The organism is Photobacterium rosenbergii, assembly GCF_003026455.1.
Lineage (GTDB): Bacteria > Pseudomonadota > Gammaproteobacteria > Enterobacterales > Vibrionaceae > Photobacterium > Photobacterium rosenbergii.
In genome coordinates this window covers 57,672-115,342 of sequence record NZ_PYMB01000013.1, presented here as the reverse complement: position 1 = coordinate 115,342, position 57,671 = coordinate 57,672, and the positions used below count along the sequence as shown (strand labels likewise).

Here is a 57,671-nt window from a genome sequence, read left to right as displayed (position 1 = left end):
CGAAATGGTCGATGCCATAGGTAAAGCGGTGTTTGTCGAGCACCAGACACAGTAACCGGGTCTGGGCACTGTCCTCGAGGAATGCGATTTCTGGCAGTTCGAAGATCAGTTGTTGGCTAATGACTGGGTGCTCTGCAAGGAAGATGTCCAGCCATTGGATAAAGCCGGTGTCGGTAATTGACGTCGGCGCAATGTTAATTGCTAGAAAAGTTTGGTGCAGCGACAGGTAATGGGCAGCTTTACGGATGATATAGCGATCCAGTATTGCTGTTTGTGTTAGGGCTGTGAGTGCAGGGATGAACAAATGGGCGCAATAGCAGTGTTCGTGATGCTTGAGCACCGCAAACACCTCCTGATGCAGCGGGTGATGTTCGCTGTCCCTGGCCGTTTGAAAAGATAGGGTGATGTTGTCGTTGTCAATGGCACTCTTGCACAATTCAAACCATTGCTGTTTACCCCAAAGCAAATGTTCGGGTTGGTGCATTTCTTGGCTCGGGCTAAATTGGGTGCCGTTTTGATGGTGGACGACAGCCAGTCGCTGCGGGCTATGCAGGGCCTTGGACAAGACATTATCGCACTGGGCCAACAGTTCGGACACAGTCAACGAGCTCTGAGTATGTTTGGTGATAATGCCGCCTACAATGGGCTGGAGGATTTCGGGAGAGCAACTGGCTTGGATATGGCTGAGCTGATCCAGTAGGTTCAGAACCACGTTGCGCTCTTGCTCTTGGTCGTTGGGTGCATCGTGCTCGGGGCGCAGGATGACAAACTCACTGTGGCTGAGTCGGCCAAGTTTATGCTGCTGTAAAATGGAGGCTCTCAGGTGATGCCCGATTTTTTCTGCCAACTTAGCCGCTTGCTTGAAGTGTTTTTGGTTCCTCAAACGGCTGATTGCCTCTAATTTGATTATCACGAGTGTTCCGGCTGCATCCTGCTCCAGCCAATCTTCCATATGCAGCAGCAGTCGCCTGCGGTTGTTGAGTCCCGATTCCGGGTCTTGGTAGGCCCGCTTGCGCAGCAGATCGGCTTCTTGGGCTTGTTGGTTGAAGTACTGTTCGATTTTGGCTGACATTTGGTTGAAGGCATCGGCAAGCGGGATAAACTCTTTGGTCGGTGGTGTCGGCAAAGGGTGGCCAAAGTGTTTGTCAGCAATTGCATGGGCTTTTTGCTGGAATTGGCGCAGTGGTTTCTTAACGAAGTGATCCAGCAGAAGCTTGAGAGCGAATACCCCAATGACAAACCCAAGGATGAAAGTGGTGAGCAACTGCCAACTACTTAGCCACAACTTACTGTAGGCCAGTGTTGGATAGCTAGTTACGGTAATGGTTCCATACTGCAACCAGCCGCTAGTCAGCGTGTTTTGCCGAGTTATTGCCGGAATGGATACCCACTGCTGGAACCAATGAGGGACATCACTGGCTTGTGAGGGGTATGCCCGTTCAATGGCGGAATTATCTTCGAGCAACTTCAAGGTGACCTTTTGGTATAGGCTGCCATCGAACATGGCATTGATCACTGATTCGATAGCAACAGTATCGTTCTCTTCCAGATATGGGGTTATCGCCAGTCCAACAGCATGGATAGCGTTGTTGATTTCGATGGTTTGTTGTTCGACCAAATAACTTCGGGTGGTTGTGAATTGGCTAAAAGCAATGCCTGCCAGCAGCATTAAGAACAATAGGCTCAAGCCCAAAAACAACTGGCGATAGAGTGACATAGCTATTTTGCCTCCTATTCTTTGTCGAGCCAACGGGTGGGTTTGGCAAACTGTTGGTGCAAAACCCGTTGCTGTAGGGATTGCCAGTGCTTGATCCGGCTGGCGTCACCGACAAGCTGGCCTTGCCCCTGCTGTTTCATCAGCCACAGCTTGCTACCGTTGAAGCTATAGATAGGCTGTAAATCAGGGCGCTGGCTGGCCTGCAAAATGTCTGCTGTCAGGTTGTCCAGCAACAACGGGACGGCACTGGGTGTCGGGTAATAGGCCAATACCATATGGAATTGGTTGAGAGTTAGGGCTTTGACATAGATAAGCCGCAGCTTTTTATCATCTACTCCCAGCTCCCTCAGCGAGAGATACTTGGCGATACTGAATTCTTCGCAGTCACCGCCGCCGGCCCCGAGAAATTCCAACGGGGTCGCCCAGTAATCTTCCCGCCCCCAAATCTCGATATCATCAAGAAACTTCAGCTGATTGAAAAAATCATTAACCAGCTTGAGTTGTTCTAGTTCCTCTTGTTGCCTCGATGCCTTGAGCAATTGTCGCCAGGCTGTTACCCGCATAGCAGCTTGCTTGGTATAGGCTTGCTCTATACGACGTACTATTGCTTGCTCCTCGTCGCTGAGTTGTAGTGACGATGCCGATGATAGCTCCGCTTGGGCAATGGCATTGTGTAACCCACTACAGCACAGCAGAGCTGATAACAGTGCAAACCGAACCGCCCACATCATTGGCGCTTAATCGGCACGTAGCGAGAAAATGGTCCACTCTTCCAGTACATTGCCCCTTTCTCCCCGCACTCTGGCTGTGACCCGACGGCTCAATGCATTGGATTGCTCCCTAGTACTTGCCGCAACCGGCTCACTATCGCCAAACCCCAGTGTTTTTATTCGGTTGGGGCTGACCCCGTAATCAATGAGTTGCTGTCGGACGACTTTGGCCCTACGCTGGGAGAGTCCGAGGTTATATTCCGATGCCCCGACAGGACTGGCGTAGCCTTTTAGTTCGATCCTTGCCTCTGGATAACTGGCAAGGAAATCAGCCATTCGCTTTATTTGGGACAAAAAGTTGTCGGGAATGACGGTAGAGTCATTGGCAAACAAGATGTGCAGGTCATTGGACTCGGAACGCTCGACGAACGTCGGGCAGCCATCATTGTCGACAATGGCGGCGTGTGGGGTGCCCGGGCATTTGTCACGGGCGTTGATCACCCCGTCGCCATCGTCATCCATTAGATCCCGTGACTGCTCTGCAATCGGTGGGGCTTCGGCTTCTGTTGAGCAGCCGGTTAAAATACTAGCCGCTCCGAGCCAGACAAGTATGAACCCTAATCGCAGTTTCAACCCCAGTCGTGTCATGGCTCCCCCTAGCGTACTGATTCTGACCATTGATTAGGTACATCAACCCGCATTTCTTCCAGCAATTGCCCGGTCGCGTTCAACACCCGGTACTTGGCAAGGATGCCGGCATAATGGGCGTCAAGGTATGCCTTCCTTGCCTCGAAAAGTTCGTTTTCGGTATTAAGCACATCGAGCAAGGTACGTTTGCCAATTTTGAATTGCTTTTCATAGGCAATAACGGTGCGGGCTGACGCATCAACGTGCTTTTGCAGGTACTGGGTTTGGTTGAGGGCCAGTTCCATTCCGCTCCATGCCAGCCGGGTACTCTCCTCCAGCAAGCGGTGGGCACGGTCTCTGACATCCTTTGACTGGCTGAACTGATAAGCGGCTCGGCGACTTTCGGCGAGATCAGAGCCCCCGTTGTAGAGGTTATATTCCATTTTGAGCATGGCCTTGAATTCGTCGGTATGGCCGGGTGTACCATCCAAGTCCTCGCCCCATTCTTGGCTGGCTTCGATAGAGAATGTTGGGTAGAAATTACCTTTGGCCTGCTTGTACTGGTAATTGGCGGCATCGATATCGTTCTGGGCGACGAACAATACGGGGTTGTTGTCTTTGGCTTTGTTCAGCGCGTTGTCCAGCGAGGTGGGAATGTAGTTCTGGTCGACCTCCGGTTTCTCGAGGTTTACAGGACTGTTGCCGACCTCGCGAAAGAATTCTGTGATTTTATCTTGTAAGTTGTTCTCGGCAGCAATCAGATTGGAGCGAGAGCGAGCAAGCCGTCCTTCAATCTGGGCCAAGTCAGCGGTAGAACCAATGCCGGAGTCAGTACGCTTTTTGATATCGGTAAAAATTCGCTGGTGGACGGAAAAGTTGGTTTGAGACAGCGCCAGTACCTCTTGTGCTTCGAGGGTATCGAGGTAAATTTCAGTGACTCGCAGGGCCTTGTCTTGTGCGTCAGCCAATAACTGGTAGCGTTGGGCTTCGGCTTCAGCCTTGTTGCGCTGGATATCATGGTAGGTGATGGAACCATCCCATATCAGTTGGCGTAGGCTGATAGTGGCATCAAGGGGTTCATAGTCACCGGTGCTGTTGGTGGTATTGTCGTAGTCTTCGTAACCGGCACTGGCCTCGACATCGACCGACGGAAGGTAATCGCCAACCGAGGAGCGGGTCGCTTGGTTACGGCTCATGAATTCATTATAGGCCCGCTTGATCTCGGGGTTGGTTGCAAGGGTTTCGGCGACAGCCTGTTCCAACGATTGACCAATAGCCAAAGGGGTATGGAGCAGGGCAGCGATCAACCCAAGTTGGATGCTGAGCTTCAACGACGCCTGCTTTGTTTGTTTTCGCATCTTTTTCATTGAGAAAGCGCCCATCAGTTATGAATAAATAATCCCAAAGAAATCACTCTCTCAGTGCTGTCTGCTGTGCTTTCAGAACTGGATTGAGTAGGTATTGCAAAACGGTTTTCTCGCCGGTAACGATATCGGCGACAGCGTTCATCCCCGGAATAATAGGCAGTTGTTTACCAGCAGCGTCGGTGATGGCGGTTTTATCTGTCCGGATACGTATTTGGTAATAGCTGTGGCCCTCTTCGTCGAGCAGCGTATCGGCACTGATATGCTCGAGTGTGCCGGTGAGGCCGCCATACTGGGTAAAGTCATAGGCAGTAAATTTAACTACGGCAGTTAGCCCCGGCCTGAGGAAGCCGATATCCTTTGGCGAAATTTGTGCCTCGACGAGTAGGCTGTCTTCGCTGGGCACCACTTCGATAAGATCCATACCGGGCTGGATCACACCGCCAAGGGTGGTGATATGGATTTTTTGCACCGTACCAGTGACGGGGGAAGTGACCAGGGTTCGAACGACTTTATCCTGCAGGCCTAAGTGCGATTGGCTCAAGGCATCGAGTTTGTCTGAGGTCTGGTTAAGCTGCGATTGGATATCCGACCGGAAGTTGAGGGCAACATCGAGCCGTTTAAAAATCGCCTCGTTCAAGCCGGCCTTCATCGCGGGTATCTGGAGTTCGGTGGATGTCATCTCCCTGCGGGTCTCGTTGACCTGACGCTGCAGTTTCAACAACTCGACCTTTGGTACCACCCCCTCATCAGCCAGTGGCTTTGTGATCCGGTATTCTTCACTAGCCAGATAATAGCTCTGCTTCTGGTTTTTCAGTCTGGCCCTTGCTTCTTCTAACTCCCGGCTTTTTTGTTGAATTTGCTGGGCTATCAGGGTGAGTTGGTTGTCCAGACTGGCGAGCTGGTCACGGAATTCGTTCTGCTGCCTTTTTACCAAGGCGGCATTTTGCTGGTGGAAATCCTCGGGGAAAGTCAGCTCGGCAGGGACGATGGTTACCGACTGGCGCCACAGCTTGCTGGGTGATTTGTCCGGTGATGCTGTTTTGATGCTGCCAAGCAGGGCCGTGAGCCGGATACTGTCAGCCTTGATACCAAGTAGATCTTGGTTCTTTTCTTCGAAATCGGCTTTAAAGCGGGTGTCATCAAGTTGGATTAGGGGTTGCCCTGTGCTGACTTGTTCGCCTTCGCGAACCAAAATCGCTTCAATAATCCCACCTTCCAGGTTTTGGATGATTTGCCGCTGTGAGGAAGGGATCACTTTTCCTTCCCCTCGGGTGACTTGCTCGATGGGGGCAAAAGCTGCCCAAATTACAGCGGCGGTAAAAAAGAGCACCACAACCCATAGCAACAGACGCGAGCGACCCGATGCCTCTAGCAACTCGGCATAGTGGCTATCTCTCACGTAATCGAGATGCTGTTGTTTTACCAGCTGTTTCTTACTTGTCATGCCTTCGTACTTAACCTCGTACCGAAAGACACGTTAGCCAACCAAAATCCGTATATTGGTAACGAAAACAATGATTTGCCTGTATTTAATATTATTGGTTATCAACAGGCGCGTAATGGGAAAAGCATAGAGCACAGCTTGCGAGCTTGCCGTTGCGAGTTTGGGAATTCTAAAACCTGAGAACCGTTTAGGGTTTGTGAAAGCTGGCTCGAATCCGAGACTAGACTTGTAGGGAAATCTCCCACCAGTCAAGAGTAGTGTGTATGGCTGAATCATCGTCGACGGGCTCATCTTCAAATCAAGCAGCAACTAGCAGTGGAAATGTCTCACAAGGCCAAGATGCTATTGACGTGACGGTGAATCAGGGGGAGGTGCTGGTCGTCGAACCGGATGGTCGTACCCAGCCGATAGGTGCCTCAGAAAGCGCTCGGCTTGTTTCAGGGCAGATGGTGGTTGCCGATAGTGATGCGCAATATGTGGTCATGCAAAATGGCGAGCCGGTACTGGTTGATTGGCCATGCCCGACCTGCGTGCTGATTGCACCTGCCGGCGGGGCAGACAGTAACTTAGCCATTTTCCCTGCAGGGTTCACTGTGCAGCCATTGGGACAAATCCCAGATCAGGCTTCACTTGCCCAGTTAGGTCTTAGCGAGCAAGAGTTAACAGCAATACAGGAGCAAATCCTTGCGGGTGCTGACCCTACCGATATCCTAGCTCCACCTGCGGCTGGTTCTCCTGCAGGGAGCGGTGGGGCCAGTGATGATTCTGCAAACGGCGGTTTCGTCGTTATTGATTACAATGGTGATTCAACCTTGGCTGAAGCTGGATTTGATACCCGTTTCGAGCGAGGTGAGTCTGATGCTGAGGATGAAACTCCGCCACTTTTTGCCGCATCGGGAGGCGAAACCGGTGAGATGCAGCTGACCGAGGCGGATTTTGCGCCGAATAGCTACCCTTCAGAGTCCTCTACGCAAATCATAGTAAGTGCTGGCTCACTGCCGTTGGACCCAGACTCCTTCACATTTGATCCCAACCAATTGGCACAACTGTTGGCAGAGCTTAATGCCGAAGTCACTTCCAGCGGGCAGCCTGTCGTTTTTAGTTTTGATCCCGCCAGCAACTCCATTGTTGGCGTGAGCAATGGCAATACCGTGGTGACTTTCCAGATTTCTGCTGAAACGGGTGGCCGGGATGTCACTGTAACTGTCACCACCTTGCTCGAACGACCGGTTGACCATATCCCTGATAATGGCAGTGGCGGACTTGTTACCAATGTCGATGATGTCCTTGTGGTCGCTTTGCCAATACAAGGCACCGATTTGGCCGGCAACCCGCTTGATAATCCTTTACTAGTAAACTCTGCCATTGTTGACGGTGAAGACCCGTTGTTTGCTAGCGATAGCGGAACGGTTATCGATGAGGCTGACTCTTTAGGTGTTGATCTTGAGGGCGTGGTTCCTTTGGATGTGGGCAGTGACGAAATTAGCACCCTAGTATTTGATACGCAGCAGCCAGACTTGGAAGGGATAACCAGTAATGGGTTTGAGACGACCGTAACGGTCAACGGCAACCAACTGGAAATGGTAGACAGTCGCGGCGAGATAGTGCTGACAATTTCCATCAATACGGATGGCACCTATGTTGTTAATCAGATGCAGCCATTCGATGAACTCAACAGGGCCGAGTTGGTTTTGCAACTCGCTGTCACGGCGACTGATTTTGATGGCGACAGTACCGATGGCATTGTGGTGCTGATTAGTATTGATGGCAATAGCCCTCCCGGAGGGGAGACGGGAGAGATCACCTTTGTCGAACCCGACTTACAGCCCAATAACTATCCTCAAAGCGGACAAGATACTATTGAGCTCACGCCGGGTGTCGACCGTCTGGACCCAGATACCGTTACTATTGATGAGTTAGTGCTCGCCGATTTTATCAATGAATTAGAACAAGAGTTGAGCTCTGGAGGTGAAGCGCTCAGCTTTAGTTATGATGATGCCACCGATGTCCTGACTGGCGTAAGGCCTGATGGCGAGATCGTTGTTACCTTAACCCTGACTTCAGTACAAAGCCCCGATGGTCTGGGGATCACCATTACCGCCGATTTGATCCAATTGCTACCGCTAGATCACCTTTCTACTGGTAACAGCGAGGGGTTCGTCTCGGTTGATGGTGAGCAGATTGTCGTGACCGTGCCAATCCAGGCCAATGACACTGACGGTGATTTCCTCGATACCCCGGCGACTTTAACCACCACCATAGTTGATGGTGATATTCCTGCTTTTGGTACTGATTCCGGTGCTGCGATTAGTGATCCTGACAATACGCCTGCAGGTCAGGTGAGTATGGCGGTGGGTTCCATTGAACTGGATGTGGGTAGTGATGCGATTGCCAGTATCGTGTTTGTCGATAGTGCCGACTTGGCGGCTTTGATCGCAGGTTTTACTAGCAATGGATCGCCTGTTAGCTACCAGATCACTCAAAACCAGTTGGTGATTAGTAACAGCCAAGATGAAGCGATTTTGACTGTTACCATCGCCGATGATGGGTCTTACAGCCTCGAGCAAAGTGATGCCTTTGATCAACCCATTGATAGCAATCAGCTTGTTCTCACGGTCGATGTAAGGGCAACGGATGACGACGGTGATACTGATGATAGCCAGATTGTCCTTACGCTCAATGATGGCTCCGACCCTGCTGGGGGGGAAGAAGTTGCAGTTGCAATGGTGGAACCTGATCTAGAGCCGAACAACTACCCGCAAAGCATTGAGGCAACATTGAACATTATCGCCGGGGCCGACCGTCTTGATCCCGGTTCGGTATCTCTGGACCCAGACCAGCGCGATGATGTGATTGCTGATTTACAAGCGGTGCTTGCTTCTGCAGGCGAAGCATTGACTGTGACATATGATGAAGATAGCGGGCTGCTCGAGGCCCGCCTGCCGGATGGTAGCTTGGTTCTTACGGTAGCAATCAGCAGTGTACAAGCAGGAAACGGAGACGATCTAGCTGTATCTATAATCACTACCCAGCTTCAACCGCTTGACCACCTAGATAGCACTCTGAACTCTCCCTACATCGCTAGTAGTGGTGAAGAAATCGTGTTGACTCTACCTCTTATGGCGACAGATACCGATGGTGACAATCTTGCTCAGCCTGCTAGTGCTTCAGTAACAATAACGGACGGCGAGTTTCCTGCATTGGATGATGGGGCGGGTGTTAGCCTAGATGAAACAGATGATGCTAATCAATCGGTTAGCGGCACGATAGGCATTGATATTGGTAGTGATGATATTGCCTCTTTGCTCTTTGCCGATACCCAGCCCACGTTAGATTTTACCAGCGATGGTAATCCGGTCAGCTTGGTCGTTGGCGGAACGCCTGCCGGTAGTGAAGTTCGCTTGGAAGACTCGCTGGGCAATACCATTTTGCTGGTGACTATCAATATCAATGGCGAGTTCGAGGCTACGCTTAGCGGCACACTCGATCATACTGGTAGTGATAGTTTGGTGGTGCCACTTGATGTGGTAATAACAGACAACGACGATGATCAGGCCCCGGGCCAAATCGCCATTACTATTACCGATGGTGATAGCCCAGCAGGTGGCGGGACAATTGAAGTAGACTTCATTGAGCCGGATCTCGCTCCACCCAACCAAGCCCCGAGTGAGTATCCGATCACCGAGCAGCAACTGGAAGTGATCAGTGCTGGTTCTGATCGTCTAGTGCCCGAATCGGTCCAGATCGACCCTGATCAACTTGCGGCAATTATCGCAGAGCTTAATAGTGAGCTGACTTCTGGCGGTGGCGAGACACTGACTTTCAGCTACGAAACGGCAACCAATACGTTAACAGGTGTTTTGGATGATGGCACAGCGGTTCTTACCATAGTATTTACCCCTGTACAGTCCACCAATGGCCAAGATGTCGATTTGACCATGACGGTGACTCAGTCGGCGCCGCTGGACCACAATATCAATGGTAATAGCGACGGGTTTGTATCGGTCAGCGGTGAGCTGATAGTGGTAAATCTACCCTTGCAGGCGACGGATGCCGATGGTGACAACCTGACTACTTTGGTAAGTGCCACAGCATCGATAACCGATGGGCCAATACCGGAGCTGGCTGAAGGCAGTAGTATCACGGTCAACGAAACGGCAGATCTTAACGCGCCTACACCGGGGCAAATCGGGGTTGATGTAGGCAGCGATGAAGTGGCATCGATTGACTTCGCTGCTGACCAGCCAGCTTTAGCCAACCTGTTTAGTGATGGCCTCCCGGTACAGTTTGAAGTTGTGGATGGCAACACCCTCAATGCCTTTATCGAGGTCAACGGTACAACGGTCAATGTGTTCACTGTGGTGATTACCCCGGCCGGCGATTATACCCTGACCCTCAACAACAACCTTGATCACCTTGCCGGTGATACAATCTCATTGCCACTCAATGTGCTGGTTACTGATGATGACGTTGATACCAATACCGGAGTGGTCACTCTCAATATCGAGGATGGTAATGCTCCAGCCTTTGGTGATGACTCTGGTTTGGCCCTCAACGAAGGTGAAGATGGCCTGTCGTCGGGCACAGGGAACATTGAGGTCATTCAAGGTAGTGACGATGTTATCTCTGTCCTTTTTTCTACCACACAACCTTCTTTAGATACGCTGACAAGCAATGGATTTGCGCTGACAACAACCGTAGCGGGTAATCAAATTACGCTTGTTAGGGCCGATGATCCGAATATTGTGGTGCTAGAGATATCGATTGATATAAATGGGGGTTACAGTGTCACTCAGTTGCAGCCATTAGACCAAATTGATGATTCAGATCTCGCTACATTGCAATTGGCTGTTGAAGTAACAGACCGAGATAATGATATAGCGCAAGGTTCTATCACGGTGACGATTGAAGACGGCACCGATCCTGCTGGTAGCAACACGGCGCAAATTGCATTTACTGAAGGGGATCTGACTCCGGATCAAGGTGAACAAGGCTATCCGGTATCAGGCGATATAGTGATCACGGTTGCTGCCGGAGTTGATAGGTTGGATCCGGATACTGTTGATATTGATCCTATCCAGTTCGCTACATTATTGGCCGAGTTGGAGACAGACATTACTGCTGGAGGTCTGCCTGTTACAGCGCTATGGGATGCTACAACCGGAACTCTGACATTGACTGCGGGAGGAGAGGCCGTACTGACAGCGGTGATCACAGCAGTACAAAATGCCGATGGTGAACAGGTTGATATCACCACAACTGTAAGCCAACTCAAGCCACTTGATCATAATGGTACAGATAATACCGGCTTGGTACGCCAGCAAGACGATACCATAGCTTTTGACCTACCAATTCAGCTCCAAGATACCGATGGTGACTTCCTTGAGGCCCCTGCACTTATTACCACCACTATAACTGACGGCAACGATCCGGATCTTGAAACCATCGCTTCGGTTACGGTTTTGGAAAGTGATATCGATGAGGGGGGAGATTTTCATCCCGGCTCAACTCCTGATGGAGATGGGCAGGTTGCGACGGGCACTATCACCTTTGATTCAGGCTCGGATGAAATCGTAAATTATGAGGTCGATGTTGAAGGTTTCAATACCGCCAATGCCGGTAGTCTGACCGCAGGTGGGCAGCAGGTTACCTTGGTATTCAACGCCACAAACAATACCTATGAGGGCCAAGTTAACGGTCTGGTGATCTTTATATTGGCGTTTAACGCAACGGGCACGGCAGCTGATGATAACTACACCTTCACCTTGCTAGGTGCACTGGACCACATTCAGCCGGACAATGATACAGAGCTGACGATTGAGTTCTCGGCAACTGCGATCGACCAAGATGGCGATGCGAGCTCTGCCGTAACGTTTGAAGTCACGATTGAAGACGATATTCCGCAGACCCAAGATGCTGCTTTCGGGCCGATTGAGGAAGGGGGGTCAACCGAAACCTTGGATGTACTGACGGTCCCGGAAGAAGGGGCAGATGATGCCGAGGTGACTGCCGTCATTATTGAAGGTGTTCGTCAGGAGTTGACGGGGACGCCGGATGCACAGGGCTTCTTCAGTTTTGATGTTAACCAAGATGGACAACTGCTAGGGCAGTTGCTGATAAGCGCCGAGGGGCAGGTGTTGTTTAACTCCCTGTCTGACCTTGATCACGGCGCCGAGCCAATCGTAGCCAATGTAGACTTCGAAGTGCTCGACGGCGATAACGATCTCAGCCAAAGCACGTTGACGATCACTATTACCGATGAAGAACCTACGTTGGTAGTCCAGCCCTCTGAAGGTGTCGAAGATCAGGGGCGTAACCCAGATGAATCATTGGGTGATCCAACGACGGGGATCCCGATCAATATGTCGATTGATATCGGCGATGCGGATCGCGGGGAGCAGATCGGAGAGGTATTTATTATTCTGCCAGCTGATCCCCACGGCCAGTTTTTCCTGGGTGGTGTTGAAATAGTACCCGCAGGTGGGCAGGTGCTAATAGACTCTGATGCATTTGTCGATCCCGACGGTGATGGGGTGTTTGAGTTGCAGGGTGTGACCTTTGTGCCGGAGCCTGACTATTCGACCTTGTTCGAGCCAAATAACCTGCTGGACTTTACCGTGACCGCCGAGGTCGTGACAAATGATGGGGTAAACCAACCGCTTCAGGACGGCACATTATCTATCAGTGTACTGGGTATTGCAGATGAACCGGCCTTCGCAGATAGCACTGTGTTCTATTATGGCGACGGTGAGGAAGACAGTGACAATATTAGCCTCAGCGAGTCATTCCAGGCGTTGCTGCAAGATACCGATGGCTCAGAAACCCTGACCTATTTCATCACCATCACTGAAGGCGAAGCCCAGATAATCGGGGAGGGGATCACCGAGGTTGAGCCGGGGATATTCGAAGTGCCGGTGACGGCGGCGGATACCGTAGAAATTGACCCTATTGATAACTTCAGCGGTGACATCCGTTTGAACATCACTGCGCAAAGTTCTGAATTAGGCCACTTTGTACCGGGAGCTGAAACCGCGCAAATTACCGAAGAAATCCTGATCAATGTGTTGCCCGTTGCCGATGATGCCCAGTTAAAAGTGAGCAGGGTTGAATCCCTTGAGGATGAGCCCATAGCCTTGGCTCCGCTTATCGAGCTGACCGAGTTGGATGATCTCGATGATGACTTCGGGGTTGAAACTTTGTTTGTGCGAATATCTGAACTGCCTGACGGGGCGCAGCTTTCACAAAATAGCAGCATATTGACGCCCGATGCCGATGGCGTTTATGAAATCCTTTATGAAGAGCTGGATCAGGTTGTGCTGATCCCCGTACCGGAAAGTAATGTCGACTTTCAAATCAAAGTAGAAGGGGTAGTGAAAGATGTCGTCGATATTACCCTTGAAGACGGAACGGTAGAGACTGTCGAGGATGTCTTGGTCACGCCAGAACAGTTCATTGAAGTGGCCCTCACCGGTGTGGTCGATGAACCTGAATTTGAGTTAGGCGGCAGTAACTGGACAGAGATTGTCGGTAGCGAAGTGCCTGGCATTGAAACCACGATTGATGAAGATACTGACGCGGTGCTGGATTTCAGTTTGGTATCGGGGGAAATTGCCAATGCGCCTCTGGATGAATCCGAAACCCTGACCTTTGTGGTATCCAACATTCCTGAGGGTACGCGAATCTTTGATGCCGAAGGTAACGAGCAAACCTTGGTGTTTGTCGGGTTTGATGATGAAGGTCTCCCTCGCTACGAGGTGAAGCTAACGGGCGAAGATATTGGTAATCCTGACCAACCCGTCGCAATCAGTATTCGCCCTCCGGAAAATAGCACAGAAGATATCGTGCTCGATGCCAATATCGTGGTGACTGAAAATGACGGCGACCAGGGTGAGTTTGAATTCCAGTTAGTTATCCATATCGAACCTGTCGTCGATGCCGAGGATTACACTCGCCAGAGCAATGGGCTGGAAGACCAGCCGGTCAATCTTGATTGGCAGCCGGAACTGACCGATAGCAAAGAACAGATAACCGGCTTGGTAGTGAACAATATCCAGCCCGGATACGGTTTGCAAATCAATGACGGCGGTACGATTACCATTCTGACGGTTGATGCAACCGGTTCAGTGACGTTAACAGAGGCACAACTCACCCAACTCCTCAATGGGGCGCAACTGCAACTATTGGCGCCGGAGGATTCAGATTTGAACCTCACGGGTGCGACGGCCATTTCAACCGAGGTGACTGTCACCGAAGTGGATGTCGACTCCCCGGCGACGGATGTCCAAGTAGTCAATGGTACCTTGAACGTCATCATTCAGGCCGTGGTAGAACCGGATGCCGAGATAGGGGTTATCCCGACTGGCACTACAGACTTTGTCGATACAATTGTGTCTATTGACGGTAGCTTGGATCTCGGCGGTGGTGATGGTTCAGATGGTCAGATCGTCTTTGAAGATCTCGATCCCAGCAGTGACGAGATCATCCTGTCTATTGTGATCACTTTTCCTGCTCCCGAAGCTGATTTTGTGGTCATTGGCGGTATAAATAACGGTGATGGTAGTTGGACAGTGCCTCAAGGCAGTCTAGAAGATATCCAGATCCTCGCACCGGCTGATTTTATCGGCACAGTGGATATCGCTATCGCGGCACAGGTCCAGGATCAGAGTGATGATGTAAACCCCAGTGCAATCGAGATTGTCAACAGCACCCTGACGATTGATTTTCAGGGGAATACCCTCAATGACCAGTTTGCCGCAGATATTTTGATTGATGACAGTATTATCGTGACCGGCGAAGAAGATACGGCGGTAACTTTAGGTACATTCCTCAATCAGATTGTCAGCCTCAGTACGGTGGGAGAGAATCAGGGAGATGATGAGCTTTCCTTGGTGATCAGCGCTGCCACCCTGCCAAACGGGGCCACTATCTCAGGTATGGACTTTAACTTTGTCACCGGTGAATATGTGATTAAAGTTCCTGTCCAAGCCGATGGCAGCGTCGATTTGTCTGGCATTACGCTGAACCTTCCTCAGGACTTTGCCGGTGACTTCATGCTTAGTGTGAAATACGTCAATACCGATACCGAAAGTGGTGATTTCAACGAGGTGATCGATACAATTCCGGTGCGTATTGACCCAGTTGTCGATGTCCCGGATCGGACCGGAGACAACGAACGAGTACCAGAACTTGGCGTCTCGGTAGTGGAAACCCAAGGTCTGGATGCCGACCGCCAACCTATTGAAGAGGGTGAGCCTGAAGTTATCTATCCTGATATTGCTTATGAGGATGGCACTATTATTTTGGATGTCTCGGCTACGGTGGCCGATATTAGTACTACAACGCTGGAAGGTCTTGAAACCATCGAACAAGCGGTGATCAGCGTGGGCACCTCGGGAGGCTTTTTGCTCAATGCTGCGGGCGAGCAGGTCACCAGCCTGACAATCACTGATAGTAGTGAGTTAAGTGCTATCCGTTATGTTCCTCCACAGGACTTCAGTGGTGATGTATCGCTCGATGTCGCAGTGACGATTGTCGATACCGCAGAATACGATGAAACTACAGGGGCGGCGATCCAAACCGATACCGCCAATTTTGATGGCAGCATCGTTTTCGAGGTGATTGCCGTCAATGATGAAGTCAATTTTATCGGTATCGATACGCCGGTAGTGGGCGACGAGGATAGTGGCGCGATAAGTTTTGCCGGGATAAGCGGTAACGTCGTCGATATAGATGGCTCTGAGTCGATTTTGTCGCTAAAAATTGTCAATGTGCCTGAAGGTTTCATCATTAGCGGTGCTGACAATAATGGTGGTGGGGAATGGAGTGTCGCCGTCCCTCCGGGTAGCGATACTTTCGATTTATCCAGCCTTGGTTTGATCCCACCCAAGGATTTCAGTGGCTCGGTCGAGCTGGGGATTGTGGTTTTCTCCAAGGAAGACAGCTTGGATTTACCGGTCGATAATACTGCAACCTTTACTGTGGTCGTCAACCCGATTGCTGACAGGGTAGATATCGACGTTACCCCAGCGGCAGAAGGTACCGAGGACGATAATATCGACCTTGTACTCAATATCGAAGCGTTTGATGACAGCGATAGCTATACAGGAACTGGCACTAACGTCGTTGAAAACCCACCAGAAACCCTGCAAATTCAGGTCAGTAATGTGCCCGACTCGAGTCAGATTGCCCTTCCAGATGGCGTTTCGGGAACAGTAACCGATCAGGGCAGCGGTGTGTGGCTAGTTACAGTTGATAGTTCGGACTTGGATCGCTTGGTGTTTATTCCTGGTGATGCCAATAGTGATAATTGGAATGGTCAGCTCGATCTGGAGATTCGGGCGGTCGATCAAACCGATGTGGCAACGGACGATATTGCCCAGCTCGTGACGATAAACCTCGATATCGAGGCGGTAAACGATGCGCCAGTCAACCAAATACCGGACTCGCTTGAGGTCGATGAAGATAACGTGTTGTTAATTGACAGCCTACAAGTGACCGATGTTGACGTAGATGAAGTGAGCGAAGGAACCATGACTGTTTCCCTCAATGTCGGAAACGGTGTGTTGTCGATTCCTGCAGGTTCGCCGACAGGCAGCTTAGCCATTACAGGAGATGGCAGTCAGACACTGGTACTGGAAGGGTCAATAACCGACATCAACACTTTGCTATCTTCAGGCATTAATTACCAGCCTAACGCTGATTTCAATGGTGATGATAGTCTACAAATGATCACCGATGATCAGGGCAATACCGGTACAGGTGGCCCGCTGCAAGATACCGATACAGTGCCGATCACAGTCAACCCTGTTAACGATGCTCCGGAACTGACTGACATTGAAGACCAGAATGTAGAGGAAGACTCACCTTTAGTGATCAATGGCTTGAGTGTTACTGATGTTGATTTTAACGAGGTAGGTAGCACCGGGGTGATGACAGTCACCCTCACCGCGAACAATGGGGGGATCACTGCAGTTGAAACCACAGGAGTCACTATCACCGACAACGGCAGTGCCGCCGTTACTTTGGAAGGCAGCCTTGCCGATATCAATACTGCCTTGGTGTCTGGGATCACTTATTTAGCTAACCCAGATTTCAAAGGCGATGATGTGATCACCGTGGTTGCCAACGATAACGGCAACGTCGGTACGGGGGGAGCGCAGCAGGCAACAACGACTATCAATGTCACTGTGACCCCTAAGCCAGAACCGCCAACATTGGATTTAACCGTTCCCCAATTATCAGATACGCGGGCAACACTTGGCACCCTCGTGCCATTACTCGGGCTGGTGGTGATCCCCGTCGATGCAGATGAAGCGACTTTCTTGGAAGTCCGTAACCTCGGTGCAGGCAGGTTAGTCGACAGTTCCGGGGCGGAAATTGGCACTGATAATGGTGATGGTAGTTGGCGGGTAGCAAGCAGCGAGCTTGATAATATCTTTGTGGCCGATCTCCCTGAAGGAGCAAACAGCTTGACCTTGGTTGGCATCTCGCAGGAAATCGATGGCAGTGAAGCCGAGTCTACCGAATTGTTGATTGGGGTCCGCATAGATGATCTCGCCAATACCGGCAATGAAGTCGGGACTGGAGATAATGACGCCGAGAACCTTGTCGTGGGCAGTGATGCCGATGAGCGCTTGTTTGGTGGTTTGGCCGATGACATCTTGGTAGGAGCGGGCGGCAGCGATGAACTGCTTGGTGGTGCTGGGAATGATGAGCTTTGGGGGGGCAACCTCAACGGCGCCGGTGACGGTGCATCCGATGTCTTTACCTGGCAAGCGGCGGATGTATCAACCTCCGGAACGCCGTTTACCGATACGGTGAAAGACTTTGAAATTAACTTGGATCAGCTCGATATAGCAGAAATCCTGCCGGATAACGGTGAAGACGATCTGGATCGCCTGCTCAACAACATAACGGCCGGCATCGATGTTGACGAAACCGTGAATCTATCGGTCGCGGTTAGCGATACTGCCCAACAGAACATCGCAGTAGAAAACATCGATGCAACGGCGTTGGGACTAGGGACAGGATCGACCTCGAATGAAATCATCAATGAGCTGTTCAACAACGGGGTGTTTATTGTGGATTGATTCGTTCAAATGAACTCCAATTAAATATCTTGGCAGAGGGAACTGGTAGGTTGAACTTTTCGGTATTTGCCAACAATCAACGGCCTGATAAAAACAGGCCGTTGGTATGATTGCAATGGAAGCAGCCATTCAATTAGAGTGACTGTTGGTACAATTGAATAACTTGCTGTGTAGTCATGGGCTGTGGGTTTCCTGCTGCGCATGGATCATTCATTGCGTCTGAGACCCACTCCAGAATATCGCTTTCTTTAACGCCTAATTCAGCGAACCCCTTAGGTATTCTTACTCGCTTACAGAGAGCCTTTATTGCCTCTATCGCCGCAAGACTTGCCTCTTCTTCACTCATTTTTGAGGTATCAACGCCCATTACGTGAGCGACTTTAGCAAACTTTTCAACCCGATAAGGGCGGTTAAACTCACAGACAACAGGTAATAATATCGCGTTACAAACGCCATGAGGTAAGTCTTTGCGTGCACCGACTGGATGAGCCATGGCATGAACCATTCCAAGGCCAGCGCTATTAAATGACAAACCTGCAATGAACTGCCCATACGCCATCATCTGTCGAGCTTCAATATCCTCACCATTATCAACAGCCGCTGGGAGATATTGTGCAATGAGTCTGATGGATTCTAACGAGGCGTAATCAGTTAAAGTATGCGCTCCGACGGAAACATAAGCCTCAATGGCATGAGTTAATGCGTCAATCCCTGTCGCCGCAGTGATATCGCTAGGAATACCCAGCATTACACTTGGGTCATTGACTGAGATATCAGGGATGATTTTGTCTGAAATAATGACATGTTTAACCTGAGTGGCAGTATCAGTGATCACGGCGTTACTCGTTACTTCAGCAGCCGTACCCGCCGTGGTGTTGATGGCATACAGTGGCACACTAATTTTGTTTACTGTATCAACACCATTAAACCTCGATATTGGACCTTCGTTTGCCGACAAAATACGAATAGCTTTGGCAGTATCAATAGCACTACCTCCGCCTAACCCGATAATGTATGACGCCTGGCTGGTTACAAAACTATCTAGTGCTTGGTTGACCGTGTTTGTATCTGGGTTAGGGCGAATATCGCTAAACAAGGTGAGGTTGAGTGAGCTTTCAAGTAGCTTATTGGCAAAACCAAGTTCAACCATCGCAGGATCGCAGATGAGTAACCCCGGTTCATTACTGTGCTCCGTCTCGAGGCGATTAGTCAGCGCTTCAATAGCACCTATTCCTGATAGGTTTATCTTTGGAAAAGCGAGTGTAAAAACTGACATATTTACCTCACAAGTCGAATTCTTGTTTTAACGTTTCCATATCTTGCCTTGATACACCTTCAGGTCGAAAACCCGAAGCAAGACACATCAGATATAGCTTGGCACCTTTGTTTGCGACATCAATATAATCAAAGGCTTGAAGAACATCATCCCCAGCTGCAACCGCTCCGTGTTTTTCCCAAATAGCGACGTCGTGATCCAGTAAGGACTCTGTTGTTTTATCAGCTAGTTCTTCGGATGAAGGTAGGCAGTATGGGATCATCCCAATTCCTTTGGGTACGAAGGCCCTTACTTCCGGCAACATTTGCCAACATGCGTATGTAAACAACTCACTACTTTTTGAGATATCTGAATGATGAGACAGGGCAATAAGCTCTAGTGGATGAGTATGTACAACAGTCTTGTGATGAGAACCTGCTGCGCGCTTGGCTTCCAAAATTTTAACGTGGCTAATAAACTCAGATGTCGGGGCAAAGGAGTCGGATGCAGCTCCTCCCCAGAGAATCTGATAACCGCTTGCCTGGTTATTAATTTTTAGGATACAGCCAGCGTAATCAGCATTCCTAAGCTCCCGGATGCGTTGCCCTGTGCCTTTTACATAGTAAATGCGATTGGCACAGCTTGATGGATACTGGAATGGTAATTGTTTTACTGGTGAGTTTGAGGTGGCGTTACCGTAGATATCTGTTAAATCGATAGAGATATTCCCGCCATTACGCTCTGCCCATTCTCTTTGCCATAAATATTGTGAAACTTCCGTTACTTTATCTACTTCGTTTTTGACTGCTGCATCTAATTCAATCATTTGCGTTAAACCTTTTTATTCAGTTGGTGTTGGGTGCGATAGCCTCACGTGAAGGAGGTAAAGTTAGCCAAAGGCTATCTTTACCTCTGTGAATGCTTTTAGGGTTAGCGCACCTGATTGACTGTCGCTTCATAGTCCTTAACGTCATGCATCCAGTCGAAACCTACAGGCACGTGGTTTTGCGTGCAGTAGTAATCCCATACGGCAGCCCATGGCAATGAATGACTTTCTTCTGTGAGGGCCAAGCGTGTGGTGAAATCAAAAGTTGTCTCGGCAGCTTTTAATTTCGCTGTTGGTTCGAGTAATGCTTTCAGTAGCGCCTTTTGTGCATTGCGAGTGCCAATGACCCATGCGGCAATTCGGTTGATGGAAGCGTCGAAGAAATCTAGGCCAATAGCTACTCGGTTCAGCAAGTCGTTACGCACTATTTCACGCATGATGGCTTGAGTTTCATCATCGAATGAAACGACGTGATCTGAATCCCAACGAACAGGTCGTGTTACATGCAATAAGAGATCTTGAACATATATAGAGCAAGCGCTAATTTTATCGCTAATCATTTCGGTTGGATGGAAGTGGCCTGCATCTAAGCAGAGGGCTGTACCTCGTGTTGCAGCATATGCCAAATAGAACTCATTGCTTCCCACGGTATAAGCTTCAGCCCCAATTCCAAATAACTTACTCTCGACTGCATCCTTGTGAAACGCTGGATCTATTTTTTCCGATAACGCTTTATCTAATGAATCAGCAAGACGTTGGCGAGGTAGCAAGCGATCAACCGGTTGATCTTTCATGCCATCCGGAATCCAAATGTTCATAAAAGAGGGGCTACCTAACTCTCTGCCAAAGTACTCGGAGATTTTACGGCTGGCTTTTACATGCTTAATCCAAAAGTTACGGATGTCTTCATCTGGGTGCGATAATGTCAAACCATCATCAGCTTTTGGGTGAGAAAACAATGTTGGGTTGAAATCTAACCCTAAACCCTGTTGCTTCGCCCATTCTACCCAGCGTGTAAAGTGCTCCGGCTTGATTTCATCGCGTTCCACTTTTTCATCGCTATCGAGATAGATTGCATGCAGGTTAACGCGCTTTTTCCCCGGAATAAGAGAGAATGCTTTTTCCATATCGGCTCGCAATTGATCTGGTGTCGTCGCAGCCCCAGGGTAATTTCCAGTCGCCTGAATGCCCCCACTTAGGGCTACATCAGGAGATTCAAACCCTTTGACATCATCTCCCTGCCAGCAGTGCACTGAAATGGGAGTAGCATTAAGTTGTTGTAGTGCTTTATCGGTATCAACGCCGAGCTCTGCAAATACGCCTTTAGCATGCTGATATGCAGTTGTGATGTGTTCTTTGTTCATTTTGTCAGACCCTATTTAGTAATTTTTTGAAAACGGGATTTCACAAGTGATAACCCCTCAACATGATTTGGTGTGAAATAGTGGACGTTTGAAGAGGCATCTATGATTTGGCGGGCTTCTTCAAGGCAAGTAATAACGTCAGAGGCAATAAACTGATTCACAACGTTACCGAGAGCAGATGCTTCAGTTGGCTCTGTGGATACTTTGATTTGGCAAACATCAGCGCACAGTTGGTTTAGGAATTGATCTTGAGTTCCGCCACCTACAATGCGTAATTCAGTGATAGTTCGTCCGGTGACTTCTGTAAGTTGTGTAATGACTTCGCTATAGGCAAGGGCGAGGCTGTCATAGATACAACGGAACACTTCAGCCAAGGTATCGGGACCTGCTTGATTGTGCTTTTTGAACCAGCACTTCACCGCTTCAGTCATCGATGATGGGTTTAAAAAGTCGTTATCGTTTGGGTTCATTAAGTACTTGAACGGTTCAACTTGGCGCGCAAGATTGGCGATATCAGCAAAGCTCAGCTCAGGGTTTTCGGCTTTTACTCTCTGGATAAGCCATAGCCCCATAATGTTTTTTAATACACGATAGCGTCCGTCTACACCGCCTTCATTGGTCAAATTAAAGCGGTATGCAATGTCTCCAGTAAATGGACGCTCACTTTCAATACCAAGCAATGACCATGTTCCTGAGCTCAGGTATGCCATGTTTTCGTTGGCTAAAGGCGTGGCTGTAACTGCAGAAGCGGTGTCATGACTGGCCACAGAGCAAACAGGGATGTCGATACCATCTACTTTATACTTTCCAATGATCCGATTTGGCATTTGTGGCGGTAACAGCCACTCTAATTTAGCGCCACATGCATCAATGAGTTGTTCATTCCAGGCTTTATCCTTGCAATCCAGCAACTGACTGGTGGAAGCGTTGGTGTATTCGCAGTGCTTAACCCCTGTCAGCTTGTAGTTTAAGTAGTCAGGGATAAATAGCAGGGTATCAATACGGTTAAACCATAAAGGTTGCTGATCAGCAATTGCGCGCAGTTGATATAGAGTATTGAAGGGTAGAAATTGAATACCCGTTTGTTTATAGATTTCTTCGCGTGAAAGTTGGGTGCTATCAATCAATCGGTCTAATACACCTTCGGTGCGAGCATCGCGATAACTGACAAATTCCCCTAGATGCTGGCCAAACTTATCGAGCAAAACAAAATCAACGCCCCATGTATCGATTCCTAAAGAGATCACTTTGGTGCCTGACGTGATAACTTTATTGATGCCGATTTTGATCTCTTCCAGGATTGAGTAGAGATCCCAACAGGACTCATTTCCATGCATCACTTGTTGGTTTTGAAACCGATGGAATTCTTCTAAGGCTAATTTTCCGTTGTTGAGATACCCAACCATGACACGGCCACTTGACGCCCCTAGGTCGATTGCAATCACAGCTTTATTCATAATGATTAATACCTCTCGTTCTTTATCGGTATTACACTGTTTTTTGGCTGTCATTAACTTAAAGAAATGGCGTGAAAACGTGTTTGAGCTGCATTTATTCCAAGGAACTCTTGCGATGATTCAAACTTTTAGACCCCGTTTTTTGTGAGAGAAAAAGTAGGGGAACTGAAGGTTATCGGTATCTGTGGTAACAAAAAAAGCCAAGCTCATTAAAGGTTGAGCTTGGCTTTCAACTGTATGACTTTAAATTAACTATCTACAATTATTCTAGATAAAACACCTGTTCAAGGTTAATTGCCTGGGGGGAGTTATCAGGGTTGGTTGCCATAATATCTTGCATAAATGCCCACCACCTTTGGCATGCCTCAGTACTCGCAACGGCCTCCCATTTTGCTTCATCTTCAATTTCCACATATCCAAAAAGTTGATGTGTTTTTTCATGGAAAAAGATGGAGTAGTGATGACTACCATGAGTTTTTAGCACATCAACGAGTTCAGCCCAGATTTCATCATGCCGTCTTGTGTATTCTTCTTTGCTGCCTTCATTGAGTTGCATGACAAAGGCTTTACGAATGAAATTACTCACGATTTTACTCTCCGTTATTTATCACGCTGACTGATCCATGTTGTTGCAGCGATGAAGTAAATGATTGTTGGGTAAATCGCGAAGTCTTTAAATGCTTGGAATGCGTCTTGGTAATCACCTCCGGCTCCCCATACTTTAAATGCTGAGATGAAGATTGCTGCCAAGGAGGTTAATGCTATCATCCCGGTAATTTTTTCTAATGTATTTGCTTGTTTAATGGTGTCTTCTTGCTGCTCTTCTTGTTTGGCTTCGATAGCATGACGTTCATCCTCTCGTTTGAGTTCGTCATGATATTGAGCTTCTTGCTCGCTGTAGTCTTCAGCTGCTCCCATTGATTTTGCTAGGCCAATATAAACAGCCATAGACAGCAAGTAGGTTGGCACAAATAAGAAGAACAAGTGTAGGATACCGAGTCGTTCACAAGTGACCGCAAATACCACACCGATTGCCCATGTCATTAACGCCGCTTTGTTGAGGTCGTTACCTTGGTATTTTGACCAAAGTGGAGTGAGACCAATTTTCTTAAACACCCAGTGCTCTGAAACAATGATTGCGCCTACGGGTGCGAGAAGAAGGCCCATGTAGCCTACAAAATCCAAAAGTCGGGTAAAGACAAAAGGAAAACAAGCAATAATGACAGTGACTACACCAACAATGGTCGTGATATAGGCACGCGATTTGTTCGGGAAGATACTTTGAATTGCAAGACCAGCACGATAAATCGTAGGGTTTGATGTTGTCCAGCCCGCGATGATTACCGCAACAATACCTGTTGCCCCAAGCGCGGCATGGGCGATTCCGCCTGCATCTAAGTTAGACATGTTGGTATCGAGTAACAGCATTGCACCAGCGCCCATGATGCCAGCACAAATCCAAGCAACGTAATGGCCAAAGAACATGCCAAAGGCAGAGAAATAACCGTACTTCGCACTCTTGGCAAAGCGGAGAAGAGCCATATCACCTAATGAGCCATGCATAGCGAGGTTACATACCCAAGCAAAGGCAGCAATTTGCCAGAAGGTTAATGAAGGTGAACCATCCGGGGTCTGTCCAGTCCAGATGTATTGATCTGCTAATGATATGAATTGACCAAAGCCGGTGAACGTTTCCCCATTTCCGAAATAGCTAAGTGCAGGAAGAGATACCATGCCGCCAGTCACGAAGATGACCAATAGCCAAGGCGAACATACCGTCGCAAATTGCGCGCACTTCTTAAAACCAAGCACGGCAATAGCAACAACGATAGCACCAACGGCCAAAGCAACAGCAACAAAGGCGCCACTATCGGGATACCAATGGGTTTGTGCTGGTATGTTAAACAATATACGTACGGCGGAGGCTGAGACGGTAATCATCGCTCCCCCCAAAGCGCAGAACAGTACAGCATTTACCACGTTATAAACTTTGTTGAAGCCGGGACCTGCAATTCTTCTGAGGTATTCATATACGGTCAGACGAGATTGTGTCGCAATTGGTGCGGTAATGAGCGCCCAAGTAAGTACTGCCATGAGGTTACCCACGAGCAAACCCATTAGAATGTCAAAGGTGCTCGCTCCCCATGCAACAAAGGCTGCACCAATAACAAATTCGGTACCAGCTACGTGTTCGCCTGAGTAGGTTCCCAGAAAGTGTCGCCATCCAAGCAACTTGTGTTTGGGTACCCGTTCTTGTTCATATTCACTGAGTTCTATCTTTTTGTCTTCTGTCGCCGTTATCGTTGTAGACATCGTCGTCTCCTTGCCATTCGTAAGCTTTAATTGTTATATCCCTTGTTTCCTATCGACCCATTGGCATTGATTAAGTTATAAATTGCTGGTTCATAGGAGCCCTAATTCAGGGCTGTTGTGGTTAGCTTACAAACCCCAGAATTTATAACCTTGGCAAAATAACACAGTACTCTCATTTGGAGGGTGAATTTATGGAGATCGGTAATTGCGTGTTCACAGTTTACAAAAAAAGCAAAAGATCATAGAAAAAGTGGGAGCATCTGCTTAGAAAGGTAGAGAAAAAGCCTCTAAGGTAAAGTTTGTCAAACAGAGGTGATGGTATGATCTTTTTAAAGTCCAATGAGTTCTTTTTAAATTCGAGCTGCCCAGTAACGACAGAGCTCCGAACTCCTCAGGAGCCCTTTCCTGAACATGCCCATTCGTTTGAAGAGATAATTATTGTCTCAGCAGGTAATGGCACCCATGTCATGAACGACATTCCCATGAATTTAAGCAAAAACTACGTGTGCTTTGTGAAAAAAGAAGATCGACATCTCTTCGATCAAGTGGATGATCTATACCTAAGTAATATCCTATTTGAAAAAGACAAATTGTCATTAAACTCTGCGATTAAAGACTTCATGCCTTATGATTCTGACGATGATCATGGCTGGTTTATCAATGAGAAAGCAGCGAAACGCGTCGATCAATTGGTTGAACAGCTGCATGTTGAATCGCATATTGACAGCATCGAATCTCAAATTATTGCCCAATCGATTTTTCAGCAGATTATTGTTGAACTGTGGAGAGGGAAGATTAAAGATATTAATCTGCTAAATAACAATGATAAGGTGATCTTTGCTTTGTCATATATTAATCAAAATTATGCAGATTTAAATGAAATTGAAAATGTAGCGGAACGGGTGCAACTTTCTGCTCGTCAGCTAACCAGTAGTATCAAAAAGCTGACTGGAATGAATTTCAATCAATACTTACATTATACGAGAACAAGTAAAGCACTCTCAGATATTCTCTATACCGACCAACCTATTACAGAGATTGCTTTTGATGTGGGTTATCAAGACAGTAATTATTTCTCCACCAAGTTTAAGCAAGTTTTTAACCTAACACCAAGGGATGCAAGAATGCGTCGAACTTGCCGATAATTTGTGTCACTAGGGGGGCTCATATTAAGTGTGTGGGTGGGGGACTCTCATCGTTATCTCAAAATAATAATCTTCCAGATCACACTTATCCCAAATACTCATCTTGTCACTATTCAACCACGGGATATAACGTTTTATGATGGCGTAGTGTACTCATTGAATAGGACAAGGAATGCCATGAAAAACTCGTTTGATCACGCGCTACCCAATGCTCAAGGTTATTTTGGTGAATACGGCGGCAGCTTCATTCCCGAAGAGCTGCAAAAAGTGATGGAGGAGATCACGGCAGCCTATGATGAGTGCCGCAAGGATCCTGAATTCCAACAAGAGCTGGCGCGCCTATACAAGCATTTTGTCGGCCGGCCTAGTCCAATTTTCCATGCCGAGAACTTATCGGCTAAATATGGCGTCCCTATCTATCTCAAGCGTGAGGATCTTAACCATACCGGTGCCCACAAGATCAATCATTGCCTGGGTGAGGCATTGGTTGCCAAGAAGATGGGCAAGAAGAAACTGATTGCCGAGACCGGTGCAGGTCAACATGGGGTTGCTCTGGCAACAGCTGCCGCCTTGGTGGGTTTGGAGTGTGATATCTATATGGGCGAGGTGGATATTGCCAAGGAGCACCCGAATGTCGTCCGCATGCGCATCCTCGGTGCCAATGTCATTCCGGCCACCCATGGTCGCAAAACACTCAAAGAAGCGGTTGATGCCGCATTCGAAGCTTACCTCAAAGATCCTATCAACCAGTTATATGCCATTGGCTCGGTCGTCGGCCCGCATCCTTTTCCGATGATGGTACGTGACTTCCAGTCAATTATCGGTAACGAGGCCCGTGTCCAGTTCAAGGAAATGACCGGAACCCTGCCTAAAAACCTAGTCGCTTGCGTTGGCGGCGGCTCGAATGCGATGGGCCTGTTTACTGCATTTTTAGAGGATGAAGATGTAGCGATTCACGGAGTTGAGCCTGCCGGACGCTCTTTGAATGAAGTTGGCGAGCATGCAGCTACCTTGTCGTTGGGTGAGCCGGGCATCATGCATGGCTTCAAGTCATACATGCTAAAAGACGAGCAGGGCGAACCTCAGGAAGTGTATTCGGTTGCCAGTGGCTTGGATTATCCGTCTGTCGGACCGCAGCACAGTTACCTGAAAGATATTGGACGGGTCAATTATGGTACCGCCAACGACCAGGAATCAATCGATGCCTTCTTCGAGCTTTCTCGTTGCGAGGGAATCATCCCAGCTATCGAATCGGCCCACGCACTAGCTTATGCCCTGAAACTGGCGAAAGAGGGTGAAACCGGTTCAATCTTGATAAACCTCTCAGGGCGCGGTGATAAAGATATCGACTTTGTGGTTGAGCACTACGGCAAAGACTATGGTATTGAATCGCTGATCTAAAATTTTTAAACCTGATGTTATATGAGGAGCCAGCAAGTAACGTTGCTGGCTTTTTTGTTTGTTATCAATGGCACTAGTGGCTCGGGTGAATCACCTTGAGCAGTGTTACCCAGTGCGATATTGGTTTCTTTGTGCCTGAACTGATATGCATTTGGCAGCTTAGGTTAGAGGTGGCTATTTGCGACGGCTGGTTTAGGGTTAGCGCTTTAATTTTGTTGTTCCTAAGCAGAATACTCGATTGTGGCTGTAGCAATGAATAGGTGCCGCCAGATCCACAACAAATTTTATTATCTTCAGTATCACTGAACGTCGCACCAAGCCGGCTTAGGATATGTGTGGGTATATCGTCTTTGCCAAGACCATTCCTTAGTGAACATGGCGTGTGCAAGGCAATGTTTTTGCAGTTCTCGTCGAGCGTGAAATGTGAAAGCTGCTCGTCTTCTTCCAAGATAATTTCGCCGATGTTCCTTGTGAGTTTACTGACAATGCTGGCTTTTTCAGCATAATTTTCATCGTCAGCAAGATGTATTGCGTATTCTGTAACCATCAGCTCGCAGCTCGAAGACATTGAGATAATGGCTTCCGCCCCTTTCTCAATCAATGGCCACCATGCATCGATATTTGCTCTCATTAGTTGCTGGGCTTTATGGTTATCGCAAAGGCTGGTGTGAACGGCCCCGCAACATTGAGCGGTAGGTTGCTGTTGTGTCTTAATCCCCAAGGCCGAGAGTATGTTGACGGCGGCCCGGTTGGTGGTTGGCTGCAGTGTATCTTGGGCACAGCCGGTTATTAAGATAACGGACCTGGCCTTATTTCCTGGTTTGGGTACTTGTTGTTTCTGGATGCTGACCGATACCTCAGGTTGACTGTTGGTATTTTTGGGTGGGATTTTTATCGCGATAGAGTTGGGTAATACAGGTTTCAGCTGCCTTCCAATAGTCAGTGCCAACGAAAAGCGATTTGGGTAGGGAAGAACCTGCTTTATTGCCCACCTAAGTATGCGTTCTCTCCACGGACGTGGGTAATCCTCCTCCAGCATGCTGCGGGCAATATGGATCAGTTGACCAAATTCGATACCGGCTGGGCAGGTGGTCTCGCAACTTCGGCATGCAACACATAAATCGAGATCTTTGCGTTGTTCTGCTGTTAGCGCCTTTCCCTGCAAAAAATCTCGAATTAAATAAATCCGTCCCCTCGGTCCACGGTTTTGGCTACCCGACTCAATGAATGTCGGGCATGTTGTATTGCAAAAACCACGATGGACACAACGTTTAATTATCCTTACTGCATTGTTTGCGCGCTCGGATTGACGATATTTTTCATCGAGATCGGTAAGCATGCTTCCCTCCTTGGTTCCTTCACACCCAAAGATGATGGGCATCACTTGGTGCGGTCAAAAAACAACCAATAACGTGCCATCTATCTCACTTTGCAAACTTCACTTTGACTTTAAATTCTAATGGATCAATAGTCAATTTATTGAATACTCCAAATTATGATTATTGAGTCAAGGCAACTGGAATCAAGGCTCACACCTAACACTGATTAACTAATTACTGAGAGTTGAGAGAGGGGTTATGTTGGATTATCCGTTGATTGTTAAGAAGCTAGAAAAAGCACTGGATGTCGCGAAAGTATCGACACAGAAAAGAGATCTTGAAGCCAGTAGCCACGATACATGGCCATTGATGACCAAGCTCAATTTACTTGATAAGCATCCGAATAAGGCAGATGTCGTAGTAAGAGCGCAGAATGATGATGATATCTGCCAAGTACTAGAGATTGCCAATGAAGAAAAGATCCCGGTAACCGTCAGGGCATTGGCTTCCTCGGTTACAGGACAGCCCCTGCCAACCAAAGGGGGGATTGTGTTGGATATCTCCGAGATCCCAAGCTCTTACTCCCTCAATGAACAAAATATGACGGTCACAGCAACCTGCAGCCAAAATGGCGGGGACCTAGAAGATATGTTGCAACAACAAGGATGGACGCTGGGTCATTCTCCCCAGTCACTCTACCGCTCAACGGTCGGTGGCTGGTTGGCCACTTTGGCAACAGGGCAGTTTTCCTCTTTGTATGGCGGCATTGAAGATCTGGTTGTTGGTTATGATGTTATTTTAGCGACGGGTGAAAAAATGACCCTAAAGGCCAACCCCCGTGCAGCGATGGGGCCGGACTTACGCCAGATCTTCCTTGGCTCGGAAGGTACATTGGGAGTGATCACCTCGGTGACCCTCAAAGTGTTCCCGAAAATGGAAGCGGAAGCCTTCATGACTTATGCCATTCCAACGGTTGAGGATGGCCTTGCTCTAATGCGGGAAATCACAGCCTCCAACCTCAAGCCTTTCCTGGTGCGTTTCTACGATACTGAGGAAGCCAAACATGCCATGCAGGATAAGAGTTTTGACACCCCTGTACTGTTCTTGGGTAGCCGGGGGCTGGCAGCGATGGTGGATGCTGAGCAGAATGTCCTTCACCAGCTAGCTGAAAAGCATGGCGGTAAAGCCATTGGACCAGAGGGGACGTTGGGCTGGATGGAAAGGCGTTTTGACTTCTCAACCGTTGAGAATCTGCTGGCGACCAAAGGTGGCTTTGGCGAGACCATCGAAATTGCCCATAACTGGGATTCCATCCATTTGCTTTGGCAGGACTTGAAACAAGCCCTCGACCCTATGGCGAATGAAGTGATCTCTCACTTCTCCCACATCTATAACCAAGGGACTTCAATGTACGTCATCTTGCTTGGGCAAGAGGAGTCGGATGAAGCTGCCGTTGCCCGCTTGGAGCAGATTTGGAAAACCACTATGGAGGTCTGTATCAAGCACGGTGCAGAGCTATCGCATCACCATGGTGGTGGGTTGGCACGCTCTCCATACAGTCGCCGCTCAATCGGCGAGGCTCATTTGATCCTGCGTAAATTGAAGGCAGCACTGGATCCAAACGCTATCCTCAACCCCGGAAAATTGGGACTGGATTGATGCTAATCGGAAATGAAATGGCTGGTGCAATTTGATGTACCAGCCTAACCCCTAAATGAGCCTTGGCTAGCGAGAATATTGAGAAACAGCCGATAAGGCTCACCCTACACAACATAAAAATATATAAGGACATGAAAGATGGATAGTTTATTCAATATCAGTGTCATGGGTATTCTCGGTTCGTTTGCCGGAGGTTTTTTAGGCGCCGTTTTTGGCGGCTTGGTGGCATTTGTTTTTACCGGGATCGCGATTATTGTCGGTATCGCAATTATTATCGGCAGTGGTGATTCCGCATTCCTTGATTTAATTGGGCTTGGACCGGTATTCGGCCCCCATATTTCATTCGCTGGTGGTGTGGCTGCTGCCGCTTATGCATCGCATAAAGGTTGGCTGGCAAATGGCCGGGATATCGTCACGCCATTGGTTAGCCTGAGCAGGCCCAGCGTGTTGATGGTCGGTGGTGCATTTGGTCTTGGTGGCTACTTAGTCCAGTCTATCCTTGCCGGTATTGAAGGAATTGGCGCAAATACAGACTCTGTTGCCTTGACGGTAGTACTATCTGCGTTGGCAGCCCGATTGATGTTCAGTAAGTGCGGGATTATCGGCCAGCACTGCGAAGGGAAACATGGGTTGGATCGTTTCAAAACTTCCGAGCAACATTCATGGTTGGCTTATCAAGATACATTCCCGATGACCATTATTCTCGGCCTGTTCGTCGGTGCCATGTCAGCATGGTCGGCGCTGGAGTTGCTAAAAGCCTATCCGGAAGCTCCAGGGGTGATATTCCTCGGTTTTGCAATTTCTGCGATATCCCTCCTCTTTTTGGCGATGAATGTCCTTGTTCCTGCAACCCATCATATTACCCTAGTAAGTGCTGTAGCCGTCTCGCTATTTATCGGGGTGATTCCCAATGATGTCGCACTGGTAACTATTGGTGCCATTTCAGGATTGTGCGCCTCTGTGTTGGGCCAGTTGTTTGCTCGTTTTTGGCTTATCCGCGCCGATACCCATATCGATCCCCCAGCCAGTGCTATCTGGCCAATGACCACGGCGCTGATTTTAATTTCTTTGGTTGTCAGTAAATAGTGAATACAAGGAGTGAGTCATGAGCAAACATATATTAGTTATTGATGCCGGCACAACGGGTATTCGTGCCCTTATTTACAATGAGCAAAGCCAGATTCTGTCACAGGCCTATACCGAGTTCCCCAACTACCATCCCCAGCCTGACAGGGTAGAGCAGGATGCCATTGAAATTTGGTCAGCAGCCAAAGCAATGATCGCACAGGCACTCAAGCATATCTCACTGCAGATGAACGATATCTCCTGCGTCGGTATAACCAACCAGCGTGCCACCACTGTGGTATGGGACCGTAAAACCGGCCAACCGGTAACCCGGGCTATCGTTTGGCAGGACACCAGAACCGCAGGGCGGGTTCAGGAACTCGCTGAGCAGTGGGGGGAGAAAGTCTACAGCCGGACAGGTTGGGCACTGGCACCTGTCTATTCATCACTCAGCCTTGAGTGGATGCTGGAGAATGTCGCTGGCATGCGCGAGCAGGCCGAAGCGGGTGATTTGGCTTTCGGTACCATAGATTCATGGTTGGTGTATTGCCTGACCGGTGGTGAAAAACATGTTATCAGTGCTTCAAATGCTTCGGTGACAGGTTCATACGATTTAACCCAGGATGAATGGTACCAAGAGTGGCTGGCAGCATTGAATATCCCGTTATCCATGTTCCCTGAAGTTTGTGATGATGCTGCAGTCGTTGGCCTGACCGATGAGCGTATTGTCGGGGGGAGTGTGCCAATTTCAGGTTTGATTGCCGATCAGCACTCAGCCTTGTTCGCCCAGGGCTGTACCAAAGCGGGGATGATTAAATGTACCCATGGCACCGGTACTTTCCTTGATATGTTAATTGGTGATAAGCCGGTTATTGATGTGAATAGCGGGATTTGTTGCCAGATTGCCTGGCGTAAAAATGGTACTACCCATTATGCCCTTGAAGGTTATGCAGGATGTACCGGTTCGGCAGTCCAGTGGTTAAGAGACGGCTTGCAAATCATTGACTCATCTGCAGAATCGCAAGCGGTGGCATCCAAGGTCGAAGACAATGGTGGAGTGTACTTCGTTCCGGCTTTGACTGGGCTTTCAGCACCGTATTGGGACCCTTATGCACGAGGTTCTATGTTAGGAATTACGCCGGGAACGACCCGTGGCCATGTTGTGAGGGCAACGTTGGAGGGGATCGTTTATTCCATTCGCGACTTTATCAATGCAATGCAGTCGATATCGGGCTATTCGATTACCCAGATGTCGGTCGATGGCGGTGCAGCCAAGAATGATTTGTTGGTCCAGTTTCAGGCTGATCAGTTAGGGGTCACTGTTATCCGCCCACGGAATGTTGAGGCGACCAGTCTTGGCGCTGCCTTGATGGCAGGGCTTGGGGCCGGTATTTGGAAAAGTGAGGATGAGGCCTTTTCTATCGGCAGGAATAAACAGACCTTTACCCCGCAGATTGATGAGCAAACCCGGGAGCAGCAATACGCGATGTGGACCCGGGCAGTTGAACGAGCACAGGGATGGAGCAAGTGATGAAGCGAGCAGTATTACATCAACTTTCAGATACCGTGTTTGATCTTGTGGTGATTGGTGGCGGTATCACAGGCGCAGCCACAGCAAGGGATGCAGCTCTTCGCGGTTTAAAAGTGGTACTGGTGGAGAAAGAGGACTTCGCCTCGGGGACATCTAGCCGCTCTTCGAAATTGATCCACGGTGGACTGCGTTATCTGGAGACCTATCAGTTTGGCCTGGTTGCGGAGTCGGTCAGGGAGCGGGAGATGGCACTTAGGCTGGCACCGCACCTTACCAAGGTACAGCCGTTTTTATATATGTTCTACGATAACACGCCGGACAAGAAGTGGTTGTTGAACCTGGGCCTGACGTTCTACGACTTTGTGTCGGGAAGTTGGAACAAACGGCGTCATAAAATGTTGAGCAAAGAGCAGGTGCTGGCCAGACAGCCGGATTTCAGGCAACAAGGTTTGCGCGGTGCGGCCATGTTTTATGATGTCTCTACTGACGATGCCAGAGTGACAATCGATACGGTGAAGGGGGCCGCTGAGTATGGGGCGCAGGTGCTTAACCATTGCGAAGTGACCGGGTTGACCTACAGCGACAAGCAGTGTGATGGGGTAAAAGTCACCGATAAGTTGACTGGCCAGCAAGGAGTTATCCGCAGCCGTTATGTGATTAACTCTACCGGGCCTTGGAGCGATGATATTCTGCGTTTTGAGCAGGGTGATTCGAAAGTGCTGCGGCCAACCAAAGGTGTCCATATTGTGCTGCGCAAACAGGACTTTCCGCTGCACTCAGCCGTCTTTATGCGCTCACCCGACGATGGTCGTACTGTTTGGCCGATCCCCTCGATGCAAGATGACAGGGTGTTCATCGGGACGACAGATACCACTTATGACGGTGATTTGAATAACGTCCACCCGGAAAAAGAAGATATACAGTACCTGCTGAATGTGGCGAACCATTTAATGCCCGGCAAGAAAATCACCGAGGATCATATAGTTGGCTCTTGGGCGGGCTTAAGGCCGCTGATTGCACCTGCTGATGATGTCAACAATAGCAAGACTCCCCGTGAGCATCAGATCATGCGAAGTGAATCTGGGGTTTATTCCATTGTCGGCGGTAAGCTGACCAGTAACCGGGTGATGGCAAAACAACTGTTGGACAAAGTGATCAAGCAAGATCAGAACAAATACCTCAGGCCGGATCTCTTGCCGTACCGAGCAGGCAAGGTCCCAATCTCTGGAGCATGCGAACCTTCGCAGCCAAACGTTGCGGGTAAGGTGAAGTATGTCGCCAATGAGGTTGTTGCCAAACTGCAAGCGGGTGGGGTGCCATATTCACTGGCTCAATCATGGGCATCTCGCTATGGTCATAACGCTCATCAAGTTGCCTTGTACTGGCACAAAGGTGGACAGTTCCAAAAAGCGCTGGGAGCGCGTGACCTGACAGTGGCAGAGGTTCACTATTGTGTCGAACAAGAAGCGGCATGTTCAATCAAAGACCTGTTGATCCGCAGGACATCGGCTTTCTTCTGGGACAAAGATGGCGGCATGGCCCAGATTGGTCCGATAGCGCAAGAGATGCAGGGATTATTGGGCTGGACTGAGGAAGATAAGCTAGGCCAAATCGATAACTATTATGATTGGGTTAGCAAGCATAGGCCAAAAGCCATAGCCAAACCGTTAACAGACCCCCGTGATGTTATTGAACTTACCCATTCGTAGCCAATCTTCTTCTTGAGTGGGAGCGTTAAGTTACCAGCCTGGTTGCCTCAAACCCAGGCTGGTTTTTTTTGCGGTGGATAATGCTGAGCCCACGTTTAGCTAATGCTCGTACATATTTAACTAATGGAGGTAAACGCCTTGTGGTAAGGGTCTTCTTCAACAAAAGCCTGATGCTGGTTTTGCACTATCTCATTGCTGTCAATTTCATCCAGCAGTGCATTGAGTTCTGGCCTATGGGGGTTGATCACCAGTGTCGCAGCCGATAATTGCTGATGTGACTCAATCGCTTGTTGCTTTTTCAGTAACCGGGCACAAAGGCCCGCATGCTCTAACGGTACCGGGCTTGAGGTCATGTGCCATAAGCCAACATCGGCTTCTTTGTTGAGTATTCGGGCCGGGATTTGGCGAAAGTCGGTTTCAATATATTCGAAGCCTTCGCTTTGCGGGAATTCTATTTTGGTCAGCCTGACATGATCCGAGGAGTGGCTATCGATGGCAACTTTGGTGGGTTGGGTAATGTTTTTACCCGTGACGGCAACCAAGCGATTCATGGAATAGTAGGTATCTGGTGCTAGTACCTTGATGTGGTTTTCATCCAGTGGTGTCGGCATATTTTGGGCTGCCCCCAGAGAAACCAGCGCAATATCAAATTCGCCGGACAAGACTTGTTCTATCCGTAACTCACCACCGGGCCGGTTGCTGATGAAGTAGGGGATATTCAGTTTGCTAAGCTTATCGGTGATATGACGGATAACAATATCAATCTCGATGGCACCGCTGCTCGGCATGATTAATTGTACGGGCGGTAATTTTGCAATATTCCAACACAAGCCGGTATCCAATTGGGTGATGATCCTACCCATATGTCCTTTGGACTGGGTGGATAGTGCCATGGAGTCCTTGAGCATTTTTAGCGCCCGCTGCATGGTACCAGCGACAATCCCGTAGCGCTCATTGAATTGGGTATTGGTCAGTAGCTTGCTGCCTAGCCCTGACTGCAGGGCATGAATAACAATATACCGTTTGGCATTTAATATAGCTTGGTCATCGACAATAGCAGGCGACTTGGTACTGGGCATAAAGGGATTACCACTCAATGAGTTATGGCTACGCTAAAATGATTGTATCGAAATCAGCATTAACATTCTAATGCTCTGTCGTCCTGCTTCTGAGTAGCTTTTAAGAAATTAATCATAATGAGATTGTCTCACTTTCCATAACACAGATTCTTGCGTGCCAGTCAGCGTTTATTGACCTTAAAAAGGCTATTTTTAATAGACTTTTGCTAGGGTTAATGAAAGCTTTAGGAACGATAAGGGTTTAACTGTATGGAAATGGATTGGGTTAACGGTATTTTGAGGTTTGATTCCTTTTTTGCCGTCACCATCGGGATCTTGGTGCTGTTCGTCGGTCGGCAGCTCAATAATGTCTTTAGGCCGCTTAAAGAGTTTAGTATTCCAGAGCCGGTCACTGGCGGTATCTTGTTTTCGGTGATCATCGCAATAGTTTACAGTGTCAGTGATGTTGCCATTGAATTTGATTTGGTCGCCCGTGATGTGCTTCTGGTGTACTTCTTCACGACCATAGGTATCAATGCCAGCCTGAAAGATTTGCTCAAAGGCGGCTTACCTTTGGTCATCCTGCTCGCTATTACCATTGGCTACATGATGGTACAGAACTTCACTGGTATCGGAGTGGCCAAAGCCTTTGGCCTTGATAGCCCGGTAGGGATGCTGGGAGGCAGTGTTTCTTTAATTGGCGGCCATGGTACGGCGATTGCTTGGGCACCGAGAATTTCGGAAGGCTATGGTATCTCCAATGCGATGGAAATCGGGGTGGCCTGTGCAACCTTTGGTTTGATCTTGGCGAGCTTAATGGGTGGTCCTATCGCCAAGTTCTTGATCACCCGCTACGATTTGAAGCCTGAGAAAAAAGAAGCACTCGATGTCGGGGTCGATGATGATAAAGCAACTGGCAATATTACCGGCTTTGATTTTCTCGATGCAGTTTTCTCTATCCATGTTTGTGTCATCATCGGGTATATCCTCAACGAAGCGATTGCTGAAATGGGCTTGCAGCTACCGCTGTTTGTCACCTGCTTGTTCGCCGGTATTGTAATGACCAATATCGTATTTAGGGTCAATATCCGCCGAATTACCGGTACGGATTGGCCGGCAAGAAAACCGGCAGTAGCGTTGATCGCTGATATTGCGCTGGGTACTTTCCTGGCAATGTCACTGATGAGTATGCAATTGTGGACGTTGATTGACTTGGCTGGGCCGATTTTTGCCATCTTGACCGCACAGTTTATCGTGGCGGTATTGATCAATATCTTTATCGTCTTCCCAGCGATGGGGAAAAACTACGACGCGGCAGTGATCTGCTCTGGCTTTGGCGGTATTTCGCTAGGCTCGACGCCGACAGCGATGGCAAACATGTCTGCTGTTTCCCAGCGATACGGTAACTCACACTTAGCCTTTATCATCGTACCGCTGGTGTGTGCGTTCTTTATCGACTTGGTTAACGCCTTGATGATCCCGTATTTCTTGGCGAATTTCTAAGTTAATAAATAGCTTCTATATAAAGGCCCAGCTCTATGGAGCTGGGCTAATATTGGTGTTAAGTGGCACTCACGAAATTAGAATAGTCACTTATGCTCAATGGCCTGCTATGTAAGTACCCCTGACTGAAATCAATCCCGAGCTGGCGTAATAAATCCAACTGCTGCTCCGTTTCTACCCCTTCAGCCACGATGTTGAGCTTCAGAGATTTAGCGATACCAACAATGTGTTTGACCAAACTCTGTTTGAGCGAAGGTGTTTCCGCTCCCCACACAAAGCTCTTATCGATTTTCAGGGTGTCGACACTCAGGTCGCGTAGCCCCTCTAAGTTGGAAAATCCCGTGCCGAAGTCGTCGATAGCCACTTTGAAACCCAGGACTCTCAGTTGTCTAACGCCTTCCTGTAATGCAGCAAAATTGGTGATCTGCTTTTCGGTCAACTCGATGGTAAAGAAGTTGAAGTATTTTACCGGTAGGCGCCGGCATAGGGTGCGAGCTAGGTGGCCGGAGGCAATATCGTCGGGAAAAGCATTGATAGCGACCTGATATTTGCCGAGTAGTTTAGCGAACGATAATTCTTTGATGCACTTGGTCACCACCAAGGTGGTCAGTTCGCGAGTCTGGTTGTTTTTTTCTACGATATGTATAAATTGATCAGGCTGAAGCATGTTGCCTTCTGCATTATTCCAACGGCAAAGCACTTCACAACCGCTCAAAGACAAGTCGTTCATGTTGATGATAGGTTGGTAGTGTAACTGTAATTGCTCGTCTTTCAGTCCGGTTCTGACTTGACGAGGTAAGCTGTATAACCATGCATGCAGTCGACTAGAGTAGATCGTCGTTAGCATAAGCACGGTAATGAGCAGCATCGATAAAATGAAAGTGACATTTCGCTCGCTGCTAAAATACTGCTGGATGTCAATCGCAATAACTTTGCATTCATTACTTGGTTTGTTGTTACAGCTTTTAAGCAGCCAGTAGCCTAACTCATACCACTGCTGGCCAGAGTTATGCAGTGTATGATCGCTTAATTGAAAGTCCTCCGAACCATAGCTGTAAGCTGTCTTACTATTAACTAGGCCATATACACGGTATTTCAGCCATAGAAATTCGGTTTGGCTATCCCCTCGTTGATAATCTAAAAATGCGAGAAATGCACCTTTTTGAACGGTACGGCCAGTTAACTGACTTTCGAAAATTGGAATATCTTGGTTCAAAACTACTCGTACACCTTTTTGTGTAATCCAGTCTGGCTCTTGCAAGGGGATAGGTGTTGGTAATGAGCCCATGTATGCGGTACAAATGATTTTGTTATTTCGAACTAGTGCAAAATTGGTCAGGTTTTTTGCATTATAGTCAGATGTTTGTAGTTTATTGATTAGCTCTTTATTGCATTCTAATCGTTGTTGAAATTGATTATTGAGAGGGGCTAAATGTTTTTTTATATCATGGTTGAAACCATTCGATAGTGTGTCAATTTGATTTGCTGTTGCGTCAAAGTAGTTCTGCCAGCTACGAATGACAGACAGAGAAATGAGAGGAATTATGATAGCTAACATAAATAGCCAGCTGAGTAATACAAAAAAGGGCTTTTTGATGTGACTAAGCCTCTTGATTTTTTTCACTATTATCACCTTCAAGCCGCAGAACAAATTTAAAGCGGGGAATGATAATGGCTATGAATGTTTTGTCTATAAATATTTCGTCAATATGACTTCATATATGCAAACATAGACTCCAATCCAGTATAAAGCCTTAAATTAACACGGGCATTTCATTGGGGAGATAAACGTCAGGCTGAGGCAATATTCTCAACGCCGAATTAGGTATTTCTGATTTATCATCTATATTTCAATCTATTGGGGTAGATAGGAAATCATTTATGTGTGCTTATTGGGTCAGTGGTATGCGTAACCTAGGCTTAGTCTCAATGACTTGGTTGGCATCCATGGGTTTTTCTTGCCAAGTAAAGGCTGAAGAAGGTGCAAGTGGTCACTATCTGCCTGGAAGTCTGTCCTCAAGGATAAATAAAATCCCGTCCAATAAATCAGTAAACATTTTTGTCGATTTGAATGAGTATGAAGGCAAGACCGATGCTGGGCTAACCGTTCCTGTGGCAGGTTTGGCGGTTAATGATATGGATGTGAAAGACCAAACCTATTCACTCAATATTATTTGGAACCCGGGGATTGAGTTAAATGGTGGGGGGCAATATGCGATGGCTCTCGTCTTGCCATATCGCTCACTGGAAGTCTTTGCAAATCAAGCAAACAATGAGCAAGCGTTTCGCCTACAGGATAAAAGTAGTGGCCTTGGCGATATTATGATTTCGCCGTTAATGCTCAGTTATCCACTCTCTGAATTTTGGCAATCCGAACTGCATTTTAATGTTTATGCGCCGACAGGGAGTTATGAAGTAGGGCAGTTAGCCAATGTTGGTAAAAATTATTGGAGCTTTTCACCTGTCGCTTGGCTGCAATATATTGAGCCAGTAACAGGGCAGGAATTTACGCTGTCGGGCGGTATTGACTGGAATACCAAAAATGATGACACCGACTACCAGACGGGTACCCAAATGCACATTGATTCGACTGTCATTCAATATGTTCCTTTATTTTGGGGTTTTACTGGGTTCGGGTTATCGGGTTATTGGTATCAGCAACTCAGTGACGACTCAGGTAGTGGGGCGAAACAAGGAGGGTTTAAGGCAAAATCGGTAGGTCTCGGCCCTATTCTTAGTTATAGGGGGAAATGGTCTGGGCGAGCTGTTCGGGCAGAGCTAAAGTGGATTAATGAAATGGAAGTTAAAAACCGAACTGATGGGGACTTTATCTCCTTTAAGTTTTCAGCCCGGTTTTAGCTTGGTTGATCTCTTTCGCTACCGTTCAAAGTAAAAGTGCCACTCAAAGGGAAATTGTGTATCACATATAAGACATCTTAGGAATTTGAGTCCAAAAAGCATTCGCAATCACTAAGATGTGAGTAATAATACTTTTCCCACCGGACGGGATGATTTTCTTGATACATCCCTCTGTAAAGTTAAGCAGTTAGGCTGTAGCAAGATGACTTATTGCCTATGGCCGTTATGCTTGCTATCCCGCTATTTTATCCGCAGCATCAATGTCTCTAGGTACTTATTTACTTTTTATTGAGTTGATGTGGTTATGGCAGCGATGATGTATCAGCCGACATTCGATCTTATCGAGTCGCTGAGTGATGAGCAGTTGCAGCAAGCAATTGCTGACAGGCTTAACAAGCAGTTGAATAATAAGGATGTTGCCGATCAAACTGCACAGTTTTTTATGGACTATCTACTCAACTGGCAGGCTGAAACTGTTCCGGTAGAGCAAGTAGAGAGTATTCTTGCCTTTTCGTTTGGTAACAGAGTTGCCCCAAATGGTAATCAGCACCCGGGGCCGATGAATGAGGCAATTGCCGATACCGTGGTATCTTTGTACCGCCGAACAGCTGTTCCAGTATACGCCCAGTGGGAAGTGGCCGAGGCGATAGGCAACCGTATCCCGGCGTGTGATCTTCATGCTATCTACCCGCGATTTTCCGGCAAGGGAACAATGAAATACCTTTGCACTCTAGGAGTCGCTGAGAAAGCGGTATCAATAGCCGGAGGTGTAGAAGGCATGGGCAAGACTGCTGTGGTAGCTTTTTTTGAGCACAGCCTACGCACTGTGGATACGGCGCGTGATGCCGGTGTCGATGCGTACCTTCCGCAGGGTTTGGACATGCCGAAGCAGTTCGACCCTGACTCAGGGCAGGCCTGGACACGGGATCAGCAAACGTATGTGATGCATGAAATCCGCACCCGGGCGACCAATGAGCGAGACCGGATAATTAAGTCAAAAAAAAGCGAAGGTTAACCCTTCGCTTTTTTATTGATTTATTTGCCTAGCACAAATTCTTCAATCACTTTCGCCACACCGTCGTTGTCGTTGGTGTCGGTGACATGGTTGGCAATAGCTTTGATATCGTCGGTGGCATTGCCCATTGCAACGCCCAGACCGGCATATTTGATCATGTGGTGATCGTTGCCTGCATCACCCATACAAATGACTTCGCTGGCATCCAGACCCAAATGCTCGGCTAGCATAGCAACGCCAGTGCCTTTGTTGCTGTTCGGGTTCATCAGCTCAAGGAAGAATGGGGCACTTTGTACCACAGTGTACTGGGTGTATAGGCTCTCTGGCAGTTGGTTGATTGCTGCGGTAAGCACCTCAGGGTCGGCAACCATCATGACTTTGATCACTTCCTCATCATCAGCCAACTCGGCAAAGTCTAGGACTGTGGTAGGTACACCGTTAATGACTGATTCATGCTCGGTGTACGGGTTGTTTTCTGGAGTGATAAGGCCACGCTCAGGAGTGAATGCGTGAATGAAAGTCCCGAAGTCGCTTGCAAGGCTAGCGATGTTCTTGGCGTCACGGCCTGTCATGATTTGCTTGCGGATCACCGTTTTGCTTTCAACGCGCTGTACCAGGGATGCGTTGTAGCTCAGGACATAATCATTTTCACCAGTCATACCCAGTTCATCGAGGTACTTAGTCATTCCTTCTAGCGGGCGGCCAGAAGCCAGCACGACTTGCACGCCGTTATCTCGCGCGGCCTGAATAGCCTGTTTAGTTCGAGGAGAAATAGCTTTCTGCGAGTTAAGCAGTGTGCCGTCCATATCAAGGGCAACCAGTTTATACATTGACTTGTCCAATCAGTGAGAAATTTTAGAACCTGCATAGTAATCAATTTTTGTGATCAACTCGACATCCTTTGATGATGTTGTTGTGACATTTCAAACTTGGTTTGATGTGTGTCAACCGGTTGTCCTCCACACCTGATAGTAAAGGTCAAAGACACAAATTGTTACTTTTATGGAAATGGAATTAAGGTATAAGTTTTTGAAACTAATCACAAAAATGCCTTATTGATACCTTGCTTTCTAACATGTATTAAGTGGTTGTTTTGTTTGGTTATATTGCTATTAATACCCAATATATGTGTGAAACTATCAAACAATGAACGGTTATTTGTGGCTTTTCTCACTGTTTAATTCGCATGGCGAATTTAATATTTCGGCATCCAACAAGGGGGGAGTGAGAAGGTATCCAGCCCTACCCCAAATCCATGCTGGGTATCTGCCCCGATAAATAATGATGAGTATGTCTGAGGAATGATCATGAAAAAAACGATCTTGTCTGCTTTGGTAGCCGGAGCCATGTTGTCGCCAGCAGTGAATGCTGCAGCCCCGAATACCGATTTGAATCTAATGCCTTACCCGCACTCTGTAGAGCTTCGTGAAGGCAAGGTCGAAATTAATGGTGACTTTAAGGTATTCATCAAGGGTTACCAGTCGGATCGCGTAGCTTTTACCGCCAAGCGACTGCTTAAACGCCTTGAGCGCCAGACCGGTGTCCCTATGCTAAATCCCTATGTAGATAGCGAAGACAAAGCGACACTGGTTATCGATATCGAACAGGCGCCGAAAACTGAAGTACAAACGATTGAAGCAGACGAGTCATACACACTGACGGCAAAGAACGGCAAAATTGTCCTGTCCTCCGAGCGTCCTTATGGTGCTATCCGCGGTATCGAGACCCTGCTTCAGCTAGTTGAAACCGACGCGACGGGTTACTTCGTACCGGAAGTTACCATTGAAGACACACCGCGCTTCCCTTGGCGTGGCGTGTCTTACGATACCTCGCGCCACTTCGTGGAAATTGATGTGATCAAGCGCCAGCTAGATGCAATGGCCTCGGCGAAGATGAACATTTTCCACTGGCACATCTGGGATGATCAGGCAATCCGTATTCAGCTAGATAGCTATCCGAAACTTTGGCAGATGACGTCTGACGGTGACTACTACACCAAAGACGAAATTCGTGGGGTCGTCGAGTATGCCCGCAACCTTGGTATCCGCGTGATCCCTGAAATATCCCTGCCAGGCCACGCTTCGGCAGTCGCTCATGCTTATCCGGAGCTGATGTCTGGTGGTGAAGGGCAAAGCTACCCGCACCAACGTGAGTGGGGTGTGTTTGTTCCTCTGATGGACCCGACCAACCCAGAACTTTACACCTTCTTGGGTAAAGTGTTTGACGAAGTGATTGAACTGTTCCCGGATGAGTATTTCCACATTGGCGGTGATGAGCCGAATTACTCTCAGTGGACAGAAAATGAAAGTATTCAGGCTTACATCAAAGAGAAGGGCCTAGACGGAAACCACGGCCTGCAATCTTACCTCAATGCCCGTGTTGAGAAGATGCTTGATGAGCGCGGTAAGAAGATGATTGGCTGGGATGAAATCTGGCATAAAGATCTGCCAACTTCCATCGTGATCCAGAGTTGGCGAGGGCATGACAGTATCGGTCGTGCCGCACAGGAAGGTTACCAAGGTATTCTTTCTACCGGTTATTACCTCGATCAGCCTCAGCCAACTAGTTACCACTACCGTAACGACCCAATGCCAACCGGTATCACGGTTGATGACAAGTTGCATGACGGTGAAAAGTTCGCCACGTACGAGTGGGAAAAACCGCGTACTAAGGGCGGACCGCGTAAAGGTCTGATCACCATTATTGAAGATAAGGATGGTAACTTCCGCGCCTTTACAGATTACAACGGCAAATCCCGTGAAGAGGTATACATTGTTGAATATGTGCCGGGTAAAGTGTTCCGCGGCCACTTTGACAACTTCATGTCTTACACCGAGTTCAACCTAGCATTTGATGGCCCAGAACTGGCCGAAACCAGCTACCAGTTGATTGGTAACGTTCGCTGGCCAACCACTGGCAAAATGATTGCCGGGACTGAGATGGAAGGTACGGTGATCCCTGAGCCGGATGGCGGTTACCCTGCTGATTTGACCGATGAAGAGCAGAAGCTGATTTTGGGTGGCGAAATTACGGCTTGGGCGGAGAACTATGACTCGATGACGGTTGAAAACCGCCTGTGGCCGCGTAGCTACGCTATTGCCGAGCGTTTCTGGTCGCCAGAAGAACTGACCGATGAAGACAGTATGTACCAGCGCATGGCAGCTATCGATAACTGGTCAGAAATCTCGCTTGGCCTTCAGCACCATAACAAAGCGATGATGATGTACAAGCGCCTGGCAAATGGCAGTGATGTCCAGCCTTTGGTGGCATTGGCAGAGTACACCGAGCCTGCACAGTACTATGCACGTAACTGGGAAAAATGGATCCAGACGCCTAACCACGGTGATCTGTACAACCAGTATGAGCGCCTGAACCGTTTTGTCGATGCACTACCAGTTGAGAGCCATGCGGTCTATGAAATGGAGACGTTGGCTGGTGAGTATGCCGATGGCAACAGTGAAGCGCTGACTGCGCTGAAAGCACATTACGCTAAGGTGTTGAGCGCAGCCCAAGACGCCAAGCCAATTCTTGCGGCCAATGTGGCATCGGTTGATAGTGTAGTGATTGCTGAGAAAACTATCGAGGTTGCACAAATGGGGCAGGCATTGATTGCCAAGTTGGAGCAGAATCAGTCTCTTAGCGAGCAAGAACAAAATGAATACCTAGCACAACTGCATAATGCAGCAAAAATATATGACGAAGCGATTGTTGCCATCGTCAAACCAACAGAAATGCTGGTAATGCAGCTTAGCAACACAAAATAACCACTCGTTATTCATCACATTGATAAACAATATAAAAGCGCGCCAGTGATGGCGCGCTTTTTGTTTTTGTTAGTCATTTTTACTTGAGGAAATCATTCGTTTTGGTGATAAAAGTGCGCAAGTAGCACTTTTGCAAAATATGATTGACATTGTATGCAAAATTATCGATATTTTATTCTTCATTTTTAAGCTGTAGATGAAGAATTATAATGAGCGATACAACATCGGACGTTGTCCAAAACAAAACCTGGAAAATGCCAGATACCCTGGTATTGATCTTCTTTATTGGCCTGTTGGCGACGGCAATCACCTATGTCGTACCTGCAGGTATGTTTGAAACCCAAGATATCTCCTATATTGCCGACGGCGCAGAAAAGACCCGTACCGTGCTTGATCCCGAGTCGTTTACCTACGCAACGGACGAGCAGGGCGAACTGGTCTATAACAGTGTTGGTTTGTTTGCCAGCGGTGGTGGCATTGGCCTGATGAACTTTGTGTTCGAAGGTTTGGTGTCCGGCTCTAAATGGGGTTCGGCCATCGGTGTTATCATGTTCATGCTGGTGATCGGCGGTGCTTTTGGCATCGTGATGCGTACCGGTACCATTGATAACGGTATCTTGCGCTTGATTGACCGGACCAAAGGCAGCGAATCCCTGTTTATCCCTGTGCTGTTTTCCCTGTTCTCACTGGGTGGTGCTGTATTTGGTATGGGTGAAGAGGCGGTGGCATTTGCCATTATCATTGCCCCGCTGATGGTCAGGATCGGTTATGACGGTATCACAACCGTTATGGTGACCTACGTCGCGACCCAGATTGGCTTTGCTGCATCATGGATGAACCCGTTTTCGGTTGCAGTCGCCCAGGGTATCGCTGGCGTTCCTGTTCTTTCGGGTGCCTCGGTCCGTATTGGCCTTTGGATCATGTTTACCATCATCGGTATCGCATTCACCATGTGGTACGCCAATGGCGTGAAGAAAGATCCGACCAAGTCATTTAGCCTAAAAGGCGATGTTCACTTTAAAAACCAAGAAGCCTCTGTGACATCATCCCGTTGGAACTTGGGTGATACCCTTGTCATGATCACTGTGGTTGCGACTATGGTGTGGGTGATTTGGGGCGTGGTAGCGCATGCCTGGTACATTCCTGAAATTGCTTCCCAGTTCTTCACCATGGGCTTTGTTGCCGGTTTGATTGGCGTTGTCTTCCGTCTAAACGGCATGACAGTCAATGATATGGCAGACGCGTTCAAAGAGGGCGCAAGCATTATGCTGGCACCGGCAATCTTGGTCGGTAGTGCGAAAGGTATCCTGCTTATCCTTGGTGGTGGCGGTGATGCGACCGAAGCCAGCGTTTTGAACTCTATCCTAAGCAGTGCTGGTAACGTTATCGGCTCGCTGCCGGAAGTAATGGCTGCCTGGTTGATGTATGTGTTCCAGTCAGTGTTCAACTTCTTTGTGACTTCTGGCTCTGGTCAGGCTGCACTAACCATGCCGCTGATGGCGCCACTAGCTGATTTGGCAGGTGTGACCCGTCAGGTTGCGGTACTGGCATTCCAGTTGGGTGATGGCTTTACCAACATCATCGTACCAACGTCAGCTTCTTTGATGGCAACACTGGGTGTGTGTCGCATTGACTGGGGTGACTGGGCGAAATTCGTATGGCGCTTCATTGTCCTGCTGTTTGTGCTGTCATCTGTCATTGTCGTGAGTGCACATGTGATGGGCTTTGCGTAATAGGCGATAAATCGATTAGAGTGAATGGGCAGGCAACTGCCCATTTTTTTGTAAATGACAAAATTCAATACCATGGGGATGGAGAGAATGGCGGAAATGAAGACCCGATACACCGATGATGTTTTACAGGGCCACCAAGTGATCACCCGGCTGGATGTCGACGAACTACCTGTAGGTTGCCACCGCTTTTGGTTCCGTCCCCAGGAAAACGGCATCGGTCAGAGCTGGCATTTACCGGTTGTGGTATATCGAGGTGAACAGACAGCCGATGCGCCCAAGGTCATGATAACGGCGGGGGTTCATGGCGATGAGCTAAACGGGGTGATCACCGCGCAGAAAATCATCCAACACCTTGCCGAGCAGGTGGTGGCGGGAACGGTGGTTATAGTCCCGACCGTCAATGTGTCTGGTATGCTGATGCACACCCGTGATTTTATTTTGTCCGACCCTGATGCGTCACCGACCAACTTGAACCGCATTTTCCCCGGCAACCCAGAAGGTGATGCGGCCCAGCGATACATTGCATCCATTTGGTATGACTTACTGGCTCCTAATGCGGATATCGCGGTAGACCTTCATACCCAGACACGTGGTGCAGCATACCCGCTTTATGTGTTTGCGGATTATCGTATTCCCCAAACCGTGAAAATGGCTCGACTGATGAACCCCGATTGTATTTTTGATGATCCGGGCGATGACGGTGTGTTGGAAACCGTATGGAACCGAAGTGGGGTGCCTTCCATAACTGTGGAAGTCGGCGCGGGGAAGGTCCTTCAGCCGGATATGATTGCCCGGTCTGTTGATGGTGTTATCAACATACTCAAATCTGAAGGTGTGCTCGAAGGGGGAGTCAGCCAGCCACAGTATGAATGCTATGAAGGCAAAAAAATCTTCACGGTAAGGGCGACCCTAGGTGGCTTTGCATTGCCACAGGTAGAGATTGGCGATCGCGTTGAAATAGGCCATTTGGTTGCGGTGCAATACGATAGCTTTGGTGATGAGATACAACGCTATCACGCCCCGGCTAGCGGATATGTGCTGAGTGTAAACCTCGACCCGATGCGAGAGCCGGGTACCTTGTTAGTGCGTTTGATCCAATAACTCACTAAAGGCATTCTGCTAAATGCCACCGCCAGCCGAATCTTGGGCTGTACGGTGGCGTTTTGCTATGTGAGGGTTAAACGGCAAAAGGTTGTAGTCGCAAATGGTGAACCTCGCTTTTTTGCACATTGCTGCTTAGTGATTTCAGCGATGCGATAAGCAGTTTTAAGGATGTCAGAAGCCTATAACTGGCATCGACATCCTCCACATTGAGAGCAAATTGCAATACTGACTCTCTATCTAGCCCGATTAAGTAATGCTGGAGTTCACCCAATAAATCATCAAGTTGCTGCTGGTGGGCTGTCAATGCCTCACTGATGATTGATTCTTCTAATATACCTGCCAGCGAATTCATAATCTTTGCAACCAGCACCTCTATAGCTTTTGAGCGGGTGGAGAGTTGCCAACGTTGGTGGTTGTCTTTAAACGCCCAATAGAGCAGGCAGGCTTTGTATGCGCTATTGATCAGCTCGCTGACTTTCTTAGCATCCACTTCGGGGTAGGTGGCCCAGTTTATTCTACTTGCCGCATTCTCTGCCATTGCGACCGAGCGAAGCGGATCAGGATAAAACTGGAAGGACTTGCTAGGGGCGCAGTGTCTATCCATTGCGTGTTTTAGACCGCTGCGCAATCGCCCCAACTCCCGTAAAAAGGTAGACTCCGGTGTATTGGGGAACACCAAATGGTTGATGAAGAAAACAATCAACATTACAACAATGATGAGGATCAACTGCAGGAGGGCTAGTTGGATATCGTACACGGGTGTCAATTGCATCGCCCCACTTGTCATCATTATTAACAGCTGGCTACCAAGCATGCGCTGAAGTACCTGTTGTGGTTGGTTCAACAGGTACCAAATGCCAAAGGCGTTAACGAAATAAAAGGCTGCAAGTTGCCAGAGTTCGGTCAGCATAGGCATTAGCAGGACATATTGGGCAAGGACGAACAATGACCAGCCGAGCATGGAAAACAGCAGGGTCTTGACGTTGGCAAAGGGCAATGACAAAACCACGGTACTGAGTATGGCACCGAGCAGTACGATCATAGCACCGCCGGGCATAGGTATCAGTAGCCATAAAGCGATACATACCCAAATCACCAGGAAGGCCTTCAATGCTGCAATAGCGCTGTCTGGGCGAAATACCCATTTCTCCTTGTAACGGCGCTCTTTACTTGTCTTTTTTGAGTTGGTCGTCCCAGTCAAGTCGGAAAGGGCCTCTACTATGTCAAACTGCAGTTGGTCCAACTCAGTAAGAAGTGTGCCTAAAATCAGGGTTGCGCCATGTTGATTTTGGTTGTTTACACCATGCTGTGATGAATTCAGTAAAGACACCTGACAAGGCATTGCCTGAATACCTATTGTTCCGTTTTTCGGCTTATTATCAAGTATCGCCAAGGCGGTATGTGCCCTTTGGCTTAGCCTATCTATTAAGGATGCCAATACGGCTGTTTGCCCCGGTGTTACTTTCTCTTTTATTTGGTCATTGAGTTCTGCCAAGTGGCCACATAGCAAAGCCCATTGATTTAGCTGCCTAAGTAAGGCTTGCCACTTGGCGTAATCCTGAGTGATGTGATAGCTGTCGGCACTGGCCGCGTAGATTAAGTCTTCCAAGCGGGTTAATTGCCTAAGGCTATCACCCAGATTGAGCTCCTTGGTAAAGCTTCCCTGTTCAGCAAGCTCGTCTTTGGCAACTTGAAGCTGTTTGATTTGATTATCGAAGTAAAGCTGTAGGGTTGAAATAACCACTGTTCGGCTGGAGCTTGGCCACAATAGGCTGAAGACCAGAGTAAAGCAGAGGATACCGAGAACGGTTTCCTGAACCCGTAACACGGCCATCGAGAAGGTGAGTTCTGGTAGTAGCTTGCCCATGACTAACACCAATGAGCACACCATCAGGCAGATAGTCCACATATAACCACTTCGTGGGTTTCCTTGCAGATAGACACAAAGGGCAGCAAAAAGACTGTAGCCAAGCAGGAACGGCAAAGGTTGCTGGGCAAAACTTGCCACCAGAATAAAAGCTGCCATGACCCCGATTAAGGTACCCACAAGGCGGTGGCGGCCTTTTTTCAACGAGTGCCCCGAGGTTTCTGTTGCTGCCATAACGACGACAGCGAAGCCTGCCCAATAGGGACGTTCCCAGCCTAGCCATAGCGCACTGACTATGGCCAAAGTCAGGGCAATAGCCACTTTTAGCGGCAATATACAACGTGGGTTGAGCATGGCAAGTCCTTACAATGCAGTTTGACGGTGCGATTTGTTGATCATGATTGAAGCGGTAGCCCCGACCCGTAACTGTATTGGTTCCGGAACGTTATCAAGCGCAACTCTGACCGGTATTCGTTGTGCAAGACGGATCCATTGGAAATTGGGATTGACGTTAGGCAATAGAGAAACGCCGGTGCTGCCATCTTGATGGGCGATTCCGTAACCGATACTTTCGACCGTGCCCTGAAGCGGGTGATCGCCATAGGCCATCAAAGTGACAACGGCTTGCTCTCCGAGTGCAACATCATGGATGTCAGTTTCCTTGAAGAAACCTTCAATCCAGAAACTGTTTTTATCGACAAGGGCAACGACCGGTTGGTTGGCTACCACCTGGCTACCCATTCTCAACGTAAGATTGGTAATAAATCCGTCTACCGGCGCGGTCACTTTAGTAAAACTGAGGTTGAGTTCGGCTTCTTCTAAAGCAGCTTTGGCGACCATGACGCCAGCTTGGGCTGATTCGACAGCATTGTTTAGCTGGCTGAGTGACAGTTGCGAAATAGAGCCCGGCTGGCGGCGAGATAGGGAGTGGCCGCGTTTGGCTTCATCTTGGGCTTTTTTCAATAGAGCTTGTGCTTGACTGAGGCTGGCATGGGCTTTAGCTAGTGCCGCTTTGTAAGTACGTGGGTCGATTTCAAACAGTAAGTCACCGGCTTTCACTTCACTGTTGTCATGGATAGCCAGATTAATAATTGGTCCGGTAACACGTGGGGTCACTTGAATAACCTGAGCGCGGATCTGGCCATCACGGGTCCAAGGGTTTTGTAGATATTGCTGATATTTCCAACCAATGGCGGCAATGGCCAATAGCACCAGGCAAAAGGTGACGCTTAAACGTTTGAACAAAGTAAGCTCCGAAGAAATCAAGAAGGAAAAACGTAAGTACCGACAACAACGGTGTAAATAACCGCTAGTGATAGCTCGACTAACGGTGGGCTGGCGACATGACGAAACCAACGAAGTCGGTTTAATATCCGGACTGTTAAGGACGTGCATATCAAGCCTAACAGGGCGGCGACCAGCAATGGGGGAAGGTAGAGATCGCCAAAGGCAATTTCATGGGGAACGGCAAACGACACAGTTTTTCTCTTGTTGGTCAAAAAGCGATGGAGCATGTTATTGCTTATCGCATTGGCGATAAATCGTTGAAAAGGGAATACAATCGAAACTCTTGGTTTCTAATGTTGATTAAAATAGAATCTAAAGATTGTTAATCATGGAGTAAGCTGTTGGACCGCTTAACCAGTATTGAGATTTTTGTACGGGCTGTAGAGCTGGGCTCGTTTGCCGCGGTTGCTGAAGAGCGCGGGATCAGCGCCCAGATGGTGGGAAAACATGTCAGGGGGTTAGAGAACACGATTGGTGCCAAGCTATTAGCGAAATCCACCCGGTTTCAAAGCCTGACGGCTGCGGGGGAGCAGTATTACCAAAGGTGCTTGGTGGTGCTGGATGAGTTAAAGGCCGCCCAAGAAGATATCTACCGCAGTATGAGTGAACCCAGCGGCAGTTTGAAAATAGCCACCGGGGTGAATTTCGGCATCAAAGCGTTGGCGCCTATTCTTGCCAGGTTCCAGTTGCAATACCCCAAGCTCGACATTGACCTGACTCTGGATAACAACCCACCGGATATGCAAAAAGGAGGCTACGACGTTATTTTCCGAGAGCGTTTGGAGGGGTATGACTATCTAGTCGCCACTAAACTGCGCAGCTATCCGATGATTGCCTGTGCGTCACCAGCCTACCTCAAACGATACGGCACACCACAGCACCCTGACGATCTGGAGCAACATCAATGCCTGCAAAGCAATCTATCGCAGGCTCCATACAAGTGGCGTTTCTTCGACGGTCAGAAAATCGCAACACCAAAGGTGAGTTCCCGTTTTACCATGAACAGCGGGCAGGCTATGTTGGCAGCTGCATTGGAAGGGGCTGGTATTACCCTGCAACCAACATTTCAAGTCAGTGAGGCATTGGCCGATGGCGCGTTGCTGCCTATATTGCAGGACTATAGCCTGCCCGAGGTAGAGCTATACATGCTCTACCGGCCTTCCCTTCGGAATACGGCAAGGTTGACGGCGTTGCAGGCATTTGTCCGTGAGTCTATGGAGAGTCATTCTGATGATTAAATCGAAAACGGAAGAATTGGAAGTCTTTTTGGCCGTTATAGATTGCGGCGGCTTCTCTGCTGCCGCCAACCAGCTTGAAATGCAGGTAGCCAAAGTATCTCGTTTGGTCGCGAATCTGGAAAAGACTATGGGTTGCAGCTTGCTGCACCGCACGACCCGCCGGGTTGAGCCAACCCATGAAGGTTTGATGTTCGCACAGAGCGTCAGGGCTGGGCTGATGTTGATCCAAGACGCACAGGAAAGGTTGAGTTCGCAGCAATCATCACCAAAAGGCAGGTTGAGAATCGATGCAGCCAGCAGTGTTATGACTCATCAGATTGTCCCGCTTATTAAACCCTTTCAGGCGGCTTACCCCGATATCGAAGTCGAATTGGCGACCAATGAAAGTATTATCGATCTGTTAGAGAAGCGAACCGATGTCGCAATAAGGGTCGGTACACTCAAAGACTCCAATTTGCACGCGAGAGTGCTTGGGCAAAGCCCTCTGAGGCTGGTGGCCTCGCCTGACTATATTGCACAAAATGGAGAGCCAAATAATATCGAGTCGCTATTATCACACCAGCTTATAGGTTTCTCGGGTCAACCACATCTCAACAAATGGCCCGTTTTTAACGAAGTACTGGATCCTACATTTTCTACATTGGCGACCAGCGGCGAAATTATCCGTCAGTTGTGTCTGGCTGGAATGGGTATCACTTTGCTGTCTCAGTTTACGGTAGGAAAAGATATTGCCGAGGGGCGGTTGGTGAGTCTTTGTGATGGCCTAATTGCGTCCCCACACCCACGAGAGTCAGTGCAGGCGGTGTACTATCAAAATTCTGCCCCTTCGCCACGGATAACCGCTTTCTTGGACTTTATCCAATCAAGACTTACTTTGTAATTCATATGATTAGGTGAATTAAGCCTGCTCTCAACTCAGGCTTGTTGACTGTCATACTTTCTTAAAAAATGAGAAGGTGTTTTGTGAATTATTGTCTTTTTTGATGGTAATAATGGCGTAAACTAGTATTCAGTTTTTCAGACATCAGAGAATTTAACGATGACAATTGCAATGCCGGTTCTTGGAGCAGGGACTTTCCGCCTGAAAGGTGAAGACGCGTATAACTCAGTGACGATGGCACTTGAAGCGGGTTACCGTCACATTGATACGGCACAGATCTACGGCAATGAAAAAGAAGTGGGTGCTGCCATTGCCGACTCAGGTATTGCTCGTAGTGAGATCTTTCTGACCACTAAAATCTGGATGGACAAATTTGGTAAAGAGGCTTTCTTGCCAAGCATTCGCCAAAGCCTAGCTGATTTGCAGGTTGAATATGTAGACCTGCTGCTGATCCACTGGCCGTTGAAAAACGAAGAAGTGGCCATGTCAGATTACCTAGCAAGCCTTAAAGAAGTGAAAGAGTTGGGAATGGCCAAGCAAATTGGCATCTCAAATTTCACTGTTGCCCAGATGCAGCAGGCGATTGATATTTTGGGTGCAGAGGCTATCTATACCAACCAGGTTGAAGTTCACCCTTACCTGCAAAACCGCAAAGTTGTCGACTTCTGTCGTGAAAATGGAATCATCGTGACGGGTTACATGCCATTTGCTTATGGCGATGTACTTAAGGATGAAACTATTGCTCGTATTGCTGAAAAGCACCAAGCAACAACGGCTCAGACGGTACTAGCCTGGATGCGCCAGAACGAGTTTGTGACGATTCCATCTTCAACCAAGCGTGCCAATATCGAGAGCAACCTTAAGGCTTCAGAGGTGGTGCTGGATGAAGCTGATATGGCGGCTATTGCTGAGCTAGATCGTAACCATCGTTTGGCAAATCCTGACTTTGCCCCAGAGTGGGATTGATTTCGATTCCATTTGCCTAAGTCATTACAGACAGGTCTCTCAAGCCAGCAGTTTATCTGCTGGCTTTTTTTAGGCTAAGTATTGGCTAAAGCGGGTAGCGACAAGGTTACTGGACAATTATCGAGGCTGGTGTTTTGAAGAGCTGTTCTGGAATCACAGAAAGCCAGCCATTACAGCGGGCATATTCGATCAAAGTCGCACGATTAGTCACACCCACATCTGCAAACCGTGCAATTAAATTGGAGATTTGTTTTTCGACTGCCTTCGGTGTTCGGTGAATCAATTGTGCAATTTGCTTTGTCTGACGGCCACGCAACAGCCAAAACAGGACGATTTCCTGTGACGGTGTAAGCTGCATACACTCAGGCTTGACGGTGCTGAAAGACGTATTTGTGCTGTTAAGCGCCATGATTTCTGCAAAAGACGCCAGATTGACTAACTCCCTTAAGTTGGTCGCGCTAAATTGGATACCCCAAGGCTCTCCATTGATGATCACGGGGCGTTTTTCGAAAGTATAAGCATCAAAACCATGAGCATATTTATGCACATCTATGGTTATTACTGTCTTGTTTTCTGATATCGCCTGTCTATCTTGCTGTACAAAGTCAGATGCAAATTGGGCTGTATCACATGGTAGATCACGATCAGTGAGGCCTTCTATATCACATGGTGCATTGACTAAGTCACGGTAGGCTTTGTTGGCAAAGGCGAAAATGCCATCCTTAGACTTCAATCCTGCAGGATACGGGCTGTGCTCTAGCATGTGAATCAGAACGGATAAATATGTATTTTGGTCTATGTTCACACGCGCATTTTATCACTCCGATCAAGGAAGGGAAGTAGGAGAAATCCCCCTTTTTGAGTAGTTTGTCATTAGAAGCAATCACCAGCTTCTATATCCACAGGTATCAATATGGAATCGTACGCCGCTGTATAGGCCTAGCCCCATATTGTTTTTCCTGCCGACTTTGTTATAAACGCCCATAAGGATTTTGTGGAGCTCAGTACGGGAGATGTTCCTGATCGGTACCATGTCAAGCGCACAGAAATCTAAGTGAGAGCTGCGAGGCGCGCCACCGGCATGTTGGTTGTATTCTTTGCTACGGTCACCAGAGACTGGGATAAGCAAACCGGTTTTTGGCATGACGTGCTCTTGAACGAACAGTAAGGTCCGCACCATATTATCCCAGTTCTTTTTGTCAGGTAGGTTGAAAACCGTGGTGTTGCTCAGCCTCCAATCTGTACCTTGTAGCAGAATGAGGTGAAGAGGTATGCCTTCTTTGACTCCATTATCCAGAAAATATTTATAACCTTCTTGAATCTCCTTTTCTTTCCTGTTCATCAGCACCCAACCACGGAATGCTGCCAGAGTAGGGACTTTAAAACCTTGCACCTCAACGACTAAATCACTGTAGTCAAAGTCGGTGTGTACTTCGTAAAGCTTTGATAGATCAACGGCTTCTGCTTGGCTTGCGCTCGAAAAGCCCAACAATAGCGACAACATTATCCACTTCATCTTACATCCTGAATTGGTATTGATGGGATATACATCGACATATTCGTTTAAGTGTAGGTGATTTGACTGAGCGGGTTTTAGTCGTTTCTTAAGCTGTCATTTGTAATTTTCTATGAAAATCTGTCTTAAATGGTGAGATAAAAAAGTCATTGCCGATTAATCTGTTAAAATTAGTTAGGTAACTCTGTCGTAAAAAAGTCGCTTTTTGTTATTGCCTATGATCAAAAAAATACTTCTACTTTTGCTTTTTTCTACCATTGCCCAGGCTGGTACTGTTGAAGAACACATCGAAGATCTTGCTAGCGAAGTCTATACAAGGGCCTCATTGGACGGCCTAATGGATTATGCTTTGCTCAAAGAGGGTATCGAAGCCTATATGACCAAAGGGACGGGGGCTAATCCTAATTTGGTGATCATTGACTACCGAAGGCCTTCCAATGAAAAACGGTTCTATGTTGTCGATTTGGCCAATAAAAAGTTGAAGTACCATACCTATACTACCCATGGGATTGAGAGTGGTGGTGCAACGGCAGAGCGCTTTTCTAACACCGTCAACTCAAAGCAAACCTCTTTAGGCGTGTTTAAAACGGCTGAGACCTATTACGGGAAATACGGATACTCACTGCGTCTTGATGGCTTGTCTAAAGGGGTCAATGACAATGCCCGCCGGCGTCATATCGTGATCCATGGGGCGAAATATGCCTCACCAGACTTTTTAGCCGTTAATAACTTTATTGGTTGGAGTTGGGGATGTCCGGCGCTGCCGCCTGAAAAGAATCGTGAGATTATCGATTTAATTAAGGGGGGCAGCATCATTCTTGCCGCTAACGATGAAATGGTCGGGCAGGAATCTTCACCATCCTTGCTGGCGTCTAATACTTTTCATGAACCTTCAGATAGTGAAAACCGAATGGTGATCAGCCGCTAAATGTTTCGAGTTGCCAAGTTATTTGAGAAAAGCCGATGATGCATTCATCGGCTTTTTTGTTGAATTAAAGTGCGTGGTTATTCGTTCTCTTTAATGTTTTATGCCCTGTTAAGGAATGCTGAATAAAGGATTCAGGACAATCAACTAGACGGTTCTGCCGAAAGTCTGGATATTCTAACCACAGGCAACAAAACAGCAGTGAAGCAAAACACTGCGTAAATTATATTATTTAACAGAGAGATACGAATATGGCTTTTAATCTACGTCACCGTAATTTCCTACGTTTATTGGATTTCACTGGCAAAGAAATTGAGCACCTGATCGGCCTTGCGCAAGATTTGAAAAAAGCAAAGTACAGTGGTACTGAGCAACCAAGATTGAGCGGCAAGAACATCGCCCTGATCTTTGAAAAAACGTCCACCCGTACCCGTTGTGCATTTGAAGTGGCGGCGTATGACCAGGGCGCGAACGTCACATACATTGGTAGCGGCTCACAAATGGGCCACAAAGAAAGCGCCAAAGATACAGCTCGTGTGCTGGGACGCTTCTACGATGGTATCGAGTTCCGTGGTTATGATCAGAAGGTTGTGGAAACCTTGGGTGAGTTTGCCGGGGTACCGGTCTGGAATGGCCTTACCGACCAATGGCATCCAACCCAGATCATCGCTGACTGGATGACTATGATTGAACACGGTAACGGCAAGCACCTTAACGAGATGAAGTTGGCCTACATGGGCGATGCTAAGAACAACATGGGTAACTCATTAATGGTCGGTGCTGCGAAAGTGGGCATGGAAATCCGTTTGGTTGGCCCGAAAGAATACTGGCCAGAGCCTGAGTTAGTTGCCGAGTGTAATGAACTGTGTGAAATCTCCGGCGGTAAGATTGTCATCACTGACAACGTTCAAGAAGGTGTGGCAGGTGTCGATTTCATATACGGCGATGTATGGGTGTC

Annotated in this window: 37 protein-coding genes and 1 pseudogene (2 of these 38 cut by a window edge); 18 read left to right on the top strand and 20 right to left on the bottom strand. The window is 48.1% G+C overall.

Annotated elements, in window-relative coordinates; translation table 11 throughout:
- The 5 genes in view from C9J01_RS20220 to C9J01_RS20200 are tightly spaced (at most 52 nt apart) and all read right to left on the bottom strand, a layout consistent with a single transcriptional unit that may run on beyond the window.
- On the bottom strand, positions 1-1,717 hold the 5' portion of the coding sequence (locus tag C9J01_RS20220; protein WP_107299948.1) for a bifunctional diguanylate cyclase/phosphodiesterase. 275 nt of this gene lie to the left of the window's left edge; 1,717 of the gene's 1,992 nt are visible here — the first part of the coding sequence; it begins with the start codon at positions 1,715-1,717; the stop codon falls past the left edge of the window.
- 14 nt (positions 1,718-1,731) lie between these two features.
- Positions 1,732-2,448: a transglutaminase-like cysteine peptidase gene (locus tag C9J01_RS20215; protein ID WP_419687443.1), complete on the bottom strand. Its 717-nt coding sequence runs from the start codon at positions 2,446-2,448 to the stop codon at positions 1,732-1,734.
- 6 nt (positions 2,449-2,454) lie between these two features.
- On the bottom strand, positions 2,455-3,075 hold the full coding sequence (locus C9J01_RS20210; protein ID WP_107299946.1) for an OmpA family protein: 621 nt from the start codon (positions 3,073-3,075) through the stop codon (positions 2,455-2,457).
- An 8-nt stretch (positions 3,076-3,083) separates the two neighbouring features.
- Positions 3,084-4,412 carry a TolC family outer membrane protein gene (locus tag C9J01_RS20205; protein WP_107299945.1) on the bottom strand — a complete coding sequence of 443 codons (1,329 nt, stop codon included), beginning with the start codon at positions 4,410-4,412 and terminating at the stop codon, positions 3,084-3,086.
- A gap of 52 nt (positions 4,413-4,464) precedes the next feature.
- Positions 4,465-5,865: an HlyD family type I secretion periplasmic adaptor subunit gene (locus tag C9J01_RS20200; protein WP_107299944.1), complete on the bottom strand. Its 1,401-nt coding sequence runs from the start codon at positions 5,863-5,865 to the stop codon at positions 4,465-4,467.
- 263 nt (positions 5,866-6,128) lie between these two features.
- Between C9J01_RS20200 and C9J01_RS20195 the strand changes: the two genes are divergently transcribed.
- A complete protein-coding gene (locus C9J01_RS20195) occupies positions 6,129-17,954 on the top strand; it encodes a retention module-containing protein (RefSeq protein ID WP_107299943.1) in 11,826 nt (3,941 codons plus the stop codon).
- A 133-nt stretch (positions 17,955-18,087) separates the two neighbouring features.
- On the opposite strand, the gene C9J01_RS20190 is transcribed toward C9J01_RS20195, so the two are convergent.
- The 6 genes from C9J01_RS20190 to C9J01_RS20165 all read right to left on the bottom strand — a co-directional run bounded on the left by C9J01_RS20190 (position 18,088) and on the right by C9J01_RS20165 (position 25,169).
- A complete protein-coding gene (locus C9J01_RS20190; protein ID WP_107299942.1) occupies positions 18,088-19,230 on the bottom strand; it encodes an iron-containing alcohol dehydrogenase in 1,143 nt (380 codons plus the stop codon).
- Between the two features lie 7 nt (positions 19,231-19,237).
- Positions 19,238-20,035, bottom strand: coding sequence for a rhamnulose-1-phosphate aldolase (rhaD, locus tag C9J01_RS20185; protein WP_107299941.1), 798 nt, complete (start codon positions 20,033-20,035; stop codon positions 19,238-19,240).
- Positions 20,036-20,139: 104 nt separating this feature from the next.
- Complete coding sequence (rhaA, locus tag C9J01_RS20180) at positions 20,140-21,399, bottom strand: L-rhamnose isomerase (RefSeq protein ID WP_107299940.1); 1,260 nt, start codon at positions 21,397-21,399, stop codon at positions 20,140-20,142.
- An 11-nt stretch (positions 21,400-21,410) separates the two neighbouring features.
- Positions 21,411-22,856, bottom strand: a complete 1,446-nt coding sequence (gene rhaB, locus C9J01_RS20175; RefSeq protein ID WP_107299962.1) for a rhamnulokinase — start codon at positions 22,854-22,856, stop codon at positions 21,411-21,413.
- A 262-nt stretch (positions 22,857-23,118) separates the two neighbouring features.
- On the bottom strand, positions 23,119-23,442 hold the full coding sequence (gene rhaM / locus C9J01_RS20170) for an L-rhamnose mutarotase (protein WP_237157024.1): 324 nt from the start codon (positions 23,440-23,442) through the stop codon (positions 23,119-23,121).
- Positions 23,443-23,456: 14 nt separating this feature from the next.
- Positions 23,457-25,169 carry a purine-cytosine permease family protein gene (locus tag C9J01_RS20165; RefSeq protein WP_107299939.1) on the bottom strand — a complete coding sequence of 571 codons (1,713 nt, stop codon included), beginning with the start codon at positions 25,167-25,169 and terminating at the stop codon, positions 23,457-23,459.
- A gap of 320 nt (positions 25,170-25,489) precedes the next feature.
- On the opposite strand from C9J01_RS20165, the gene C9J01_RS20160 reads away from it, so the two are divergent.
- A complete protein-coding gene (locus tag C9J01_RS20160) occupies positions 25,490-26,314 on the top strand; it encodes a helix-turn-helix domain-containing protein (RefSeq protein ID WP_107299938.1) in 825 nt (274 codons plus the stop codon).
- A 177-nt stretch (positions 26,315-26,491) separates the two neighbouring features.
- Positions 26,492-27,715 carry a tryptophan synthase subunit beta gene (gene trpB, locus C9J01_RS20155; protein WP_107299937.1) on the top strand — a complete coding sequence of 408 codons (1,224 nt, stop codon included), beginning with the start codon at positions 26,492-26,494 and terminating at the stop codon, positions 27,713-27,715.
- Between the two features lie 73 nt (positions 27,716-27,788).
- On the opposite strand, the gene glcF is transcribed toward trpB, so the two are convergent.
- Positions 27,789-29,054, bottom strand: coding sequence for a glycolate oxidase subunit GlcF (glcF, locus tag C9J01_RS20150; protein WP_158264578.1), 1,266 nt, complete (start codon positions 29,052-29,054; stop codon positions 27,789-27,791).
- A gap of 238 nt (positions 29,055-29,292) precedes the next feature.
- Between glcF and C9J01_RS20145 the strand changes: the two genes are divergently transcribed.
- From C9J01_RS20145 to C9J01_RS20130, 4 genes are all read left to right on the top strand, one after another.
- The gene (locus C9J01_RS20145) at positions 29,293-30,693 is read left to right on the top strand and encodes an FAD-binding oxidoreductase (protein WP_107299935.1); all 1,401 of its coding nucleotides are present in this window, start codon (positions 29,293-29,295) and stop codon (positions 30,691-30,693) included.
- A gap of 138 nt (positions 30,694-30,831) precedes the next feature.
- A complete protein-coding gene (locus C9J01_RS20140; protein WP_107299934.1) occupies positions 30,832-31,779 on the top strand; it encodes a DUF7973 family transport facilitator in 948 nt (315 codons plus the stop codon).
- Between the two features lie 19 nt (positions 31,780-31,798).
- On the top strand, positions 31,799-33,289 hold the full coding sequence (locus tag C9J01_RS20135) for an FGGY family carbohydrate kinase (RefSeq protein ID WP_107299933.1): 1,491 nt from the start codon (positions 31,799-31,801) through the stop codon (positions 33,287-33,289).
- Entirely contained in the window at positions 33,289-34,998 is a 1,710-nt protein-coding gene (locus C9J01_RS20130; RefSeq protein WP_158264577.1) for a glycerol-3-phosphate dehydrogenase/oxidase, read from the top strand. The genes C9J01_RS20135 and C9J01_RS20130 overlap by 1 nt, the downstream gene beginning before the upstream one ends.
- A gap of 116 nt (positions 34,999-35,114) precedes the next feature.
- Here C9J01_RS20130 and C9J01_RS20125 read toward each other — a convergent pair whose 3' ends face one another.
- Positions 35,115-36,077: a YhfZ family protein gene (locus C9J01_RS20125; RefSeq protein WP_107299931.1), complete on the bottom strand. Its 963-nt coding sequence runs from the start codon at positions 36,075-36,077 to the stop codon at positions 35,115-35,117.
- Between the two features lie 255 nt (positions 36,078-36,332).
- On the opposite strand from C9J01_RS20125, the gene gltS reads away from it, so the two are divergent.
- Positions 36,333-37,559, top strand: coding sequence for a sodium/glutamate symporter (gene gltS / locus C9J01_RS20120; RefSeq protein ID WP_107299960.1), 1,227 nt, complete (start codon positions 36,333-36,335; stop codon positions 37,557-37,559).
- A 58-nt stretch (positions 37,560-37,617) separates the two neighbouring features.
- Here gltS and C9J01_RS20115 read toward each other — a convergent pair whose 3' ends face one another.
- Positions 37,618-39,117, bottom strand: a complete 1,500-nt coding sequence (locus C9J01_RS20115) for an EAL domain-containing protein (protein ID WP_272898733.1) — start codon at positions 39,115-39,117, stop codon at positions 37,618-37,620.
- A gap of 347 nt (positions 39,118-39,464) precedes the next feature.
- Between C9J01_RS20115 and C9J01_RS20110 the strand changes: the two genes are divergently transcribed.
- Together C9J01_RS20110 and C9J01_RS20105 are read left to right on the top strand one after the other, a co-directional pair.
- Positions 39,465-40,418: a SphA family protein gene (locus tag C9J01_RS20110; protein ID WP_158264576.1), complete on the top strand. Its 954-nt coding sequence runs from the start codon at positions 39,465-39,467 to the stop codon at positions 40,416-40,418.
- A 304-nt stretch (positions 40,419-40,722) separates the two neighbouring features.
- The gene (locus tag C9J01_RS20105) at positions 40,723-41,433 is read left to right on the top strand and encodes a hypothetical protein (protein ID WP_107299928.1); all 711 of its coding nucleotides are present in this window, start codon (positions 40,723-40,725) and stop codon (positions 41,431-41,433) included.
- Positions 41,434-41,453: 20 nt separating this feature from the next.
- Here C9J01_RS20105 and yidA read toward each other — a convergent pair whose 3' ends face one another.
- On the bottom strand, positions 41,454-42,263 hold the full coding sequence (gene yidA / locus C9J01_RS20100) for a sugar-phosphatase (RefSeq protein ID WP_107299927.1): 810 nt from the start codon (positions 42,261-42,263) through the stop codon (positions 41,454-41,456).
- Between the two features lie 477 nt (positions 42,264-42,740).
- Between yidA and C9J01_RS20095 the strand changes: the two genes are divergently transcribed.
- The 3 genes from C9J01_RS20095 (at position 42,741) to C9J01_RS20085 (ending at position 48,031) form a co-directional block, all read left to right on the top strand.
- Entirely contained in the window at positions 42,741-45,197 is a 2,457-nt protein-coding gene (locus C9J01_RS20095) for a family 20 glycosylhydrolase (protein ID WP_107299926.1), read from the top strand.
- Positions 45,198-45,451: 254 nt separating this feature from the next.
- Positions 45,452-46,930, top strand: coding sequence for a putative basic amino acid antiporter YfcC (gene yfcC / locus C9J01_RS20090; RefSeq protein ID WP_237157026.1), 1,479 nt, complete (start codon positions 45,452-45,454; stop codon positions 46,928-46,930).
- Positions 46,931-47,026: 96 nt separating this feature from the next.
- Positions 47,027-48,031 (top strand): succinylglutamate desuccinylase/aspartoacylase family protein, encoded by a 1,005-nt coding sequence (locus C9J01_RS20085; protein WP_107299959.1) that lies wholly within the window; start codon positions 47,027-47,029, stop codon positions 48,029-48,031.
- Positions 48,032-48,107: 76 nt separating this feature from the next.
- Here C9J01_RS20085 and C9J01_RS20080 read toward each other — a convergent pair whose 3' ends face one another.
- Genes C9J01_RS20080 through C9J01_RS29925 form a run of 3 tightly spaced genes read right to left on the bottom strand, consistent with a single transcriptional unit; the run spans position 48,108 to position 51,415 of the window.
- A complete protein-coding gene (locus C9J01_RS20080; RefSeq protein WP_107299924.1) occupies positions 48,108-50,255 on the bottom strand; it encodes an FUSC family protein in 2,148 nt (715 codons plus the stop codon).
- Between the two features lie 9 nt (positions 50,256-50,264).
- Entirely contained in the window at positions 50,265-51,146 is an 882-nt protein-coding gene (locus C9J01_RS20075) for an HlyD family secretion protein (RefSeq protein ID WP_107299923.1), read from the bottom strand.
- Between the two features lie 17 nt (positions 51,147-51,163).
- A complete protein-coding gene (locus C9J01_RS29925) occupies positions 51,164-51,415 on the bottom strand; it encodes a DUF1656 domain-containing protein (protein WP_107299922.1) in 252 nt (83 codons plus the stop codon).
- 114 nt (positions 51,416-51,529) lie between these two features.
- Between C9J01_RS29925 and C9J01_RS20065 the strand changes: the two genes are divergently transcribed.
- From C9J01_RS20065 to dkgB, 3 genes are all read left to right on the top strand, one after another.
- Positions 51,530-52,426, top strand: coding sequence for a LysR family transcriptional regulator (locus C9J01_RS20065; RefSeq protein WP_107299921.1), 897 nt, complete (start codon positions 51,530-51,532; stop codon positions 52,424-52,426).
- Positions 52,422-53,306: a LysR family transcriptional regulator gene (locus C9J01_RS20060; RefSeq protein ID WP_201797853.1), complete on the top strand. Its 885-nt coding sequence runs from the start codon at positions 52,422-52,424 to the stop codon at positions 53,304-53,306. The genes C9J01_RS20065 and C9J01_RS20060 overlap by 5 nt, the downstream gene beginning before the upstream one ends.
- Before the next feature lie 159 nt (positions 53,307-53,465).
- Positions 53,466-54,272: a 2,5-didehydrogluconate reductase DkgB gene (gene dkgB / locus C9J01_RS20055; protein ID WP_170114925.1), complete on the top strand. Its 807-nt coding sequence runs from the start codon at positions 53,466-53,468 to the stop codon at positions 54,270-54,272.
- 106 nt (positions 54,273-54,378) lie between these two features.
- Here the strand turns inward: dkgB and C9J01_RS20050 are convergent, their stop codons facing one another.
- Together C9J01_RS20050 and C9J01_RS20045 are read right to left on the bottom strand one after the other, a co-directional pair.
- Positions 54,379-55,035, bottom strand: a complete 657-nt coding sequence (locus C9J01_RS20050; RefSeq protein WP_107299920.1) for a PAS and helix-turn-helix domain-containing protein — start codon at positions 55,033-55,035, stop codon at positions 54,379-54,381.
- A gap of 120 nt (positions 55,036-55,155) precedes the next feature.
- Positions 55,156-55,788, bottom strand: coding sequence for a D-Ala-D-Ala carboxypeptidase family metallohydrolase (locus tag C9J01_RS20045; protein WP_107299919.1), 633 nt, complete (start codon positions 55,786-55,788; stop codon positions 55,156-55,158).
- Between the two features lie 217 nt (positions 55,789-56,005).
- Between C9J01_RS20045 and C9J01_RS20040 the strand changes: the two are divergent.
- Positions 56,006-56,614 (top strand): annotated as a pseudogene (locus C9J01_RS20040) (murein L,D-transpeptidase catalytic domain family protein); the annotation flags it as partial.
- A gap of 350 nt (positions 56,615-56,964) precedes the next feature.
- A protein-coding gene (gene argF, locus C9J01_RS20035; protein WP_107299917.1) for an ornithine carbamoyltransferase crosses the window boundary here: on the top strand, positions 56,965-57,671 show its 5' portion. Its footprint extends 295 nt past the window's final position; the window shows 707 of its 1,002 coding nt (coding positions 1-707); it begins with the start codon at positions 56,965-56,967; the stop codon falls past the right edge of the window.

Bases quoted from the DNA above. Each gene is read 5' to 3' on its own strand.
- yidA (WP_107299927.1), bottom strand. From the start codon at position 42,263: ATGTATAAACTGGTTGCCCTTGATATGGACGGCACACTGCTTAACTCG.
- C9J01_RS20145 (WP_107299935.1), top strand. From the start codon at position 29,293: ATGTTGGATTATCCGTTGATTGTTAAGAAGCTAGAAAAAGCACTGGAT.
- C9J01_RS20135 (WP_107299933.1), top strand. From the start codon at position 31,799: ATGAGCAAACATATATTAGTTATTGATGCCGGCACAACGGGTATTCGT.
- C9J01_RS20095 (WP_107299926.1), top strand. From the start codon at position 42,741: ATGAAAAAAACGATCTTGTCTGCTTTGGTAGCCGGAGCCATGTTGTCG.
- C9J01_RS20125 (WP_107299931.1), bottom strand. From the start codon at position 36,077: ATGCCCAGTACCAAGTCGCCTGCTATTGTCGATGACCAAGCTATATTA.
- rhaA (WP_107299940.1), bottom strand. From the start codon at position 21,399: ATGAACAAAGAACACATCACAACTGCATATCAGCATGCTAAAGGCGTA.
- C9J01_RS20115 (WP_272898733.1), bottom strand. From the start codon at position 39,117: ATGTTAGCTATCATAATTCCTCTCATTTCTCTGTCTGTCATTCGTAGC.
- C9J01_RS20130 (WP_158264577.1), top strand. From the start codon at position 33,289: ATGAAGCGAGCAGTATTACATCAACTTTCAGATACCGTGTTTGATCTT.
- C9J01_RS20105 (WP_107299928.1), top strand. From the start codon at position 40,723: ATGGCAGCGATGATGTATCAGCCGACATTCGATCTTATCGAGTCGCTG.
- C9J01_RS20080 (WP_107299924.1), bottom strand. From the start codon at position 50,255: ATGCTCAACCCACGTTGTATATTGCCGCTAAAAGTGGCTATTGCCCTG.
- C9J01_RS20205 (WP_107299945.1), bottom strand. From the start codon at position 4,412: ATGCGAAAACAAACAAAGCAGGCGTCGTTGAAGCTCAGCATCCAACTT.
- trpB (WP_107299937.1), top strand. From the start codon at position 26,492: ATGAAAAACTCGTTTGATCACGCGCTACCCAATGCTCAAGGTTATTTT.
- glcF (WP_158264578.1), bottom strand. From the start codon at position 29,054: ATGCTTACCGATCTCGATGAAAAATATCGTCAATCCGAGCGCGCAAAC.
- rhaB (WP_107299962.1), bottom strand. From the start codon at position 22,856: ATGAATAAAGCTGTGATTGCAATCGACCTAGGGGCGTCAAGTGGCCGT.
- C9J01_RS20140 (WP_107299934.1), top strand. From the start codon at position 30,832: ATGGATAGTTTATTCAATATCAGTGTCATGGGTATTCTCGGTTCGTTT.
- gltS (WP_107299960.1), top strand. From the start codon at position 36,333: ATGGATTGGGTTAACGGTATTTTGAGGTTTGATTCCTTTTTTGCCGTC.
- C9J01_RS20215 (WP_419687443.1), bottom strand. From the start codon at position 2,448: ATGATGTGGGCGGTTCGGTTTGCACTGTTATCAGCTCTGCTGTGCTGT.
- dkgB (WP_170114925.1), top strand. From the start codon at position 53,466: ATGACAATTGCAATGCCGGTTCTTGGAGCAGGGACTTTCCGCCTGAAA.
- C9J01_RS20195 (WP_107299943.1), top strand. From the start codon at position 6,129: ATGGCTGAATCATCGTCGACGGGCTCATCTTCAAATCAAGCAGCAACT.
- C9J01_RS20190 (WP_107299942.1), bottom strand. From the start codon at position 19,230: ATGTCAGTTTTTACACTCGCTTTTCCAAAGATAAACCTATCAGGAATA.
- C9J01_RS20210 (WP_107299946.1), bottom strand. From the start codon at position 3,075: ATGACACGACTGGGGTTGAAACTGCGATTAGGGTTCATACTTGTCTGG.
- C9J01_RS20110 (WP_158264576.1), top strand. From the start codon at position 39,465: ATGCGTAACCTAGGCTTAGTCTCAATGACTTGGTTGGCATCCATGGGT.
- C9J01_RS20050 (WP_107299920.1), bottom strand. From the start codon at position 55,035: ATGCTAGAGCACAGCCCGTATCCTGCAGGATTGAAGTCTAAGGATGGC.
- C9J01_RS20045 (WP_107299919.1), bottom strand. From the start codon at position 55,788: ATGAAGTGGATAATGTTGTCGCTATTGTTGGGCTTTTCGAGCGCAAGC.
- C9J01_RS20200 (WP_107299944.1), bottom strand. From the start codon at position 5,865: ATGACAAGTAAGAAACAGCTGGTAAAACAACAGCATCTCGATTACGTG.
- yfcC (WP_237157026.1), top strand. From the start codon at position 45,452: ATGCCAGATACCCTGGTATTGATCTTCTTTATTGGCCTGTTGGCGACG.
- C9J01_RS29925 (WP_107299922.1), bottom strand. From the start codon at position 51,415: ATGCTCCATCGCTTTTTGACCAACAAGAGAAAAACTGTGTCGTTTGCC.
- C9J01_RS20160 (WP_107299938.1), top strand. From the start codon at position 25,490: ATGATCTTTTTAAAGTCCAATGAGTTCTTTTTAAATTCGAGCTGCCCA.
- C9J01_RS20165 (WP_107299939.1), bottom strand. From the start codon at position 25,169: ATGTCTACAACGATAACGGCGACAGAAGACAAAAAGATAGAACTCAGT.
- rhaD (WP_107299941.1), bottom strand. From the start codon at position 20,035: ATGATTGAATTAGATGCAGCAGTCAAAAACGAAGTAGATAAAGTAACG.
- C9J01_RS20085 (WP_107299959.1), top strand. From the start codon at position 47,027: ATGAAGACCCGATACACCGATGATGTTTTACAGGGCCACCAAGTGATC.